Annotated in this window: 48 protein-coding genes (1 of these 48 running past the window's edge); 19 read left to right on the top strand and 29 right to left on the bottom strand. The window is 40.3% G+C overall.

Annotation, left to right across the window (positions count from 1 at the left end; translation table 11 throughout):
- The 4 genes from H6G69_RS22780 to H6G69_RS22765 all read right to left on the bottom strand — a co-directional run.
- Window positions 1-5 carry the beginning of a response regulator transcription factor gene (locus H6G69_RS22780; RefSeq protein WP_190691403.1) on the bottom strand. Its footprint begins 670 nt before the window's first position, so only the first 5 of its 675 coding nucleotides appear in the window; its start codon is at window positions 3-5; its stop codon lies off the left edge, out of view.
- 366 nt (window positions 6-371) lie between these two features.
- Window positions 372-1,328, bottom strand: a complete 957-nt coding sequence (gene era, locus H6G69_RS22775; RefSeq protein WP_190691402.1) for a GTPase Era — start codon at window positions 1,326-1,328, stop codon at window positions 372-374.
- A 173-nt stretch (window positions 1,329-1,501) separates the two neighbouring features.
- Complete coding sequence (locus tag H6G69_RS22770) at window positions 1,502-2,632, bottom strand: succinylglutamate desuccinylase/aspartoacylase family protein (protein WP_190691401.1); 1,131 nt, start codon at window positions 2,630-2,632, stop codon at window positions 1,502-1,504.
- Window positions 2,633-2,649: 17 nt separating this feature from the next.
- Window positions 2,650-3,123: a DUF1392 family protein gene (locus H6G69_RS22765; RefSeq protein ID WP_190691400.1), complete on the bottom strand. Its 474-nt coding sequence runs from the start codon at window positions 3,121-3,123 to the stop codon at window positions 2,650-2,652.
- Window positions 3,124-3,449: 326 nt separating this feature from the next.
- Here H6G69_RS22765 and H6G69_RS22760 point away from each other — a divergent pair, with 326 nt between their 5' ends.
- Entirely contained in the window at window positions 3,450-3,674 is a 225-nt protein-coding gene (locus H6G69_RS22760; protein WP_190691399.1) for an RNA-binding S4 domain-containing protein, read from the top strand.
- Window positions 3,675-3,741: 67 nt separating this feature from the next.
- On the opposite strand, the gene H6G69_RS22755 is transcribed toward H6G69_RS22760, so the two are convergent.
- Window positions 3,742-4,821 carry an ATP-dependent 6-phosphofructokinase gene (locus H6G69_RS22755; protein ID WP_190691398.1) on the bottom strand — a complete coding sequence of 360 codons (1,080 nt, stop codon included), beginning with the start codon at window positions 4,819-4,821 and terminating at the stop codon, window positions 3,742-3,744.
- Between the two features lie 612 nt (window positions 4,822-5,433).
- Between H6G69_RS22755 and H6G69_RS22750 the strand changes: the two genes are divergently transcribed.
- From H6G69_RS22750 to H6G69_RS22735, 4 genes are all read left to right on the top strand, one after another.
- The gene (locus H6G69_RS22750; RefSeq protein WP_190691397.1) at window positions 5,434-5,796 is read left to right on the top strand and encodes a helix-turn-helix transcriptional regulator; all 363 of its coding nucleotides are present in this window, start codon (window positions 5,434-5,436) and stop codon (window positions 5,794-5,796) included.
- 473 nt (window positions 5,797-6,269) lie between these two features.
- Entirely contained in the window at window positions 6,270-7,361 is a 1,092-nt protein-coding gene (locus tag H6G69_RS22745) for a nitronate monooxygenase family protein (RefSeq protein ID WP_190691396.1), read from the top strand.
- 106 nt (window positions 7,362-7,467) lie between these two features.
- On the top strand, window positions 7,468-8,181 hold the full coding sequence (gene hetL, locus H6G69_RS22740; protein ID WP_190691438.1) for a heterocyst differentiation pentapeptide repeat protein HetL: 714 nt from the start codon (window positions 7,468-7,470) through the stop codon (window positions 8,179-8,181).
- A 256-nt stretch (window positions 8,182-8,437) separates the two neighbouring features.
- Entirely contained in the window at window positions 8,438-10,864 is a 2,427-nt protein-coding gene (locus H6G69_RS22735) for a hypothetical protein (protein WP_190691395.1), read from the top strand.
- A 123-nt stretch (window positions 10,865-10,987) separates the two neighbouring features.
- Here H6G69_RS22735 and H6G69_RS22730 read toward each other — a convergent pair whose 3' ends face one another.
- Entirely contained in the window at window positions 10,988-13,063 is a 2,076-nt protein-coding gene (locus H6G69_RS22730) for a family 10 glycosylhydrolase (RefSeq protein ID WP_190691394.1), read from the bottom strand.
- 202 nt (window positions 13,064-13,265) lie between these two features.
- Here H6G69_RS22730 and H6G69_RS22725 point away from each other — a divergent pair, with 202 nt between their 5' ends.
- On the top strand, window positions 13,266-13,718 hold the full coding sequence (locus H6G69_RS22725; protein WP_190691393.1) for a hypothetical protein: 453 nt from the start codon (window positions 13,266-13,268) through the stop codon (window positions 13,716-13,718).
- Window positions 13,719-13,971: 253 nt separating this feature from the next.
- Here H6G69_RS22725 and H6G69_RS22720 read toward each other — a convergent pair whose 3' ends face one another.
- Window positions 13,972-15,180: a NupC/NupG family nucleoside CNT transporter gene (locus H6G69_RS22720; RefSeq protein WP_190691392.1), complete on the bottom strand. Its 1,209-nt coding sequence runs from the start codon at window positions 15,178-15,180 to the stop codon at window positions 13,972-13,974.
- Window positions 15,181-15,426: 246 nt separating this feature from the next.
- Between H6G69_RS22720 and H6G69_RS22715 the strand changes: the two genes are divergently transcribed.
- Window positions 15,427-15,693 (top strand): peptidase, encoded by a 267-nt coding sequence (locus tag H6G69_RS22715; RefSeq protein WP_190691391.1) that lies wholly within the window; start codon window positions 15,427-15,429, stop codon window positions 15,691-15,693.
- A 127-nt stretch (window positions 15,694-15,820) separates the two neighbouring features.
- Here the strand turns inward: H6G69_RS22715 and H6G69_RS22710 are convergent, their stop codons facing one another.
- The gene (locus H6G69_RS22710; protein WP_190691390.1) at window positions 15,821-16,546 is read right to left on the bottom strand and encodes a hypothetical protein; all 726 of its coding nucleotides are present in this window, start codon (window positions 16,544-16,546) and stop codon (window positions 15,821-15,823) included.
- A gap of 68 nt (window positions 16,547-16,614) precedes the next feature.
- Entirely contained in the window at window positions 16,615-18,012 is a 1,398-nt protein-coding gene (locus H6G69_RS22705) for an amidohydrolase (RefSeq protein WP_190691389.1), read from the bottom strand.
- Window positions 18,013-18,387: 375 nt separating this feature from the next.
- Between H6G69_RS22705 and H6G69_RS22700 the strand changes: the two genes are divergently transcribed.
- Window positions 18,388-19,005, top strand: coding sequence for an HPP family protein (locus H6G69_RS22700; RefSeq protein WP_242072149.1), 618 nt, complete (start codon window positions 18,388-18,390; stop codon window positions 19,003-19,005).
- Between the two features lie 95 nt (window positions 19,006-19,100).
- Here H6G69_RS22700 and H6G69_RS22695 read toward each other — a convergent pair whose 3' ends face one another.
- The 3 genes from H6G69_RS22695 to H6G69_RS22685 all read right to left on the bottom strand — a co-directional run bounded on the left by H6G69_RS22695 (window position 19,101) and on the right by H6G69_RS22685 (window position 21,662).
- Window positions 19,101-19,340: a 2Fe-2S iron-sulfur cluster binding domain-containing protein gene (locus tag H6G69_RS22695; RefSeq protein WP_190691388.1), complete on the bottom strand. Its 240-nt coding sequence runs from the start codon at window positions 19,338-19,340 to the stop codon at window positions 19,101-19,103.
- 18 nt (window positions 19,341-19,358) lie between these two features.
- Window positions 19,359-20,834: a cobyric acid synthase CobQ gene (gene cobQ, locus H6G69_RS22690; protein WP_190691387.1), complete on the bottom strand. Its 1,476-nt coding sequence runs from the start codon at window positions 20,832-20,834 to the stop codon at window positions 19,359-19,361.
- A 423-nt stretch (window positions 20,835-21,257) separates the two neighbouring features.
- Window positions 21,258-21,662, bottom strand: coding sequence for an Npun_F0494 family protein (locus H6G69_RS22685; protein ID WP_190691386.1), 405 nt, complete (start codon window positions 21,660-21,662; stop codon window positions 21,258-21,260).
- A 272-nt stretch (window positions 21,663-21,934) separates the two neighbouring features.
- On the opposite strand from H6G69_RS22685, the gene H6G69_RS22680 reads away from it, so the two are divergent.
- Complete coding sequence (locus tag H6G69_RS22680) at window positions 21,935-22,372, top strand: peroxiredoxin (RefSeq protein WP_190691385.1); 438 nt, start codon at window positions 21,935-21,937, stop codon at window positions 22,370-22,372.
- A 285-nt stretch (window positions 22,373-22,657) separates the two neighbouring features.
- On the opposite strand, the gene H6G69_RS22675 is transcribed toward H6G69_RS22680, so the two are convergent.
- The 4 genes from H6G69_RS22675 to H6G69_RS22660 all read right to left on the bottom strand — a co-directional run bounded on the left by H6G69_RS22675 (window position 22,658) and on the right by H6G69_RS22660 (window position 26,448).
- Window positions 22,658-23,068, bottom strand: a complete 411-nt coding sequence (locus H6G69_RS22675; protein WP_190691384.1) for a hypothetical protein — start codon at window positions 23,066-23,068, stop codon at window positions 22,658-22,660.
- 43 nt (window positions 23,069-23,111) lie between these two features.
- Window positions 23,112-23,990 (bottom strand): ABC transporter permease, encoded by an 879-nt coding sequence (locus H6G69_RS22670; RefSeq protein ID WP_190691383.1) that lies wholly within the window; start codon window positions 23,988-23,990, stop codon window positions 23,112-23,114.
- 118 nt (window positions 23,991-24,108) lie between these two features.
- Window positions 24,109-25,128: an ABC transporter ATP-binding protein gene (locus H6G69_RS22665; protein ID WP_190691382.1), complete on the bottom strand. Its 1,020-nt coding sequence runs from the start codon at window positions 25,126-25,128 to the stop codon at window positions 24,109-24,111.
- Between the two features lie 372 nt (window positions 25,129-25,500).
- Window positions 25,501-26,448, bottom strand: a complete 948-nt coding sequence (locus H6G69_RS22660) for an NAD-dependent epimerase/dehydratase family protein (RefSeq protein ID WP_190691381.1) — start codon at window positions 26,446-26,448, stop codon at window positions 25,501-25,503.
- A 435-nt stretch (window positions 26,449-26,883) separates the two neighbouring features.
- On the opposite strand from H6G69_RS22660, the gene purD reads away from it, so the two are divergent.
- Both purD and nblS read left to right on the top strand, forming a co-directional pair.
- Window positions 26,884-28,161 (top strand): phosphoribosylamine--glycine ligase, encoded by a 1,278-nt coding sequence (gene purD / locus H6G69_RS22655; RefSeq protein ID WP_190691380.1) that lies wholly within the window; start codon window positions 26,884-26,886, stop codon window positions 28,159-28,161.
- A gap of 283 nt (window positions 28,162-28,444) precedes the next feature.
- A complete protein-coding gene (nblS, locus tag H6G69_RS22650) occupies window positions 28,445-30,337 on the top strand; it encodes a two-component system sensor histidine kinase NblS (protein ID WP_190691379.1) in 1,893 nt (630 codons plus the stop codon).
- Here the strand turns inward: nblS and H6G69_RS22645 are convergent, their stop codons facing one another.
- Window positions 30,338-30,709: a zinc ribbon domain-containing protein gene (locus H6G69_RS22645; RefSeq protein ID WP_190691378.1), complete on the bottom strand. Its 372-nt coding sequence runs from the start codon at window positions 30,707-30,709 to the stop codon at window positions 30,338-30,340.
- Between the two features lie 91 nt (window positions 30,710-30,800).
- Here H6G69_RS22645 and H6G69_RS34455 point away from each other — a divergent pair, with 91 nt between their 5' ends.
- The 4 genes from H6G69_RS34455 to H6G69_RS22630 all read left to right on the top strand — a co-directional run bounded on the left by H6G69_RS34455 (window position 30,801) and on the right by H6G69_RS22630 (window position 36,887).
- Window positions 30,801-30,932: a hypothetical protein gene (locus H6G69_RS34455; protein ID WP_277883439.1), complete on the top strand. Its 132-nt coding sequence runs from the start codon at window positions 30,801-30,803 to the stop codon at window positions 30,930-30,932.
- A gap of 97 nt (window positions 30,933-31,029) precedes the next feature.
- Window positions 31,030-32,028: a zinc-binding dehydrogenase gene (locus H6G69_RS22640; protein WP_190691377.1), complete on the top strand. Its 999-nt coding sequence runs from the start codon at window positions 31,030-31,032 to the stop codon at window positions 32,026-32,028.
- 511 nt (window positions 32,029-32,539) lie between these two features.
- A complete protein-coding gene (locus tag H6G69_RS22635) occupies window positions 32,540-34,660 on the top strand; it encodes an acylase (protein WP_199336237.1) in 2,121 nt (706 codons plus the stop codon).
- Window positions 34,661-34,955: 295 nt separating this feature from the next.
- On the top strand, window positions 34,956-36,887 hold the full coding sequence (locus tag H6G69_RS22630) for an FAD-dependent oxidoreductase (RefSeq protein ID WP_190691376.1): 1,932 nt from the start codon (window positions 34,956-34,958) through the stop codon (window positions 36,885-36,887).
- A gap of 49 nt (window positions 36,888-36,936) precedes the next feature.
- Here the strand turns inward: H6G69_RS22630 and H6G69_RS22625 are convergent, their stop codons facing one another.
- The 3 genes from H6G69_RS22625 to H6G69_RS22615 all read right to left on the bottom strand — a co-directional run bounded on the left by H6G69_RS22625 (window position 36,937) and on the right by H6G69_RS22615 (window position 40,383).
- Window positions 36,937-37,386, bottom strand: coding sequence for an META domain-containing protein (locus H6G69_RS22625; protein ID WP_190691375.1), 450 nt, complete (start codon window positions 37,384-37,386; stop codon window positions 36,937-36,939).
- 347 nt (window positions 37,387-37,733) lie between these two features.
- Complete coding sequence (locus tag H6G69_RS22620) at window positions 37,734-39,011, bottom strand: serine protease (protein WP_190691374.1); 1,278 nt, start codon at window positions 39,009-39,011, stop codon at window positions 37,734-37,736.
- 457 nt (window positions 39,012-39,468) lie between these two features.
- Complete coding sequence (locus tag H6G69_RS22615) at window positions 39,469-40,383, bottom strand: ion channel (RefSeq protein ID WP_190691373.1); 915 nt, start codon at window positions 40,381-40,383, stop codon at window positions 39,469-39,471.
- Between the two features lie 87 nt (window positions 40,384-40,470).
- Here H6G69_RS22615 and H6G69_RS34450 point away from each other — a divergent pair, with 87 nt between their 5' ends.
- Complete coding sequence (locus tag H6G69_RS34450) at window positions 40,471-40,593, top strand: hypothetical protein (RefSeq protein WP_277883438.1); 123 nt, start codon at window positions 40,471-40,473, stop codon at window positions 40,591-40,593.
- Between the two features lie 83 nt (window positions 40,594-40,676).
- Here H6G69_RS34450 and H6G69_RS22610 read toward each other — a convergent pair whose 3' ends face one another.
- The 3 genes from H6G69_RS22610 to H6G69_RS22600 form a co-directional block, all read right to left on the bottom strand.
- A complete protein-coding gene (locus H6G69_RS22610; RefSeq protein WP_190691372.1) occupies window positions 40,677-41,996 on the bottom strand; it encodes an MFS transporter in 1,320 nt (439 codons plus the stop codon).
- A 678-nt stretch (window positions 41,997-42,674) separates the two neighbouring features.
- Window positions 42,675-45,458 carry a pitrilysin family protein gene (locus H6G69_RS22605; protein WP_190691371.1) on the bottom strand — a complete coding sequence of 928 codons (2,784 nt, stop codon included), beginning with the start codon at window positions 45,456-45,458 and terminating at the stop codon, window positions 42,675-42,677.
- Window positions 45,459-45,480: 22 nt separating this feature from the next.
- The gene (locus H6G69_RS22600; protein WP_190691370.1) at window positions 45,481-45,702 is read right to left on the bottom strand and encodes a hypothetical protein; all 222 of its coding nucleotides are present in this window, start codon (window positions 45,700-45,702) and stop codon (window positions 45,481-45,483) included.
- 92 nt (window positions 45,703-45,794) lie between these two features.
- Between H6G69_RS22600 and H6G69_RS22595 the strand changes: the two genes are divergently transcribed.
- Window positions 45,795-46,559 (top strand): DUF429 domain-containing protein, encoded by a 765-nt coding sequence (locus H6G69_RS22595; RefSeq protein ID WP_190691435.1) that lies wholly within the window; start codon window positions 45,795-45,797, stop codon window positions 46,557-46,559.
- A 183-nt stretch (window positions 46,560-46,742) separates the two neighbouring features.
- Here the strand turns inward: H6G69_RS22595 and glgP are convergent, their stop codons facing one another.
- Both glgP and H6G69_RS22585 read right to left on the bottom strand, forming a co-directional pair.
- On the bottom strand, window positions 46,743-49,307 hold the full coding sequence (gene glgP, locus H6G69_RS22590) for an alpha-glucan family phosphorylase (protein WP_190691369.1): 2,565 nt from the start codon (window positions 49,305-49,307) through the stop codon (window positions 46,743-46,745).
- Window positions 49,308-49,636: 329 nt separating this feature from the next.
- Window positions 49,637-49,960, bottom strand: a complete 324-nt coding sequence (locus tag H6G69_RS22585) for a hypothetical protein (protein WP_190691368.1) — start codon at window positions 49,958-49,960, stop codon at window positions 49,637-49,639.
- A 354-nt stretch (window positions 49,961-50,314) separates the two neighbouring features.
- Between H6G69_RS22585 and ylqF the strand changes: the two genes are divergently transcribed.
- On the top strand, window positions 50,315-51,205 hold the full coding sequence (ylqF, locus tag H6G69_RS22580) for a ribosome biogenesis GTPase YlqF (RefSeq protein ID WP_190691367.1): 891 nt from the start codon (window positions 50,315-50,317) through the stop codon (window positions 51,203-51,205).
- A gap of 91 nt (window positions 51,206-51,296) precedes the next feature.
- On the top strand, window positions 51,297-53,099 hold the full coding sequence (locus H6G69_RS22575) for an ABC transporter substrate-binding protein (RefSeq protein WP_190691434.1): 1,803 nt from the start codon (window positions 51,297-51,299) through the stop codon (window positions 53,097-53,099).
- Window positions 53,100-53,456: 357 nt separating this feature from the next.
- Here H6G69_RS22575 and H6G69_RS22570 read toward each other — a convergent pair whose 3' ends face one another.
- From H6G69_RS22570 to aroF, 4 genes are all read right to left on the bottom strand, one after another.
- The gene (locus H6G69_RS22570) at window positions 53,457-54,395 is read right to left on the bottom strand and encodes a DUF6174 domain-containing protein (protein ID WP_190691366.1); all 939 of its coding nucleotides are present in this window, start codon (window positions 54,393-54,395) and stop codon (window positions 53,457-53,459) included.
- Between the two features lie 155 nt (window positions 54,396-54,550).
- Window positions 54,551-55,810: a hypothetical protein gene (locus tag H6G69_RS22565; protein ID WP_190691365.1), complete on the bottom strand. Its 1,260-nt coding sequence runs from the start codon at window positions 55,808-55,810 to the stop codon at window positions 54,551-54,553.
- 291 nt (window positions 55,811-56,101) lie between these two features.
- The gene (locus tag H6G69_RS22560; RefSeq protein WP_190691364.1) at window positions 56,102-56,593 is read right to left on the bottom strand and encodes a hypothetical protein; all 492 of its coding nucleotides are present in this window, start codon (window positions 56,591-56,593) and stop codon (window positions 56,102-56,104) included.
- A 167-nt stretch (window positions 56,594-56,760) separates the two neighbouring features.
- Complete coding sequence (gene aroF, locus H6G69_RS22555) at window positions 56,761-57,579, bottom strand: 3-deoxy-7-phosphoheptulonate synthase (RefSeq protein WP_242072148.1); 819 nt, start codon at window positions 57,577-57,579, stop codon at window positions 56,761-56,763.
- Window positions 57,580-57,671 lie beyond the last annotated feature (92 nt).

The raw sequence follows: 57,671 nt of genomic DNA, 5'->3' as shown, positions 1-57,671 counted from the left end.
GTCATTGGAAGTATGAAGTGTGAAGTATGAAGTGTGAAATTAGCGGCATTGCTGATTAGTGGGATGTTTTTTGTTTCGCGCAAAGGCGCAAAGGCGCGAAGAATCAATATTTTATTTTTGTTAAACATCTCAATTCATCCCGCATTTATGCAACGCCAAATTAGCCTCTCCATTGGGAAATTTAAATAATCTAGGACTTCTCTCAAACTCTCATTTCTCCGTGAACTCTGCGCCTCTGTGGTAGCCTGCGGCAAGCCGCTATCGCGTCTACGATTTTCCGTAGCTTGTGCGTAAGTCATATAATCAAAATAATTCGTAATTAATGACTTAATTACGAATTACAGCATTAACCAAGGTAGTTAGGTTTACTTTTACTCTTCCACGCGATAGCCAAACTCTGCCAAATTCAAGCGAGATTGTCGCCATTTTGGTTGAACTCTGACAAATAGTTCTAGATAGACTTTACCAGAGATGAGTTTTTGAATTTGTTCGCGGGCGGCGCTCCCAATGTTTTTCAGCATAGAACCACCCTTACCGATTAAAATTCCTTTTTGGGAATCTCGCTCAACGTGGATAGTGGCGAGAACGCGGGTAATAGCTGGTGTTTCTTCTACTTTATCAATAGCGATCGCCACTGAATGAGGCACTTCTTCACGAGTTAACAGTAGAATTTGCTCCCGAATCAATTCGCCCATAATAAACCGTTCCGGCTGGTCGGTTACTAAGTCTGGCGGATAATATAAAGGCCCAGTTTCTAAATTTTCAATTAGTAATTGTTGGAGTTCTGGCAATTTTGCTCCCGTCTTCGCCGAAAATTTAATTGTCGGCCAGTGATTTGCATCAGCTAGTTGTTGGTAACTTTCATCGATAGACTGGGAATTTGGGGATTGCTGGTCGGTTTTATTCAACCCTAAAATCACTGGTGTATCACTACGCGTTAGTAATTCGGCAATGTAGCGATCGCCAACACCACAAGCTACTGTAGCATCTGCGACAAATAGTACTACATCTACTGACTCGATGGCAATTTTGGCATTTTGGACTAACACTTCCCCCAATTGATGATGGGGTTTATGAATTCCCGGTGTATCGACGAAAATTAACTGCGCTGCTGGTGTGGTTAAAATTCCTCGCAACCGATTGCGTGTAGTTTGGGCTACTGGCGATGTGATAGCGATTTTTTGTCCCACTAATTGATTCATTAAAGTAGATTTACCGACATTCGGGCGACCAATAATGCCGATAAACCCTGATTTGTACTCAGGTGGAGCCTGAGGAATCAATAATTCTGATGAAAAAGAGGAGATGTGATTATCAATACTAGTCACTTTTTACTCCACTTCACAATTTTTATAGATGGGATAAGTTTGTTTTGCGTTTAGATACACAACAAAATAGTTTCTGATTGTTTTAGTTTAATCTAATACTAAAATTATTTAGCTTTAAATATCTTAAGATGAAATCTTCAAAAACAAAACTATAAACTAGCTGTCAATAACATTTAATAAATAATTCCTAGCACAAACTCGCCTTGATTTACCGCCTGATTAGTGGAAATATCAAAAATTAATCCACTGTGTTCTGCATAGACATCAATTACCGTTGGTAACTGGCTCTGTTTGTTAAAACTGAGAATTTGATATAACCTATCTCCCACTTTCACCATAGTACCTAATTCCACTCTAGCTTGAATCATCCCGCCAGCGATCGCATAATATTTCTTTCTGTTGCTACTTGTGAAAAAAGCCTTGATGTGGTTCGGTGAATTGTGCTGGGAAAAGTTAGCAATTGTTAATATACCTTTATGAGCTAAATAGTTTTTTACACCTGCAACACCTTGAGCAACAGAATGGGGATTCATTTGCATTCCCGTGCCTAATTCTAGTGTCCAAGCTTCCACATCAAATCTAATTTTTCTACCTAAACTTTCAAAGCACGCTTCTAATGCTAACCACGGTTTGATAAACGCTTCATCAAAAGCATCACCATCATATTTATCTAATAAAATTGCATAATCAAGCAAAAACTCAGATGCACTATCTTGGCGATCGCGGAAATAATATAAATAATCTAAACCTTGATTGGTAGAGGTATGCAAATCAATTAAATAATCCGCATCTAAACTGAGACTTTGTAGTTGATAGCGAAACCTTTCCGTATAAGGAACACTACTAGGAGAATTAATTTTTTCTGTAATTTTGGCAAACTGATTTTTAATTATAGTTAGATAATTTTGTCGGACGACCTCTTGATGAAGATGAAGTTGGGATTTAGTAAATTCTACTAAATCATCAGCTTCTTTCTCATAATCCCAAAAAATCCGGTTCCAGTCTTTTGCTTCGTAAGTACAGTGTCTTCCAGGAGAAAAATGTTGAGCGCGTTCATTTGTCCCCATCGGATTACAGACAGGAACCAGCCAAACTTCACCAACTAAATCTGTATCATTTATAGTCAATAAGAATTGAATTAGTTGGTGAATTACAGCATTCCCAGCGATTTCTGCCCCGTGTAGATTAGATTGAATGTAAACCTTTTTACCTGGATTTGCGCCAATAAATTTGTAGACTTGCAAAAATAGGCGATCGCCAGAGGCCATCTGACGTAAAAATATAGTTTCAATCTGGGGAATCATGCAGAAATGGGGATAACTTAGCTTCTAGTTCCTTTTTCATTCATCGCTCTGACTAAATCAACATCAGCCAGCCAAATAATTCTACTTTGTTGTGATGGTTTTTCTTCTAAAATCGGTGAGTGCCATTCAACAGCATACAGCCAACTGTTTTTCAGGTGAAAAATGCCTTGAATAATGCGCTGCATTGGCTGTTCGCTAAAATCTACCTCCACTACATCACCTAATTCAAAAGCTGGAGGCGCAACAACAATATTATTAAATATTTTGGTGGGATAGAATTCGGACTGGGGTAAGTAAAGTGTTTCACCAAGACAAACAATGGCATAAATCCATTCCTGATTTTCCCAATGCACACCGTAGCAATAGCCGGACAAATCAGAATTAGCTAAAAAGACTTTTTCTTGTATTTGCGCTGCTAATGCAGGCATAACTTCGCCCCAAGGAGGAGAATTATACCAACAAGATTCTAAAGCTGTAATATGGTTAATCATAATAGTTAAGAGTTCTCTTTTTATACATAAACTCATTTATCCCCTTCCTATCCGGAATGTAATTTTATCTTTAACTTAGGCAGAGTTAGGAATATCGTGTCCTGTTCCAGACTTATCATCAAGGCCATAAGGGGGCGGGGGGGAAGAGTTTTATTTTTCTGCACAGATGTGTTGAATCATGTCACGGCAAGTCCTAAAACCTTTGTCATTCCCCTACACCCCACACCCCTCTTCTTGACATACATAAGCACTCAGCAGAAAATTTTCCCAGCACAATACTCGCTACTTCTTCAACCTATAATTGAGTAGCAGTGCTTTTATTGGCTATGAAACCCAGGGATAATACGATTAAATTAGGTCAGTTTTTAAAGTTAATGGGTATAGCACCAACTGGTGGACAAGCCAAACTGATGATTCAAGGCGGGGATGTGCAAGTAAATAATTTAGTGGAAACGCGCCGCGGACGAAAATTAGTCAAAGGCGATCGCGTGACGATTGAAGGTAAGACTTTTGAGGTTAACTTAGAGAATCAAGATGCAGAGATAGAGTGATAGTGCTACTTTTGTGTAGTAATAAGATGCTGATAGGATTGACAATTAATTAGTAACTCTTGATTCCCTATTCCCCTAAATAAATACCCAAGCCGCGAGCAGTTTTCACTAAAGTATCTTCTGGGTTAACTGCGCGATATTGAGCGATCGCTTCGGCAATGGGTACGGCAAAAACTTGGCGATTTTGCCATGTCACCATGTAGTCATATTTACCTGCGGCAATTAAATTAACGGCGGCTACACCAAAGGCTGAGGCTACGAGTCTATCTAGGGGTGAAGCCGTACCACCGCGTTGAATATGACCTAAGACTGTGACTCTTGTTTCTGCACCAATGCGATCGCTAATTTGGTCTGCTAAGTATTCACCGATACCGCCATAGCGCGATTGCCCTAAACGATTTGTCATCGTCATAGCCGCACCATCTTGCGTTTTAACAGCCTCAGAAACAATAATTAAACAATAGTTTTTCCCTTCTTCTTGGCGTTGTTTAATCTTGTAGCAAATGTGGTCGAGATTGTAGGGAATTTCCGGAATTAAAATTACATCTGCGCCCCCAGCAATTCCCGCCGCGATCGCAATGTGTCCCGCATCACGCCCCATCACTTCTAAAATCATCACCCGGCTATGAGAAGCAGCTGTAAAATGCAACCTATCGAGGGCTTCTGTGGCAATATTTACGGCTGTATCAAAGCCAATTGCGTGTTCTGTAATGCCAATATCATTATCAATTGTTTTGGGAATACCAACTAAATTAATTCCCCCTTGTTGGGCGAGGCGACGCAAAATTGCTAAACTCCCATCGCCACCAATTCCAATCAAAGCATCTAAACCTAGTTGATGATAGCCGGCAATAATTTCTTGGGAGCGATCGCACACACTCCCATCACTCATCGGAAAAGCAAAAGGATCACCCTTATTTGTAGTGCCTAACATTGTCCCACCAGAAGTTAACAGTGGATCAACTTGCTCGATTTCGAGTTTTGTACATTGCGGTGGACGCGCCATTAATCCCAGAGTTGCTTGACGAATTCCAAAGACTTCCCAGCCTTTTCTACAAGCACAATGAACCACAGCCCTAATTACTGCATTCAAACCAGAGCAATCTCCTCCACTAGTCAGAATGCCAATTCGTTTACCTTGACCCATATATTTTCTAAAGATTCAAACTAACGTACTCTTATCACATTTAGATTCCTCATTTTTAATTTCAAAGTGATATTTAACTCATGTAATTTTGACTTTATTAACCTATATGTTGCTTAATAATAATATTTAAAATCTCAAACAAAATTAATCTCTATAATTGTCCTCTTTGTGTTATCTGCATTTAATTAATTAATAAATAGGACTGACGCAAAAACTCTCTCAAACTCTTATAACTTCTTTTCCTTTGCGCCCTTTGCAGTACCTTGCGGGAAGCAGCTTGCGCGTCTACGTTTTTCCTAATTTTGCGTAAGTTCTGATAAAGTAAAAATAACTATTCCCTACTCCCTACCCACAAAACTAGATTTAAAAATCAAACAGGATTCCTACATCAAGGATTTGTCATTCAAAAAGTAACTTAAATAATGGATAATCAAGATATTTAAAGGCAGAATTTATAAAACTTTCTTATCCCTATATTTTGAAACTTGATATCCAAAATCACCATTTTATAGGTATAATCGACTACGATTATATTTTTACAATTAATTGACATTTAGTTATAATACCAATTAGTTATAAAACGATTGTTAATGCTGGCGATTAAATTTTCCTATGCCAAACATCAAGCCATCTAACGCCGATCCCACAATTCTTGCGGCTGTTGCTGACTATTTCAAGGTGCTATCAGAAGTAAGTCGCTTACAAATTGTGACTTGTCTCAAGCTAGGGCCGATGAATGTGATGGAAATTGCAGAGGCGACTGGCTTAGGTCAAGCAAATCTGTCTAAACATCTAAAAGTATTAACTCAAGCCGGAATTTTAACGCGTCAGCCTAAAGGTACTAGTGCTTATTATGAGATTGCAGACCCAATGATATTTGAGCTTTGTGAGTTAGTCTGCGATCGCATCAGTGAACGTATCTTACAACAGGCTGAAAGTTTGAAATCTCTACGCACTAATAAAGCGATTTTTTAAATAAACATTGAAAAACACCCCCAACAGGGGGTGCAAACTAAATAACAGGGTTAAGGCATACGTCACCCGAATCCAGCTGGCGTTGTTAGATTTAAACAGGTATTTAAATCTTATAGATTTAAACCAAAGAATTTTTTCATGCTTGCATAGATTCGCTTAGTGACTGCTATTTTTTATAACTAATTAGTTATAAATTCGTCAAGTAGTATTAAAAACTTCTTGCCTCTTGCCCCCACCCTTAAACCGAATGGCACTAAAGATAACGCTAAATCCATTACCTATAAAGCTTTTGGATGTGGGGTGAGTGAAGAAGGACAATATTTATGTTTGTACTCGATATTTGGTTTTCTTAATTTTCCCCTACACCGTGCCTACACAAGCTTTCAGCTTTTCTTAGTACCACACCCTCAACCCTTGTATCTAAGAAGTCACACAGTGATGATAAAATTACTCCACAGCTATTTAGTTAATGAATGAGTAATTCTGTGATCGCTTCTCCACTCCATCCCTTACGGATTGGCAAACATATCGCGCGCTATCCCATTGTGCAAGGTGCAATGGCTGTCCGTGTATCGGGAGCAAATCTAGCTGGGGCTGTAGCCAATGCTGGGGGAGTGGGAGTAATTGCCACTTTGGGGATAGGGTTAGATTCTCCGTATTTTGACAGGCGTAAACGTCAAAGCTTTTTTACAGCCAATAAACTCGCTTTAATAGATGAATTAGCCAAAGCCCGCTACATCAGTCCTGATGGGATCATTGGGGTGAATATTTTAGTTGCGACCAAAGATTATTCTGTACTAGCGCAAACCGCCGCCGCCGAAGGCGCAAATTTAATCATCACCGCCGCCGGATTACCCCTAAGCTTACCTACTTACATTGCAGATTATCCAGATGTGGCATTGATGCCCACCGTCGCCAACGTAGATGATGCAAAGTATCTTTGTCAAACTTGGCAAAGTCGATATCATCGCTTGCCTGATGCTTTGATTGTCGAAAATTGCCAAATGATAGGCGGTCATTTTAGCCAATGCGAACAGGCAAACACGCCAGGATTTTCAGTTGCAACCGTAATTTCGCAACTACGCGAATATTTAACCACGCATATCGGTGTGATGATACCTTTGATAGTCTCAGGAGGAATTTGCGATCGCCACGATATAGAGAAGATGATGCAAATTGGCGCAAATGGTGTGCAGATTGGCACTCGCTTCATTACCACCCAAGAATGTGATGCTGATATCCGTTATAAAGTGCGTCATCTCCAAGCCAACATCACAGATATTGTCACCGTACCCAGCCCCGTCGGAAAACCCAGTCGTGCTTTGAGTAATTTATTTACCGAAAAAGTCACAGCTAACGCATCCACCTTAGAGCGGCGTTGTATTGCTAATTGTTTAGAAGTATGCTTATGTCGAGACAAAGGAAAAACTTATTGCTTATTGCAAGCACTTTCTCAAGCCGCGCGTGGAGATATCGAAAATGGTTTAATTTTTTCGGGGACAAACATTGGTAAAACCGAGCAGATCATCTCTGTCGCAGAACTGATGGCAGAATTCACCCGATAAGTAATTACAAACACTTACAACCAGAAAACATCAGAGTAAATTAGCTGTAATTTAGTTAATTATTATTGATGCTATCTTCAGTTTTTAATTAAAAGTTGAGTAAATGATGAATATAGATGAAATTATCAAACATTACGCAGCCGGAAAGCGCAACTTTCAACGAATTAATCTCTTAGAAGCAGAATTTACCAACGCCAACCTCACAGGCGCAGATTTAAGCTATGCAGACTTACGCCAAACAAGGTTAGGTAAAAGCAACTTTAGCCGCACCTGTTTAAGAAAAGCCGATTTAAGCGAAGCCATCCTTTGGGGAACAGACTTGAGTGAAGCAGACTTGTATGCAGCCATTCTGCGAGAAGCAGACTTGACCGGGGCAAAATTAGTTCAAACCCGATTAGAAGAAGCTAACTTAATCAAAGCTAGCTTATGCGGAGCTAATTTGAATCATGCTGATTTATCTCTTTGCTTATTATTTCAAGCAGATTTGCGCCCTAGTTCCAACCAACGCACAGACTTAGGATATGCAAAATTAACTGGAGCAGATTTAAGTTACGCCGACCTCAGAGCCGCTTCTATGCATCATGCAAACTTAGATAATGCGAGATTGTGTCGAGCTAATCTCAGTCGCACAATTCAATGGGGAAATCTCGCAACAGACCTTAGTGGTGCTAGTTTAAAAAATGCAGATTTGAGTTATGCCAATCTTAGTGGCACTGTTTTACGAAAAGCTAACTTGCAAAGTGCTGACCTCACGGGTGCTGTTCTCACTGATGCCGATTTACAAGGTGCAATTATGCCCGATGGCACAGTCCACAATTAAAAAAGCATAGCCTGATTTTGGCGGACAATGCTATATAATCTGGCCAAAATTGTTAGCAAATTTTTAAATTTATTAATAAATATCAGCATAGTCCTAAAACGAGATTTAGCTGTTAAAATCAAAAGGACTAAAATTGCCTATTGTCATACTATTTACTATTCTTTGCTGCACTCTTGGTCTAGCAAGCCAAGAATATATATTCAGCCATCTTGATTTTTCACTAATATTGAGCCTGCTGTTTAGTGGGAATTTACTTATGTCTAATATCATGGAAGCCGCTGTAATTAAATTGCCGGACAATCTGCAAGCAAAACTGGGAATATTAGAAGATAAAAAGTTAGTTCCATCCAATTCAGATATTTATTTAGATTTAGGTCAAGATTTGTTCTTGAACTTAGACAAAACCTTTGGCATTCATAGTACAGTTCCATACATGAATGCTTTGATTGAGAGAATTATTACTGAAATATTTGGCAGTCGGGAAATTACTATAAAATCCCCAAAATATCGACTGATTAAAAACAAAAAAGAAGTTGAACTCAGTATTATCGGCTTGCTCAATCAAAAAAAAGTCGAACTATTTTTTGGGAAACAAACAACATTACAATATAAATTGCCCAAAGGCTTTAATTTTAGCAACTTAACAAATACACTACCTGTTATTAGCGATTTAAAATTAAAGAGTCCAGATTTAATCTTAACTGACAGAGGATATTCTTTCACCCATCCCAAGTTAGGTTGTATTAACCTAAACAAAGGATTTAATTTTATTGGCGATATCAAATTTAATGATTTTCATCCAAGCTTGGGCGGTTTTATTCATAAGAGTTTAGGTATTTCTAGCTGCACAGCCATTATTAGCTTTAATCCTGTAGGACAAGTGAACTTATTAGGTAATATTGCAGGTGATATTCAGCTATTTTGTCAAAAACAATTTAAGGCTACTTTTAATAATTTACTTGTTGGGTTAAATATTGGCTCAAACTTTAAACCCAACTTGGGGTTAACAGGCAATTTAATTTTGCAAGGCTATGATCCCAGCCAAAAAAATGAACCGCCACTTTTATTATCTGGTAATCTCTCTCTCGAACCCGAATCTTTAACAGCATTTTTTAGTCAAAAAAGTGAAAAATCATGGTGTAATCCCTACGGTTTAGTAGGAACTGAACTTCGCAATGTTAGGTTTCAAGGAGGCGGAACTTATTTACCTCCTTATTTTGATAATTTTGGCTTCATTGGTGATTTGAAATGGCAACAAACTGACCTTGAGGTAGCATTCCTCATGGATACCAATGATCCGCAAAAACTAGCATTAATTTTAAATCCTCGCCAAGCAGTCAACTTAATCCAATTGTGGCGCGGGCCAGTTACCGCTTTTATTAGCAAACAAGTCGGTTATTCTATTGATTTAATTAATAAAGCCATAGGATTTTTAGATAAATTGATGAATTTATCTATTGAACCACTTGATGGCGATGATGATGGTGAACTGAATTCTTTAATTAAGTATGTTCCCTTCCCAACAACAATTGCCGGGCAACAGATTACAGAAGGCTTAGAAATTAATGGTAAAGTTAATGCTTGGGGACATGCAGCAATTTTAATTCTGCACAGCGATAAAGATTTTAAAAATATTAGTGGTTTATTAAAAGTTAGCGAAATTGATTTAGGCTTTATCAAAATTAAAGGTGCAGATGATGAAACTTTAGATTTAGTATTAAAAGTAACACCAACTGAGCAGTATTTACAAGGTGATGGATATGTAGAGATTTTTGATAACGAAATTGCCAATGTTGAATTTAAAATTACATCTAGTAGTGCGACATTTAAAAACTTTGACATCAACTTAGCAAATATCGTTAGCATTGATATTGATGCCCTAAATCTTGATAGAGAATCTGGTAATGGTAGTGGTTACGGAAAAATTTCTGTTTTGGGTAATACTCTGGCAGGAATTACATTTGATGTGAATAAAACTAGTGTTAACCTCAAAGATGTACAGCTAAATTTATTAGGGTTCTTGAGTTTGAATGTTCCTAGCCTCATAGTTGATTTGCCAGCCAAAAGTGCTACAGGTACAGCAAGTATTACTGCGTTTAATCAATCTTTAGGTTGTGGGACTTTATCATTTAACAGTCAAAATATTGCCATTAAAAATTCAGCTATTAATTTAGGCAGTTTACTCAATCTAAATGTCCCAGATTTTCAACTTGATGCTCCAAATAAACAGCTTTTTGGAGTGGGAGATATGATTATACTTGGCAAACAATTTTCGGCATTAGGTATTCGCCTCAACGCAAATGGTTTTCAAGCTTATAGCAATTTAAACTTTGGGATTTTAGCTTTTAATGGTGCTACAGTTACTTTAGGCAAAGGTACGAATGGTAAACTAAATAACTCAGCTAGTATTGCCGGAAATCTGAAGTTTTTTGGTTATACTTTTGTGAATTTGATTGCTAGCGTTAATAGTCAGATACTAACTACTTCCGGTAGTTTTAATTTGGCGGGAATTTTCCTGCTTAAAGGTGTAAATAATCAACGAGATGCAACAATTATGATGAATAATGTTGATAGTTGTGTCACTATTAAAGGTAAATTTTATTTGTTGGGGCAAGAGTTGACGGCACTGAATATTGATAACGATATGAGAATGTTAAAAATTCTCGGGGTAAAAATCATTTAAATCAGAAATGGTTGAGGGTAAAAGGTGGATGAAAAGGGTGTAGGGAACCCCATACTTACAAGCAGGGGCTTGTAAGTATGGGGTGTGGGAAAACAACCTCTAACCTACACCCCACACCCTTGATCAACTAACTGTAATAGTCACACCTAAACTCTCATTCGCAAACTTATCAACAGCACACACCGCATAAGTTCCTGGTTGGACAGTTGCAAAAGTAGTACCCGCAGATAAAATACGTTGGAGTGTCCAAGAGTTGCCAGTCTGTCGATAAAGTGTCCAAGAACGCACAGGTTGACTATCTCCTAGTTGCCAATTCAGTTTCCCATCCTTAAATTGCAAGGCTTTTGGTGGGGATGGGGGAGTCGTATTCCGCCACGGCATAGTAGGAACTAAAGCAGGTTTAACATAAAGAGAATTTTTAAACTGGTCAGCAATACCTTGGCGATTTTGATTGATAGCACTCATACTAAAGAAAATATTTCCCAATGATAAGCTGCTGGCAAGGTTGCGAGAAATTTTCACTTGCTTATCAATTTCATCGTCTTTCCAGGCCTTACCGTCTAGCTGTCCAATGTTATTACCGGCGTAAATGTGTCGCTGCTTAGGATTAACTTCTGTCCACCATTTCAGCAATACCGGATAACTTTGTTTGGTTTGGTCAATCCGCCAATATAGTTGCGGGGCGATATAATCAATCCAGCCTTGTTCTAACCATTTCTTAGAATCTGCATACAGTGTGCTGTAAGCATCTAAACCTGTAATTCCAGTTGGTTGTCCAGGGCGATAAATACCAAAAGGACTAATACCAAAATTGACATAGGGTTTGGTGGCCTTGATACCTTCCGAAAGGCGCAGTACCATTTGATTGACATTTTCTCGCCGCCAATCATCTAAACTTAGTTGACCACCATTGGCTTTATAAGCTGCGTAGGTTTTGTTATCGGGAAAAGTTTGACCTTGAATAGGATAGGGATAGAAATAATCATCTAAGTGAATACCATCTATGTCATAGCGACGCACCACATCGAGGATGACATTATAAGCTCTATCTTGGACAATTTTTGCACCTGGATCCATCCAGAGTTGATTGCCCCATTGGTAAACTACCTCTGGATGAGTGACGGCGATGTGAGGGCGAACATTGGCTGAACCTTTGATGCTAGTTTTGGCGCGGTAAGGGTTAAACCAAGCATGAACTTCTAGATTACGTTTGTGACATTCAGCGATCGCAAACTCCAACGGATCATAAAATGGTTCTGGGGCTTTACCTTGAGTTCCGGTAATCCAAGCACTCCAAGGTTCTAACTCCGAAGCATACAAAGCATCCCCTTCTGGACGTACCTGTAAAATTAAGGCGTTAAAATTCAACGCTTGCAACTGGTTGACAATTTCTAAAAATTCTGATTTTTGTTGGGCAGTTGCCAGTCCAGCTTTAGAAGGCCAATCACTATTCCAAACCGAAGCTACCCAAGCCCCGCGAAACTCCCTTATATGACTGACTTGGACTGTATTGGGTGGAGTACTGGGTGTCGGTATGGGTGTGGGAATTGGTGTAGGCGTTGGTATGGGTGTCGGTGTCGGTGCAGTTGTGGGTGGTACTACCAAATAAACAGAAGTAATTTTGGGAACATTGCCCAAATAAACCAAAGCTTGATAAACTATCACCGCCACATCAGCGCGAGTCGCGGCTGTCGGGTAATTAAGTAACTTGATGTTGGGGAAGTTAGCAACTAAACCTGCACTAGTCGCCACCGCCAATTGATTTCCGGCATAACTAGGAATATTAGCCGCATCTTGATAGATTTGTGGTAGTTGATTGAGTAAGTCCGGCGGAATCTTAGCTGCAATCTCTAAACCATTCACCAGAGAAACTAAAACATCGCCCCTGGCAATGCGATTATTAGGGCGAAAAAATTTATCAGGATAGCCAGCTAAAAACCCTGTTTCATAAGCTTTTTGAATGGCGTTTGCTGCCCAGTTGCTAGCTGTAACATCCACAAAAGCAGTATATTGGCGTTTCACAGGTACATTAAACACCGCCGCAATAATCGCCGCAAACTCAGCACGCGTCACTGAATTATCTGGGCGAAAAGTTCCGTTAGGATAGCCATTTAAAATGCGCCGCCCTGCTAAAGCTTCAATAAATGGGCGCGCCCAATGGTTTTGAATATCTGAAAAGCGTGCAGTAGTAGAGACCATTGTTGATTGCCGCTAGGTTTCTTGGCTGGATTCTAGCAACACGATAGCGATCGCTACCGCACTAGCGCATAAATTTTCATATTTGGCAATTTTTTCGCTAATTATTTAAAATCGGCAATTAGCGAGCCTGAGTCATGTGCGATCGTTCTATTAGTCAATCGGCTAAAATATAACCGCCAATAGTAGTTTAAATATCTCATACGTGCGAAAAGATAAAATTGTTTACCTACTATTTAATCTCACAATGGTGGGTATAGTGGGATTTTCTTTGTTATCAGAATTATTTCCGGTGACAACTTGCGATAAATGGCAATATAGTGCTAACTCAACTCACGCAAAATACTACGCCCATCCCGTCAAAATCATCATCAAGCCTTGGCGAGGACAACATCATGTCTATGGAAAATTCCTCATTCCCCAAGGTTATCAAAATGACGGTTTTTTCACACTAACGCTTCCAGGCAATCAAACTTACTGTGGCTCTTTGAAAACTGTAACGCCACAAATAGATGGACAACCGAACAATGCCAAAATTAGAGGCTATTTAAATACACGCATCGCCCTGTGGATTATCATGCAAGGGCATTTAAATGATTTAAAACAACCACAAAACTGGAAACTAGCCTACTTTGAAAAAAGGAAAAATAAATCGTAGGCGATGATAAATATATAGCATTTCCTAATCTTTTGATTGACTTGATACATTACTAGTCAAATTGAGCAAAACTCTGCGTTACTTTGCGTTTGACTTCGCGTCTCTCTGCGTTAAAAACATTATTTTTGTACCTCACGGAACTAGGAATTGCTATACAAGTAGAACCCGCACAGATTTACAAGTTAAATTCTGTTTGACAATATTTCTAAATTAACAAAAGCCATATATTTTAAGTTCCCTAATTGTCCAGATTTCAAACCAACATTCCGGCAATACAGGCGGTGATAAAACCTGCCAATAATCCCCCAATCATGGTTCTAACACCAAAACGCGCTAAATCATGCTGACGGTTGGGGGCCATACCAGTCATACCACCAATTGTGATACCAATAGAGCCAATATTTGCAAAGTTACATAATGCGTAAGTAGAGATAATTATGGCTCGTTGCGAAATTGCTCCACTAGCGATTAATTGTTTTAAATCTAAAAAAGCAATAAACTCATTTAAAATAGTTTTTGTCCCTAATAATGCTCCTACTTGGCGGCAATCATTCCCAGGTACACCCATTAACCAGGCCACAGGAGCCATAATCAAAGATAAGATAAATTGTAATGATAATTGAGGCAAATTGACTAGGGAACCGAGCCATCCTAATAAGGCATTAAACGCAGCTAGTAACCCTAAAAAAGCAATAATCATCACCCCCACATTCACTGCTAATTTCACACCATCTATTGCGCCTGTAGTAGCAGCATCAATAGCATTAACATAATTAGTCTCTACATCTAAAGTGACTTTACCTACGGTTTGCGAAACTTCTGTTTCTGGATACATTAATTTGGAGACAACTAACGATGTCGGTGCAGTCATAAAAAAGGCCGCAATCAGATGTTCGGGAGGAATACCAAAAGAAAGATACGCACCTAAAACTCCCCCAGCAATAGTAGCAAAACCACCTGTCATCACAGCATGAAGTTCTGATTGCGTCATAGTGGCAACATAAGGTTTTACCATCAATGCTGCTTCTGTTGGCCCTAAAAAAATGTTACCTGCACAAGATAAAGATTCAGCACCAGAAGTTTTCATTGTCTTTACCATCACCCAGGCCAGTACATTAACAATTCGTTGCAGAATTCCGTAGTAGTACAAAACACTGATGAAGGCAGAAAAAAAGATAATTGTGGGCAAGACCTGAAAGGCGAATAAATGCTCTTTAAAATTTTCACCAAAGACAAATTTAGCACCCACATCCGAAAAAGCTAAAAAATTACTAACAATATCTCCTAAATATTTAAAAATATTTAAACCCCAAGGTGTTTTCAAAATTAACAGCGCGAAAATAAATTCTAATCCCAAACCCCATGCAATTGTTCGCCATCGCACAGCTTGGCGGTTAAAAGATAAAGCGTAAGATATCCCTAAAAAAACGAAAATCCCCAAAGCAGAAATAGCACGTTCCATGTCGGCTGATTTAGATAGACAACTAAGTTACTTAGTCACAAAGCATACATAAAAATGCAACTAATTGGAGTTTTTTATCCTTAATTAATGTAATTGCAGATGGCGATCGCTAATTTACCAAAAATTATAAATTTTTATCTCTAAAATATAAATAAAATCTAAAAATCCAGCAGATGTAATAAAACTTCTGATTAAAAATTGTGCTAAACCTGATACCCTAAAGTTTACCTTGCCCAAAAACTATTTATGAATCGAATGTTTCGGCGATATCATCGCCAAATCGCAATTATTTTATGTTTACCCTTATTTCTGACAGTATTAACTGGTATGGGTTACACCATAGCTCATGAAGTCTTACATCAAGATGAGCTAGGTGAATTTTTACTCGGACTGCATACCCTAGAAATCATTCACTTAGAGAAAATTTATCCAATTTTAAATGGTTTAGGATTAGTTGGGTTGTTAATTACTGGCGTCACGATGACAGGTTTATTCCGCCAACGAGCTTCATAAACTTGAACAAGAATACATCCGTCAGAATCAAAACGTTAGGAGACTATCAGCTAGGGATTCTCACCTGCCACTGATTGATAACTACCAAATTTTCAATTTGGTAGGGGTTTTAAACCCGTTTATCCATCTATTCAGCTTGGGAAATTGGGGGGAAATTAGTTTTTTCTTGCTGGTTACTAGAATTTAACTGGGTGCGAGTCATTAAGAACTTTTTACCCAAATCCGTCACATGCAGATATTTAGTTAAATCGATTGGTTGCTTACCATTATTACTGGCTTTAACTATATCGCTGATATAACCAAAATTTGTATTAATTAATTTTAAATCCCGTAAGCGTCTTAACTCATCACCTACTTTGTCTGAAACATAAAAGTTATAATCTTTATTGGCTTCACAATGCTGATGAAGTTGCTCAATTTTCTCGTAATCTTTTTCACCTAGCAAGAAATTATACATAAATGCTTGCATTTCTTCAAGATTTTTATGTTGTTTTTCTAGTTGTTCTAGCTGTTGTGCCTGCAATTCATCAATTTCTTTTTTCTGCTTATTAACTTCTTGCTTAAGTTCCCTAAATTTAGCTGTAATTCCCCCTTCTTTAGAAATGCCAAAATCCTCTAATCTATTGATTAAGCTAGAGTTAAAAAGTAAAACTACGGCAATAATTATAATATCTGGAACTTCTATCCTTCTTGGTTGTTGTTCTTGTTTGAGCAACATTGGACTAATTAAGCTAAATATGAGATAGCCAATTGTTAATACAGAAATAATTTCAACCCACCAATTTTTATAACTTTTAGTATTCGTTTCGGATGACGCTTGGTCGATTTTATTTTGGCTATTGTCTTGATTCATAATTCAACAAATTTAATTTAAGAGAAGATAAACACGGTCAGAGAAAAAAGCACCGTGTTTTTTGGACGTTATAAACCCATTACCTGACGATAATGTGCCTCAATTTCTGCAACAGTTTGTGACTTGCGCTTAGTATCCCACTGACTACGCTGAAATAATTCTTGTCGTAATTCATCAACATTAATAGTTGTAACTTGACCATCAGCTACTATTTGTTTGCCATTGACCCAGACACTATGCACAGCATTTGTTGGTCTTCCTAAAACTAACAAACCGATAGGATCTGTACGCGGGAGTAACGATAAACTGGTCAAATCATAAAGTACTAAATCAGCTTGTTTGCCGACAGTCAGCGAACCAATTTTATCTGCCATATTTAAACCTTTAGCACCGCCTAATGCTGCCATTTCTACAGCTTGTCGGGGCGTAATCCAATATTGATAATCTCGTTCTGTGGTGTTGTGCAGAATAGAACCAATTTTGATAGCTTCTAATAAATCTTGAGAATCATTACTGGAAGCACCATCACAACCAAAAGTGACATTAACCCCAGCTTGACGATATTTTAAAATTGGTGCAATCCCGCTACCTAAACGCAAATTGCTCAAAGGATTATGCACAACAGTAGAGCGCGTTTCAGCCAAAATTGCGATATCAGCATCATTTAACCAAACACAATGGGCCAGAGAAGTGCGATCGCCTAAATAACCAAGTCGTTTAAGATGTTCAACAGCACTACAACCATACTTTTCTTGAGCGAGTTTTTCTTGGGCTTTGGTTTCCAGTAAATGCGAGTGACGACATAAATTATAGCGATCGCTCAACTCAATGCAACCAGTAAATAACGCATCACTACACAACTGAATTCCCGTAGGCGCAACTAAAATACTTACCCCTTCATCTGGGCGATGAAATTGTTTGACTGCTGACTCAATAATTGCCAGCGTCTCAGCTGTCGAGCGAAAATACGGTTCGTGGTTGCGTTCACTCTCCCCAGCAGGAATACCCGCAGTTAAAGATTCATCTTGAATTAACGGGGCGATAAAAGCTCGAATCCCCACCTCCCGGTAAGCACGAACCGCCGCCGCAATTGTTTCTAACTCTTCACCGGGGATTAGTACTAAATGATCTACTACACTCGTCCCCCCAGAAAGTAAAGTTTCTACCGCCGTACCTAGTGCGCTGAGATAGACTTTTTCCGTGTCGAGAGGCGCAAAATCATACAGATGCGCCAGCCATAATTCTAAAGGTAAAGGCGGAATAATGCCCCGTTGCCACTTTTCGGAAGAATGGGTGTGGGCGTTAATAAAACCCGGAAGTAACAGCTTGTGTTCACCATTAACAGCTGTTCCTCTAACATCCAGATGAGGTGCGATCGCCACAATTTTACCATCTACAACCTGTACATCTGTCGTGGAGTACGCATCATCGGTGGCAATTAAGACATTTTGAATCGTAAAGTTCACGATATTCCTTCAACACTAGTTTTCAACTATTTTATGAGTAGCATTTGAATAGCCAATTGACACTCCCCCGACTGTTTAAATTCCGCTTGTCTAACGACACGCTGCGCGAACGCTCATTTAAACAAAAAGTCGGGGGATTCGTAAGAGTCCACAAATGAACTCGTAATGGCGTAGTCAATGCGCCTCTACTGACTCCATTGAGGTTAATCCGCAATGTTGCCGCTACTTTGGAAATTATATTTGCTGCTCCATTGGCATCAGCATTGACATACCAATTGCTTGCAGTTGACAGAATGTAGGGATTTTTTTTGGCTAATTGCCTAAAAAGATTAGCTAAGGCAATAAAAGCACTGAATATTTTTGTGTTGAGGACTGTTGGTTTTAGTAGCTTTGGAGAATTATGAAAGGTTATTTACCCAAAGGGCGAATTTATTCCACCTATCTAGAGAGGTTGAACATCAAAACGTTCAGGAGAAATGGAAAAACTACTGCTTTAAAATACGTGGAACTAAACGTTCATTTTGTTTAGATAGACCTCACCACAGACACATTTTTTGGAGTTGGTGCGGTAGTTTTATTGGAATAGCCGCAACAGCTTACCTTTCTGTCAAAACTAATTCTCCTTTGCTGATGGCTCCCTTTGGTGCTACTAGCGTATTAATCTTTGGTATACCTGAGAGTCCTTTAGCCCAACCCCGAAATGTAATTGGTGGTAATCTGGTAGCAGCATTAGTGAGCTTAACTATTCTGCATCTTTTTGGTTCAGAACCTTGGGCAATGGGAATGGCTGTAGCCACTGCTATTGGGATGATGCAACTTACTGCAACTTTACACCCTCCTTCCGGAGCAGTTGCATTAGTTGTCATGATGACCAAAGCATCTTGGCAATTTCTTTTAACCCCTGTCTTAGAAGGTTCGATAATTTTGGTACTTTGTGCTGTGGTCTTCAATAATTTGGCACACGAGAGAACATATCCCAAGTATTGGTATTGATACCAAGTTGCAGTCAAAGATAGTACCTCTTCTCTCGGACAAGTCTAATTTTCGGCAATATGGGTTTGAAAACCTTTATCTGGAAAAAATTCCAACTACCAAGTTGGGTCGCTAAATAAATGTATTGTCAACTCCTCATCAGTTGGCGGTACTGCCGAAAGACAAGCACGGATGACATCGCCATCTTCAAGTTCTACAGTACAGGCGTGACAAGAACCCATCAAACAGCCAGTGGGAATAAACACTCCCGCGCGTTCTGCGACATCTAAGAGTGCTTCTCCCACTTCGGCATTGATGACAATATCATCGGGCAAAAATCGAACGCTAACACTCATGAAATTTTTGGCTAACAACTACGACAAAAATGGTGTTAAGTCTAAATGGCGTTCTACTTCTGTAGCTAGCGAGTCTAAGATTTGTTCTCGCTGTTCTCGGTAGTTGGCGACACCTGTGGGTAAGGATTTCAAACCGCGCTGTTGACGCAAGCGATTTAACCAAGCGCGTCGCCAAGGGCCATTGTCAAATAGTCCGTGCAGATAAGTGCCCCACACTGATTGACAGCTATCCACCAACCCTAGGTTAACATCATCAAATAGGGGTTGATACGCTTGACTATCTGGTGGTTGTTCGATGCGAGATCGCCCTTGATGAATTTCAAAACCTGTAACTGGCAAGCCCATCTGGGGATAATTAGAGCTAACTTGGCGTTGACGAGCAATTTTTTGTCCGGTAATGACGGTTCTGATGGGTAACAAATTCAACCCTTGAAATCTACCTGCTTGACCTTCGATACCTTCGGGGTCAGCAATGATTTGTCCTAAGATTTGGTAGCCACCGCAAATCCCTAAAACTGTACCACCAGAAGCGGCGTAATTTTGGATTGCTTCTGCCATACCACTTTTCTGCAAGAGAATTAAGTCGGCAATGGTGGTTTTTGTCCCAGGGATAATGACTGCATCTGGATGTCCTAAATCTTGTTTTGGACTGAGATACCTTACGGAGACGGATGGTTCTGATTCTAAGGGGTCAAAGTCGGTGAAATTAGCAATTCTAGGTAAGCGGATGACAACTATATTCAGGTCAGCTTGATTTTTTTGGGATTTGCGCTCTAGTAAGTCTAAAGAATCCTCGGCGGGAAAGAGTTCTTGAAAATAAGGTAATACACCAATTACGGGTTTTTTAGTGCGTTCTTCTAGCCATTGTATGCCCGAATCTAAAAGCGATCGCTGCCCACGGAATTTGTTAATTACAATTCCTTTAATCAAATCCCGTTCATCGGGGTCAAGTAATTCTAAAGTGCCGACTACATGGGCAAAAGCACCGCCACGGTCGATATCCACTACCAAGATGGTTGGTGCATTTAAATACTTTGCCACCCGCATATTTGTTAAATCACGGTGCTTTAAGTTAATTTCTGCGGGACTACCTGCACCTTCACAAACCAAAATGTCAAATTCTGTGGATAAATGTTGTAAAGATTCTTCTATGGCTCGCCAACCAAGGTCGAAAAATTGTTCGTAATAGTCTGCGGCTTTAACTTTACCTACGGGTCTGCCTTTGACAATGACCTGAGAAGTCATATCACCTTGGGGTTTGAGTAAAATCGGATTCATCTCTACCCAAGGAACCACCCCTGAAGCCCAAGCTTGTACCGCCTGTGCATAACCAATTTCGCCCCCATTGGCTGTGACATAAGCATTTAAAGCCATGTTTTGTCCTTTAAAGGGAGCCACTCGCCAGCCACGCCGTGCCAATAAACGGCAAATAGCCGTAGTTAACAGTGATTTCCCTGCGTGGGATGTTGTCCCCACTACCATAATTGCTTTCATACTTAATGTCGTTTTTAAATAAGAGGGTGAAATAGTTAATTACAAACAGGCTATTTACATAATCTGTTCATCAACAGTTATAGCAAGAGGCAGACAGCAGGCAATAAAAATATTACTATTCATAGCATTTGATCTGTCAAAATTACTTAACTTACGTATAAGCCATAGCAGGGAACAGGCTTTAAAGCCGCAGTGTCCATGTTTGATAATTAGTCTTTGTCATCGACTGCTATGGGTAGCCAAGAAAGCCAAAGCTAGAATCTGCTTTTATCTCCTGGTTAATTTTTGACCGTACTTAGGTAGCTGGTTGCAAAACCTCGCAAAACTCTTCAGATTTTGATGAAGAATTTATGTGGGCTTTGATGCTTCCGTAAATATATTGTTCCCTTTTATCAGCTAAATATTAACTGGCGATCGCCAATTCTAAAAAGGCAATCGAAACCAACGAATGCCAGCATTGTAAAAATAATCACGCCATGAAGGGGTCGGCCAATTTTTACCTTGATATTTTTCTATAAGTTGATGACCTAAAGGCGTGAGGCGAAAACTGTCTGTAATTCCCTGTCCATCTACTTCTCGCCGCAGTACGCCAACTTGGATTAACCAGTCCAAAGCGTTATAACAACTTAGTTCTGATAAAAAATTTTTTGTGTAGCCATTTTTGACCCCATTTTCTAGGGCGATCGCATTTAACGGTATACTTTGCTGACGCATGGCTGTAAATAAGCCAGTCCTAAAGGGTGAACAAAACAGCGATCGTTCTGCTCTGGCTATGCTGCTAGGCGTATAGGTGAAGGTCTTTGAGGGTTGGGAATTGAAGGTGTCCATTTGACTTTGATGTTTTTCTTTGAACAATGATTAATCTAGAAAAATTTAAGTATTTTTTAATACTTGTTGCTTAACTAGTACAACGGGGTGGAAATTAAAGATACAATTTCAAGTTAGTGAAAAGCTTGTGATATAAGCTTTTTGACTTTTGACTTCCGCGTAGCTGTCTAGGCTGAAATATCTCTGCTGTTTTTCATCTATTTCATTTAATCATTGTAAATTATTGTAAAATTTCAAAGTCATCAACAAACACCAAACAGGAAAGGTTCACTATGCCTCTAGCAGTTGGTACGGATGCACCTGCATTTACCGTCAAAGATACTAATGGTAACACTGTCTCATTGTCTGATTTTGTTGGTAAGACAGTTGTTTTGTATTTTTATCCCAAAGATGACACTCCAGGCTGCACCAAACAAGCGTGTAGCTTCCGTGATGCTCAAGAGCAATATCAAAACAAAGATGTAGTGGTTTTGGGCGTTAGTGCTGATGATGAAGTATCTCATCAAGCATTTACTCAAAAATTCAATTTGAACTTTCCTCTGTTAGCGGATACTAAACAAGAGCTAATCAAAGCTTATGACGTTGATGGTGGTGGTTATGCCAAACGAGTGACCTATGTGATTGACCCTGAGGGCAAAATCGTTCATGTTGATGCCAGCGTTAATACAGCTACCCACGCTAGCGATGTTTTAACTGCGCTTGGTCTGTAATTGCTTTGAAGGGAACAGGATTGGGGCAACAGGCAATAGTTAAACCGGTTATTTTTTGTGAGGTTTAGGGAAATCAATTATTGGTTTCCTGCCAAATTCGAGGTTATTTCCTCGCCCGTGGTTTGTTTCCGCCCTGAATTGGCTATTGGGATAATTAATTACTCAAGCCAAAATCCAAAATCTAAAATTGTTAGACCTCACCTTTGGTCTTTATTTCCTTTCACTGACTACAAAATCTAGCTTCAGTAAAGGATTTATAGATGGGGTGAGGTTTTTGAATGAGATTCACTTTTGTGCGGGAACGATTTGCACAGGATAAACCACGCTAGGAGAAGTGATAACTGGTAAACCAGGAACAGCTTGTCCAGGAATGATACTTGCAGGCTGATTGTGTTGTTGATTTAAAATTGCCCGCTTTTTGTTTAAATCAGCTACTGCTGAATTTAATTCTTCATCCTTTTGTTGTGCATCCCAATTAAGATTGCCAAACTGAGCGCGATGAATCAAATCAAGAGGATTTAAGTTACCTGAATTGGTTGCAAATGGATTGGTATTATCTTGGGAATTATCGCCAGGATTGGTATCAAATGTATTGAGTTGCGCGAAACTTGGTTGTGCTGTGAGCAAAGAGGCTAGGCCAACGCCCGCCAAGGTAGCCACACATAAACTTTTTAGGGATAAAAATGATTTTTGCATGAGATTCTTCTGTAATACACTCCAATGTCACCCTGCTTTTATCTTAAGCAAGAGTTTTGCGTAATTGGGGTTGAATGCTGAATAAAGCCACAACAGCAAAGCCCAGCAAAATTAACAAAGCTCCACCAAAAGTAATATTTCCCCAAGGTGCTTGCATAACAACACTACTTAATCCCCACTCTTGATGCAGATAAAGATAGCGAATGGGTTCAATGGCATAGCTGAGAGGGTTGAGAGTGGCAACAATTTGTAACCACTTGGGCATGAAAGATAATGGTGCTAAAGCAGTGCTAGCAAATAATAAAGGCAGGTTTGTAACGAATATTACAGCAATCAATTCAATATGACCAGGTAAAGCAAAAGCTAAACCAAGGGAAATTGCCGTTACACCTAAAGCTAGGAGGAAGACGATAAGAGCGATCGCACTCAAGCCTGCGGCATCTGGTATTCCTGCACCTAAAAAGGCTGCTGCACCGACGATTACGGCTGCTTGCAGCAAGCTTTGGCTAATAATAAAGATGGCGGAAGCAAAGACAATGGAAAACCGCGATGCGAGGGGAGCGACTAACAAACGATTCAAAAAGCCAAATTCGCGGTCAAACATCACAGGCAATCCAGCATTCAACGCCCCAGCAAAGGCAGTAAAAACAATGACGCCAGCAGCCAAAAATTGTCCGTAATTTGTCGTACTACCAAATAGACCCTGCGGTGCATTTTGAAATAAAGCGCCAAATAACACCAACCACATCACAGGCTGAACAATTCCCGCCAATAAAGTAGAGGGACGGCGTTGAAGTTGAATAAACAAGCGACGAGTTAAAGCCAGCGTCTCTTGGACTAATTCACCAAAAAAATTAGGTGCAGCATCCGCAGGTGAGGCTAGTTGCTGCCAATTGACATCAGATTTAGGAGTTACACTCATAGAAAGTATGAAGTATGAAGTGTGAAGTATGAAGTGTGTAGACGCGCAGCGGCTTGCCGCAGGCTAGTGTGAAGTGTGAAGTGTGAATTTTATTTTCAGACTTCACACTTCAGCATTTCTATCTCATATTTTGCTTCTTTTCCGCTTTCGGATCGCGGCTAGCGACTGCGGCTAGTTCTGCATCCATTAATGTGCGTCCGGTAGCGGCGAGGTACACATCATCAAGGCTAGGGCGAGATTGGGCGATGCCGAATATTGGTAGACTCGCATGATTCAGCGTTTGCTGAATGGTAATTAAGGCATCATTTTGCGGGGTAACTACCAAGTTGAGGGAATTACCTTGGGAGTTGTTGATGATGATTTCTTGGACGAAAGGTAAAGCTTGTAAGAGGTTTTTGGCTTTTTCGGCTTCTTCCAGGGGGGAAAATTCCCGAATGCGTAAGGTAATGCGATCGCCTCCTACCCTATCTTTTAATTGTGAGGGTGTACCTGTGGCAATGACAATCCCACGGTCAATAATAGCGACCTGATCGGCGAGTGCGTCAATCTCTTCTAAATAATGGCTGGTAATTAATACTGTAGTTCCTGATGCACGCAACTTCCGCAGAAACTCCCAGACAACAAAGCGGCTTTCGATATCCAGTCCAACTGTAGGTTCATCTAAAACTAAGACATCTGGCGCATGAAGTAGTCCAGCAGCTAAGTCGAGACGTTTGCGTAAACCACCTGAATAAGTTCCGGTTTTTTTATCGGCGTATTCTTGCAAACTCAGTAAATCTAAAACTGTCCCAATTCGCTGTTTCGCTACCGCGCCAGGGAGATGATAAAGTGCGGCTTGCAATTGCAGTAGTTCTCTTCCTGTCAAAACTTTATCGATGGCGACTTCCTGCGCTACATAACCGAGTTTTTGCCTAGCTATTTTGGGGTTATCTAACACAGAAACGCCAGATACTTCAATTTTGCCTGCATCTGGAGTAGTAAGAGTACACAAAGCGCGCAGCGTAGTGGTTTTACCTGCACCATTTGGGCCGAGTAAACCAAAAATTTCGCCTGGTTCCACTTCAAAAGAAACATCTTTGACAGCTTCAACAGTACCGTAGCGCTTTTGTAGATTTTGAATTAAAACGGCAGGAGCCATGACAGCCAAGCCCTAACTATACAATTCGTAACAAAGTCATATATATATTGTAGTTGACTAGTGTGAAGTGAAGCGATCGCTATGATACGACACCTTTGCTATATTGAAGCGATCGCCATCCTTAATTGTGAATTTGCTCAACTAATAGTCTGGCAACCCAAAATTGCTGTGTACACCGTAGGCTCTTGTGCAGGGGAGAAGGAAATAGACTTGTCCGAAAACGCCAAAGCCAGACTTTTCAAAGCTTTGAAGCGGAAATGCCAGATATTGATGGTGTTAAATAAACTACTGACCAAAACGGGGTGTGGGAAAACAACCTCTAACCTACACCCCGTTTTACTCATTCGTCACAAAATAATCCTGATACTGAATTTAATACAACGCCTTAACCCATTGCCATTCTTGGGCTAAACCTTCCCTGAGCGATACTTTAGGCTGATAGCCTAAAATTTGTTTTGCCTTGGTAACATCTGCAGCAGTATGTCGTGCATCTCCCATGGCTTTTTCGATGTAGTTTTTCTTGATAGGCTTGCCAACAATTTCAGACATTGTATCTAAAACTTCTGCTAAAACTACTCGACTACCACCACCAATATTAAAAATTTCGCCAACTGCTTCTGGTACAGTGGCGGCTGCTAAATTGGCTGCTACAGCATCGCTAACAAATGTAAAGTCTCGTGTTTGTTGCCCATCACCATAAATAGGAATTGCTTCATCTTGCAATATAGTCTTGTAGAATTTATGGAATGCCATATCTGGGCGTTGTCTTGGGCCATAAACTGTGAAATAGCGTAACGAGACAACTGGTACACCAAAGTTTTTACAATACAGGCTACACATCCTTTCTGCTGCTAGCTTAGTAATACCATAGGGCGATACAGGTTGAGGAATAATGCTCTCGTGGGTAGGTAAAGTTTCAGCATCACCGTAGACGCTAGACGTTGAAGCATATACTAATCTTTTGAGGTTTTTCGCATCCTTAGCTGCTTCTAACAAAACTTGTGTAGCATTAATATTACGTTCAGTATAAGCACGGAAACCTTGACCCCAACTAGCTCTTACTCCTGCTTGTGCAGCTTGGTGGTAAATAATATCGACATTTTGCAGTAATCTGTGCCAATCTAACAACTGAATATCGCCTTCAACTAAGGTAAAACCAGGCCAGCACTGTAAGTGGGCAACATTCTTACGTTTAAACATCGGATCGTAATAGTCATTGAATTCATCAATACCTATTACTTCTTCTCCTTGCTGTAAAAGTACTTCTGCAATGTGAGAACCAATAAATCCGGCTGCTCCCGTAACAATAATTTTAGACATATGATTTATCTTCCTGGTTTTATTTATATTTCCCTGTTGGCAATATTCACAGGTTAATACTTGTATTGATTAAATGTCATCATTTACTAGTTATTTTTCAATTAAACGTCGATTGATCTAATTATTAATTATAAATACTTACCTACTTTAAATATTAAGAAAATACTTAAGTAAATTTATTGATATTTACTTAGGTCAAGTTAATTGCAATATCTTAATTCAGGATTTTTTAAATGATAACTCAGCACTAATTCGGTAGTTAAACAAATTAAATCAAAGTGGTAATCCTAAAAGTATTTATTAATACGTCAAATATGGATATCTGAAGAGTCATTGATACATGAGGGGCTTGCATCAGTGCCAGAATTAGTGAAAAATTGATCCGCGAGTCACTCTAGGGTATTCTCGTGTCGCCAAAGACGCAAGAGGAAATCAGTGAAAGTTTTAGTTGTAGGTAATGGTGGGCGTGAACACGCTTTAGCCTGGAAATTATTGCAATCTCAGCAAATAGAGGAAGTTGTGTGTGTACCAGGAAATGGTGGTACAGCTAGTATGGCACGTTGCCATAATTTGTCTTTAGCCGTAGATGATTTTGAAAGTATCAGCCAATACGCAATCGCACAAGACATTCATCTGGTGGTAGTTGGGCCAGAAGTGCCTTTAGCAAAGGGAATTACAGACTACTTGCAAGCCAAGGGATTGATGGTCTTTGGCCCTAGCAAGGCTGGAGCGCAAATTGAAGCGAGTAAGGCTTGGGCAAAGGCTCTGATGCAGGAAGCGGGGATTCCTACCGCTAAGGCTGCGGTATTTACGGAAGCTGCTGCTGCTAAATCTTATGTAAAAGCCCAAGGTGCGCCGATAGTGGTGAAAGCTGATGGCTTGGCAGCAGGTAAGGGCGTGACGGTGGCTGAGACAGTAGAACAGGCAGAGAACGCCATTGAGACGATTTTTCAGGGGCAATTTGGCAGTGCGGGTGAGTTTGTCGTTATTGAAGAGTGTTTGCAGGGACAAGAAGTTTCAGTTTTAGCCTTGACTGATGGCTTAACAATTCGCCCTCTGTTACCTGCCCAAGACCATAAACGAGTTGGTGAAGGTGATACGGGTGAAAATACTGGGGGGATGGGGGCTTATGCGCCTGCACCAATCGCCACACCAGAATTAATGGCAAGGGTGCAAACGGATGTGTTAGAAAAAGCGATCGCTACCCTCAAATCTAAAGGCATCGACTACCGTGGTGTACTCTACGCCGGATTAATGATTACACCCGAAGGTAACTTTAAGGTGTTGGAATTTAACTGTCGTTTTGGTGATCCCGAAACCCAGGTGATTTTGCCTTTGTTAGCTACACCCTTAGAAGAATTAATCCTGGCTTGTGTAGAACAACGTTTAGGAGAAATGCCCCCCATTGCCTGGCACAGTGGCGCAGCAGCTACTGTAGTGGCAGCGTCTGGTGGTTATCCTGGGGATTATGAAAAAGGCAAGGTAATTACTGGCATTAACGAAGCCACAGGAGTTACTGTCTTCCATGCAGGGACAAAGTTGAACGAACAACAGCAAATCGTCACCGATGGGGGAAGAGTGTTAAATGTCACTGGAACTGGAGAGAATTTTTCCCAAGCGATCGCCCAAGCCTACACAGGTCTGAAATCTATCCAGTTTGAAGGAATATATTATAGGAAAGACATTGGTCATCGAGTACTGAAGGAAGTATGAAGTATGAAGTATGAAGTATGAAGTATGAAGTATGAAGTGTGAAGTGTGAAGTATGAAGTGTGTAGACGCGCAGTGGCTTGCCGCAGGCTAGTGTGAAGTGTGAATTAGGAAGTTGTATTCTGCGTTAACCTCCGGTGATGGCTTTGCTAATCGACCTTCAGACTTCAGACTTCAGACTTCAGACTTCAGACTTCAGACTTCTTTCTACCATGTTCACCAAATTAACTGTTAATTTTTTAGTTGTTGGGGTTGATAACCAAAACTACTAACAACTTTACTGACAATGCTGGCTCTGTTAAAGACAATTCGAGAAGCGATCGCCAACTGGTGGTCAGATTTCACCCTCCAAACTAAGCTTCTAGCTGTTGCCACGTTGGTGGTTTCTTTGGTGATGAGTGGTCTGACCTTTTGGGCTGTAAACACAATTCAGCAAGATGCACGTCTCAATGACACCCGCTTCGGTCGGGACTTGGGACTATTGCTTGCTGCCAACGTGACCCCCCTAGTTGCAGAAAACAATCTCACTGCGGTTGCCCAATTTTCCCAAAGGTTCTACAGCAGTACCTCTAGTGTGAGGTACATGCTTTATGCTGACGAAAGCGGCAAAATCTTTTTTGGCATTCCGTTTTGGGAACCGGAAGTAGAAAACTCCTTATTGACCATTGAACGGCGAATACAACTACCAGAAGATTATCCTGGTGAAGATGATAAGCCGATGGTACGCCAACACATGACCCCAGACGGTGCTGTTACCGATGTGTTTGTGCCGTTAACAGTAGATAAAAAATACTTAGGTGTGTTGGCAATTGGGATCAATCCCAACCAGACAGCGGTCATTTCTACCAACTTCACCCGTGATGTGACGATTGCCGTATTTATCACAATTTGGGTAATGGTCATTTTGGCAGGTGTAATTAACGCTTTAACCATTACCAAGCCAATTAAAGAATTGCTAGTCGGGGTGAAACAAATCGCCTATGGGAACTTTAAGCAGCGAATTGACTTACCCCTAGGTGGTGAACTCGGAGAGTTAATTCTCAGCTTTAATGATATGGCAGAGCGTCTAGAACGCTATGAAGAGCAAAATATTGAAGAATTAACAGCAGAAAAAGCCAAACTAGAAACTTTGGTTTCGACAATTGCTGATGGTGCAGTGTTGATTGATAACAATATGCAGGTAATTTTAGTCAATCCTACAGCCCGCAGAATTTTTGGTTGGGAAGGCAATGATGTAGTAGGTAGCAATGTTTTACATCAATTGCCTTCAGCAGTACAAATGGAAATTACTCGGCCTTTGTATGAAATGGCCACAGGTGAATGCGAAAGTGCTGAGTTCCGCATTCATTTAAATCAACCAACTAAAAGAACTGTGCGAATTTTATTGACTACAGTACTGAACTTGCAGCGTGAAAGTATTAAAGGCATTGCTATCACCGTACAAGATATTACAAGGGAAGTAGAACTCAACGAAGCTAAAAGCCAATTTATTAGCAACGTTTCTCACGAACTGCGAACACCATTATTTAATATCAAATCTTTTATTGAAACTTTGCATGACTACGGCGAAGATTTAAGTTTAGACCAGCGACAAGATTTTCTCAAAACTGTTAATCATGAAACCGATCGCCTGACTCGCTTAGTTAACGATGTTTTAGACTTATCTAAGTTGGAATCTGGTCGTAGTTATAACTTTGATGCGGTGGATCTTTCCCAAGCTATTGAACAAACACTGCGAACTTATCAACTCAATGCCAAAGATAAAGGTATAGAACTTCTGCAAGAAGTTGCCCCTAATTTACCACTAGTTAAAAGTAACTATGATTTGTTACTGCAAGTATTAGCCAATTTAGTAGGAAATGCGCTGAAATTTACCAAAGCTGGCGGCAAAGTTGCCATCCGCGCCTATCAATTAACCCCAAAATCAAACTCTCAGCACAAATCTCCCCAAGTGCGGATAGAAGTTGCTGATACGGGGATTGGTATTGCTTCAGAAGACCAACAGGCAATTTTTGACCGCTTCTTCCGCGTAGAAAACCGCGTTCACACTTTAGAAGGAACAGGTTTGGGTTTATCGATTGTCAGAAATATCATCGAAAGACATGGTACTAAAGTTCATTTAGTGAGTGAAGTTGGCATTGGTACAACTTTTTGGTTTGACTTAACTTTGGCAGAATAATCAAGTTGTTGCCAAAGCGATGATTAAACAAATCAATATTAAACCTAACAACAACAGCAAACCTTGATTGCGTTTGAGCCAATTTTTGAAAGTAACGTTAAAACTGCTGTTATCAAGTTGCTGTTGTTGTTGTAATTGTTGTTCTGTAATATCTTGATAAAGAGTGCAATCTTTCGCATAGGGACGCTGAGGAAAGTTACAGGTATCATCAGCATGATAAATGCAGCGATCGCACAAATATTCATCCCCAATAGCCCGGTATAATGGAATACCAGGATGACCAAAGGCTTTTAAAGTTAACCGACAATGGGGACAAGTAATCGCTTGAGCTTCAACGATTTGCTGACAGCGCGGACAAGTTATAGTAGCCACAAATTAACTGCAAATAAGTAAACATCCTGATTTTAGCGAAACTCGAATTTATCGTTTCTCAACCCTGCGCTCAGGTTATCCTATTGCCGAGTTGTCAAACCAATACAACTACTATTGGATCAATCGTCAAGGACAAATCTATGGTACAAATAACCCTGGTGAAAATCCCAACGTCGGTTCAACTCAAGATTGGCTGAGGATGAATCGGTATTCACCTGAATAAAATCAAGTTGCTACACCCCCATTGAGAGATATTTCTGCGTCCTCCTAATACTGTAAAGTTGCAAAAGAATGTGCATCTCAGCTAGGAGGTAAAAGCCGTGAAAGCCATTTTAATGACAGCAGCAGGTAGTCCCGATGTACTGCAATTACAGGAAGTACCAACCCCCAGCGTTCCTTTAGACAATACGCAACTTTTAGTCCGCTTGGTGGCTGCTGGCATTAATCCAATTGATACTAAACTTCGCAAACGTGGCACTTTCTACCCAGAGCAGATGCCAGCGATTTTGGGATGTGACGGCGCAGGCGTTGTGGAAGCCGTGGGTGCTGGTGTCCAAAAGTTTCGCCCAGGCGATGCGGTATATTTTTGCTATGGTGGCTTAGGCGGACACCAGGGTAATTACGCAGAATATACAATTGTGGATGAGCGATTTGTTGCTGCTAAACCAGCATCTGTAAGTTTTGCGGAAGCTGCTGCTGCACCGTTGGTCTTGATTACTGCTTGGGAAGCTTTATACGAACGGGGAAGATTAGAACCAGGGGAACGGGTTTTGATTCATGCTGGTGCGGGTGGTGTGGGTCATGTGGCGATTCAATTGGCAAAACTCAAGGGTGCGACTGTCGCCACTACAATTAGTACCAAAGCAAAGGCCGATTTTGTCAAACAACTTGGTGCAGATTACCCAATTTTTTATCAACAAACTGACTTTGTGCCAGCCGCTTTAGATTGGACTAGTGGCGAAGGTGTAGATTTGGCTTTTGATACTGTTGGCGGTGAGACTTTTACGAAAACCTTCCCGGCGGTACGGGTGTATGGCGATATTGTGACGATTCTGGAACCTGATGCGAATACTGTTTGGAAAGTTGCCAGAAATCGCAATCTGCGAATTGGTTTGGAGTTAATGCTGACACCAATGCTGTTGGGATTGGTTGATAGTCTTCAGCACCACGCAGAAATTTTAGACCAGTGTGGAAAGTGGATGGATGAAGGCAAGTTAAAAATCCAGGTAAATCATCAATTTGCCTTAAAAGATGCGGCCAAAGCCCATTCTCTCATTGAAACGGGGGCGATCGCAGGTAAGATTGTGCTACTGATTTAACTTAACTAGGACTTACGCAAAATATCTCTCAAACTCTCATTTCTCCGTGAACTCTGCGCCGACCGAAGTTTGCTCAACGGAGGGAACCTCCGCACGCAACTTCTCTCTGTGGTAGCCTGCGGCAAGCCGCTATCGCGTCTACGATTTTCCGTAGCTTGTGCGTAAGTCCTGTTAACTAAACGGTATTGGCTGATCGCCTAAACATGAGATTACTTGCAATACTTTCTTATTAGTAATTTGTGCTGAGACTGAGCAATGATCAGCTAATTTAGGATGTATCTGCGAAATATTGTGATGAAAAACTGCGATAGACTTGACAGCAGTTTTTTTTTATTTTAGTGTTTTATTGCGAACGAGTTTCACTAAGTGAAGCTACACCTAAAGTTAAAAGTTGCGGTTTTCGAGGCTGTTTAGTGCTGATAGCGTGGTAATATGCGATCGCATATTACCCGCAATTTTTTTCTAACTTATAGCAGCCTGTAATTTTTTACACAATTAAATTCCTAAAAGAATGTTTTTTGCTGCTCAAACTCAACCTGTATGGCATTGGGGCTGGAAGAAAATATCCCGGCGGTTTTTGCCTTTTCTACTCAGCATGATATTCATCTTAGTGATGAGTAGCTCAAGTGTGAATTCCGTAACTAAAAATACAGAAATTCTTTGGGATACATACGGCATACCACATATTTACGGCAATAACGCCCAAGGTGCATTTCAGGCCTTTGGTTGGGCGCAAATGCAAAGTCACGGCAACTTACTGTTACGTCTTTATGGACAAGCTAGGGGAAAAGCTGCTGAATATTGGGGACAGGATTATTTAGAATCAGACAAATGGGTACTGACAATGGATGTACCTAAACGCACCAAGTCTTGGTATAAAGCCCAAAGTGGCGCATTTCGCAACTATCTTCAAGCTTTTGCGGCGGGAATTAATGCCTATGCCAAACAACATCCCGATTTAATTGATGATGAACTAGAAGTAGTTTTACCCATTACACCTGAAGATGTGTTGAGTCATCTGCAACGGGTAATACTTTTTACTTTTGTCGTTGAGCCAGAGAGTCTGACGTATCTGAACCAGTCACATTCTCCAGGGGCATCAAATGGTTGGGCGATAGCACCAAAACGCTCTGCTAGTGGAAAAGCAATGCTATTGGCTAATCCTCATTTGCTTTGGGGCGATTTATTTTTGTGGTATGAAGCGCAAATTACTGCCCCTGGAATTGATGCTTATGGAGCAACATTGGTGGGGTTTCCGGTATTAGGGATCGCGTTTAACGATAATTTAGGTTGGACTCACACCGTTAACACTCACGATGGCTGGGATGCCTATCAATTGAAATTGCAAAAAAATGGCTATTTGTTTAATGGCAAAGTTCTTCCCTTTAAAACAGCAAGTTTTTTCTTAAAGGTCAAACAAAAAAATGGCTCTTTACGTGAGCAAATATTTACAGTCAAAAGTTCTGTGCATGGGCCTGTAGTTAGCCAAAAAGATGGCCAAGTCTTAGCATTGCGTGTTGTTGGGCTAGATCGGCCACATATATTACAACAGTGGTGGGATATGGCCAAGTCTCAAAATCTCACTCAATTTCAGAAGGCATTGCAACGGTTACAACTGCCGATGTTTACTGTTATGTATGCTGATCGGGAAGGCCATATTATGCACCTATTTAATGGGTTGGTTCCCGTGCGGCAACAAGGAGATTTTAACTACTGGCAAGGTATTATCCCCGGCGACACATCTCAAACTTTATGGACAAAATATCATCCCTATCAAGATTTACCTAAAGTTATCGACCCACCTAGTGGTTGGTTACAAAATGCCAATGATCCGCCTTGGACAACTACTTTTCCCACAGCCATCAAAGCCGAAAATTATCCACCTTACATGGCTCCAAGAGGGCCAATGTACTTTCGGGCGCAAAGTTCAGCCAAAATGTTAGCGGCAGATCAAAGTATTTCTTTTGAGGAAATGATTACCTATAAGCATTCTACTCAGATGGAATTGGCACAGAGAATTTTAGATGATTTGATTCTGGCCGCACAGCAGGGAAATGAAATAGCAAAACGCGCCGCAGATGTCTTGGCTGTATGGGATCGCCAAGCCAATGCTGATAGCAAAGGTGCTGTACTTTTTACTGCTTGGTTTGAAAATATTAATCTGGATAATGTTTTTCGCACTCCTTGGAGTGAAAAATCTCCACTCACCACACCAGACGGTTTAGCCAATCCCGAAAATGCCGTCAAAGCACTCATCGAAGCCGCGACCAAGGTAGAGAAAACTTATGGCAAATTAGATGTTGCTTGGGGAGATGTCTATCGCTTACAGTATGGCAAATTTGACTTACCCGCTAACGGCGGTTCTGGAGATGAAGGAATTTTCCGTGCCGTCAAATTTGCTCCAACAGGTGAGAAAAGCTGGCGTGCGGTTGGTGGGGATTCTTATGTTGCGGCTGTGGAGTTTTCCCAACCTGTCAAAGCAATGGCTTTAACTAGCTATGGTAATGCGACTCAACCCAATTCACCCCATATCGGTGATCAGCTGCAATTGTTTGCGCGTCAGCAATTGCGTCCGGTTTGGCGCAACCGACAGGAAATTTCCGCCCACTTAGAAGGACGTACAGCATTTTGAGCAAGCCCTGTTGGGGCGGGTGTGGGGTGTAGGGGAATTTAGAACTAATCAGGCGATGAAAATTCGCTACTATACAAACGTGCGTCCACCTGGGTGGACTTAAGAAAATAACCCGCTTAGGCGGGTTTTGTTTGTATTTCTCATCGTCAAGATTGAATAAAATATGACCTTTAGTTTGCATACTAAATCTACGTGTTTTATCATCAATCAAATTAGATGGCGATAAGTCACAGTCATCATTTTGTGCCTGTATCGCATTGTCAAGAGTAAATTTTGTAACCACCCCAGAATCCCAATGTCTAATTTGCTGGAATCATCTGCTATCTCCCGTCGCACATTGCTCAAATTATTTAGTGTGGGTGCAATTGCTGGAGTTGCAGGATACTCTCGATTTACTAAACCTAAACCAACAGTATTTCAAAAAGAGACTCTTGATTTACCTCGGTTATTAAATCAACAAAAAACTGTTGCAATCATTGGCGGTGGTTTAGCCGGTTTAGCTTGTGCTTACGAGTTGAGTCAGAGGGGGTTTGTTGTCAAACTTGTAGAAAAGTCTCCACAACTTGGTGGTAAAATTGCGAGTTGGCAAATCGAAGCTGCTGGGGAAACTTTTATGATGGAACATGGTTTTCATGGCTTTTTTCCCCAATACTATAATTTGAATAGTTTAGTAGCAGAATTAGGGATTAAAGAAAATTTCCAATCGCTGAATTTTTATTCTGTGATTTATTACGGTGATAAGTATCAACCAGAGGTATTTCGCCCTAGTCGCTCGGCTTTTCCTTGGAATATTATAGATTTAGCGATCGCATCTCCCAACCGTTTTCAATGGGGGATTAATTTGATCAAACTTAAACATTTGCAAGTCTTTCAAGCTATCACTGGTTTTCAACGCGAAAAGAACTACCAGCGTTTTGATCATATCTCGGTTGCTGATTGGGTAGCAACTGAATTTCCTCAAGGTTTATACGACTTATATTTTCTGCCTTTTGCCAAATCTAGTTTAAATGCACCAGATGTGATGAGTGTGGGAGAACTAATGCAGTTCTTCCATTTTTATTTTTTTGGCAATCCCGAAGGGCTAGCTTTTAATGGTACTAAAGATGATATGGGAACTAGTTTAGTACAACCAATTGCTAGGTCAATTCAAAAGCAAGGCGGTACAATTATTACTGATGCTAATGTGAGTACAATATTGGCACAAAATGGTCAAATTGACGGCATAAAATATTTTGTTGGGAGCAATCATAATTCGGGAGCTTTTACGGTAAAACGTAACACTGCGATCGCCGATGAAAAGATAGAATATTTTGGGGCAGCAGATGAAGTGTTTGCCTTAGCACAAGGTAGCAAAGAAGCTGTTTCTTTAACTTGCACTCATCAAGGTTGTACTGTGCAAAAAGCCAAAGATGGTAAGTTTCATTGTCCTTGTCATGGCGCAGTTTTTGACGCAGATGGAAAAGTATTAAAAGGGCCTGCTCAACGGAATTTAGCTAAGTTTAAACTTGTGCAACGTCAAGATGATGAAGTAAAACTAATAGCAGTTAATTCTGCATCAGGAGAACCTGCCACAATTAAAGCAGATTATTATGTATTTGCAACTGATGTGCCTGGGGTGCAGCAATTATTTAAATTAATAGATGGTGATGTTAATATTACAGTGCGATCGCAAGTAGAAAAGTTAAGTATTGCCGACCCATTTGCCGTGTGTCGCTTCTGGTTTGACCGCGATTTTGCCTGGGCACAAAGTAACTTTACTTCGTTATCTGGCTATCAATTAACTGATAGTATTACCCTCTATCATAGGATTCAACAACAATTTATTGATTGGGCGCAAAAAACTGGTGGTAGTGTAGTGGAGTTGCACGCATACTGCTACAAAGAAAAGCAATTTCCCACCCAAGAAGCTTTGTTGACAACTTTTGAACAAGAACTCTATGAAATTGTTCCAGAGTTAAAACAAGCAAAAATATTGCATCGAGAATTAGTGAATCAGCATAATTTTTCGGGATATCCACCTCATAGTTATGCCGAACGTCCCGAAACTATTAGTAATATTTCTAATTTGTTATTTGCTGGAGATTGGGTGAAAATGCCATTTCCCTGCGGCTTAATGGAACGCGCTGTCAGTAGTGGTTTGTTGGCAGCCAACGAGATTTTACACCGTGAAGGTTTGCAGAGGCGATCGCTTTTCTCTGTAAATCCTGAAGGAATGTTACAAATTTAATTGAGCGAGCTACAACAATCAAATTACATTGTTGTAGCTCGCATCTAATCTATTGTTTTGTCGGCAAAAAATATAAAATTCCTTCACTGTCATCTGAGCCATAAAACAACGAGAGACGACCTGTAGCATCTACACTATAACGGCGTGCTGATTGGAGTGCTGTTAAAAATTGATTTTCCTGATTCATTATCGGTGTAGCACATCCTTTTTGAGTTGCATCCAAAGCACCAACAGAAAATTTATCATTCACCAAATTAAAAGAGCCTGCAAAATTGTTGCATCCTCCAAACCCGTTTACCTGTTGATCTTGAAAATGCAGAGATACTGCTGCTTGAGGTACAAGTGCAACAGCAGAGCCTTGACTCTCCCAACGCTCAAGTCGCCAAGAAGAATTTTGAAATACTGTGGAAGATTGCTGAGATGACATTTGAGGTAGTTGGTGAGAGAAAGAAGCATTACAAGCTAATAAAGCAAAACTCATAGCTAGGGCAAACTTCATAATATTTTAACCAAAAGCTAACTGAATCAAGACTGCTTACACCCTTCAAAGTTAAAGCTTCAGGTAGCAGCAGTTTTCCCCCACACCCTGTTAGTGACTGAAGCAAATCTGATTGATGAGCTATAGGTAGCAATGATGGACATAACTATCCCGACAGACAAACCCCTTGCGTATGTTCCTTAAAAAAGCTCTGGAGTTGAGCAAAAGTAGGTTGATTTAATGATGTTTTAATCAAATCTGATGAATAATCCAACAGGGGCATACAAATTTCAATATATACCCCTATGGTTGGTGATATATCTAAAGCGAGCAAGAGCTACAAAATATCTCACGATAGAGATTACAGCTTATCTGCAACGACCTCTACTTTGAAGTTGCCAGCCACTTAGAGAAGGGTTATCGCAAGCATCATACACAAGTTTGCCAATGTTTCCTGCGCCACGGGTTCCGTAGGCAGTATTCGGAAATTGTTTATTTTGTCCAAACCAGGATGAGCCTTGTCTTTTTTGGCTAACATTACCATAGCTTGTCACACCAATAACCACGTTACGCAAGTTTGCAGTGCCATAGTCAGCCCCTTCTGCATCTTGACCAAAGTTAACTAGCCAAGGGCCACCACTAGAACCACCAGTCATAGCTGAACCTAACCAGGTATTCTTCAGGTCGCCAGTGGCATAGTAAGCTCCATAAGCAGTATTGATTTGCATCCTCAAGCCTGAGTCATGAGAGCCAGGATACCCTAACTGAGTAATAGCCGCAAATAGCTTATTGCCAAAGACACCTTGAGAACCTGTGTCTGGTACGCTATAGCTATAGCCATTCCAAGCATAGCCATACCAACCATAACGATTACCTGCCTGTTGGCCTGAACTGTCGTTGTTGAGTGCAACTAAGGCAATATCATTGTTGCAAACAACACCGACCTGGGTACAGGTATCGGTTCCATTAAAGTAGGGAGTAGGAATTAAAAAGGAAGAGCTTTCATACTCAACGGCAGAGTAACGGCTATCGTAGCCAGGAACAAACTTAACTCTTCTTGCCCACCCTGCACTTCCTTGCCCATAATTATGCACACAGTGTGCCGCTGTGATCAGCAAGCTTCTGCCTATCAACGAGGCTGAACAAATATAGTTGTAAGTAGTTCCGTCAAAAGCCATATACAACTTGCCGGCGCGACGATATGGGTCTGCCGCAGCTGGATTAGTAGTACCACCGATAACACGGGAGGTAGAGAATGGTACTTGAGAAGTGCCATAGGATAAAGGCGAAGCTAAACTAGACTCCCCGGCAACATTACCAGGTAGCGGGCTGCCACCTTGCGAAGATTTCACTGCACCAGGAAAACCATTAATCGCATCTATTTTTAAGGGAGCATTCAGAGGGGCACTAACTGAATCTCTTGGCAACCGTGATTTCAGTTGGCTGGCAGGCAAAGTCTTAAACTGAACATCTCTAAATGACTCGTTAACAGCGTCAGAGGAGACTGTTCTGTTTATAGACGAACTTTGCGCTAAGACTTCGTAATTGTGTAAGTTGAGGATTAAACCAATGGAAGCAGCAGCTAGTAAACGTCTACCAACCATCCGCGCTGGAGAAGAGCTAAAAGGCAAAGATTTACGGTTCATATTTTATTTTATTGATCGCACACTGGCAAAAAATATCGCAGCCAAAAACTAATTGATATTACTCAGGAGTGTTGGCGGGTTTAACCGATTTAATGACAACATCGGTGATTACCTAAGTAATCTACGAGGGTTTAAAAGAAAATTATGTGAAGTTAAATTAATTTATTGTTGAATTTGGTTAAAATACTTGCCCTTTATTTATTGGGTGTCAGGAATTACAGTCAAATTAAATAGCAAAAAACTATCGGGAATAAATTCGCTAGAATGCTTTCAATACAATGAATGTAGTTCTCAAGCACATTTATTTACCCGAGCCTTATCATCTTCTCAGAAAAGATAATTATCTATGTAAAAGCTATTAATCATCAAATAAATCTATGAATTTGTCTATTAAATGCGATCGCTATTAACACCAAATCTTAATCAAAACTTTACCTGTTTACCCTTGACCCTATCTTTACTCCAAAGGCAAAACATCATGAAAATGCTCATAATCGATGTAACGATGTCCATCACTGGCATGATGTAGAATATCGACAAATCGACTGTTCCACACAATATTATTCGCATTGTAACAATGACGCGCATGAACCACCTGGGCAACGGTTTCGTCAATACCCGTCAAAGAAATCATCAATAAACTATTGGTTTGGCTAAGAGATTCTGATGTCATCCCATACAAAGGGCTAGACTCATCAATGACGTGCATGACTGACCAACTTAAAGCAAAGCCCGGTGTTTGCTGTCTGAGCAACTTCAAGTCAAAAATTCTCCGCATAAATTGACCTTCAGCTGTAATCTCATCGCGCATTAAATAAACCCGCATTTGCGCTTCTAAAATTAAATTGCGTCGCTGGTTTGCAGAGCGAAAAATCAGCGTCGGCACTCCTTCATGCGGTACAATTACAGCAACTCGACTAAATATGACACGCGCAGTTGGACGGGAAAACCGCGCAAATGCTAATCCTGTCATCACAGCAATTCCCATCACACCAATAATGGCTTCGATAGTGACAATCATATTGGCGTAATTTGTCTTCGGGTACATTGCTCCGTAGCCAATAGATGCTAAGGTTTGGACGCTAAAGAAAAATACATCTAAAAAAGAACCTGGGCGAGCATTAGCTATGCAGTCTCCGCCTAAAAAATAAGCAATGGCAAATAAAGTATTAATAGCTATATAAAAAATACAAATCAGTAAGACAAAGCCAGTCCAAGGAACTGTCAGCAGTAAGTGATAAGGATCGCGCCAATAAGAGTGCCATACATTCAAACCCATAATCTCGAAATTCCCATTGCGAAATCTCAGATGCACAATGGGTTGTGAACGTTGTCGTTGCTTGCGAACAAGTCTTTTAAATGGGAATTTCATAGGTGTGGCCAGCAAAATGACGAATCACTAGTGATACCTATTATCTATAAGATTCATATTTGATTTTTGAAATACACCTAGTCAGATGTGTCAGTACGATTCGTAACACATCTGCCGCAAAGCTTTGGGTGTAAACCTTTATTAATAATTAGTGTAGCGGGAAGTGCGATCGCATTTCCCGCTACTACAGCAAGTTTACAAGTATACTAACTAATTTTGGCAATATTTACTCGTAAAAATTATACGCCATATAGCAATAGCCGCTAGATAAAATTACAAGTTATTTTTACTGCCTATTCCTGCTTATGAGGATTGATTAAACCCATTTCTGCATATATCGGCTCGACTATTTTTTTGATCGTAGGCATTTGTTTGGCAAACATATAACCGCCTAATATACAAAAAACCCCACCAAATAATAGCGAGTTTGCTACACCAATTTGACTAGTCAAGCTACCAAAAAATAAATTACCGAAAGGCAAAATTCCTAAGAATCCAGTTGTGAAAATACTAGTCACTCTACCTCGTTTATCTTCTTCTACTAAGACTAACTGGATAAAGTTACTAATAGAAGCTAATGTGAGGGTATTAGTCATCCCGATGATAAATATCAATAATAAGCCAAATTCCAATTGATTTATCCGGGAAAAAACTATTAACGAAATCCCTAAAACAATTGTTGATAAGGCAATGATTTTTACTAATATATGAGCTTTTTGCCCTGAGATTAAATAAAGACCCGCAACTATAGAACCTAAAGCAGAAGCAGTCATTAAAAATCCCATAGTTTCAGCATTACCTTGCAACACTTCTTTGGCAAAAATCGGGATTAAATTAACATAAGTCATAGCCATAAAACAAATTATGACTTGCAGCATCAAAACATACTTAATAGGCAAAAATTCATAGGCGAATATAAAACCTTCTTTGAGATTTTGCCAAATTTTAGATTTAGCTGACAGTGATTGATTGGCGAGTGGCTTAACTTGAATAGTCAAAATTGCTGACAAAAACGGTAAATAACTAATAGCATCTACAAAAAAGCAAGCAGCTGCGCCGTTGCGCGCAATCATGACTCCCCCTATCATCGGACTCACAAATTTAGCAGTATTAATTAAAAAAGAATGGGAAGCCATTGCACTATAAGTGTCTGATTTCTTATCTACAAGTCGCGGGATAATAACTTGACGTGCAGGTAAATCAAAAGCTTTAACTATACCTTGTAATGTTCCAATAATAATAATTGCCGCGACGCTAATTTGATTATTAGTAGTTAAAAAAGTCAGAATAGAAGATAGCAATATAGAAACTAACTGGGTTGTTAATAAGACATAGCGTAAGTTCCATCGGTCTAATAAAACGCCAACTAAAGGCGTAATAATTAATCCCATCGCTTGATTTGTAAATCCAGCTATGCCTACTAAGAATGCTGAATTAGTCAATTGATAAACCAGCCATATTAAGGCAATTTGAGTCATCCAAGACCCAAAAAAAGATAAGCTTTCACCGATAACAAAGCAAGAAAAATTTGCAGATTTGAGCGCAGGCGGTATTTCCCAAAAAGTACCCGCAAGTTTATTTTTTTGGTAAGTTTCTTTAGTACTTGGTTGCATAAGCTTTTTTTGATAACCAACTTTTAGCGTGTGAGAGAATTTTGACTTGCATATTTGAGATTGATCCCACCCTGTCTTCCTGGTCTATTTAGCAAAACAGAATATTAGTTAAACATAAATTTTGCATACTTAATATTTATAGACAATAAGACTCCGACCTTGAAAAAAGGCAGTAAAGCAGAGTTATTAGCCCTGCTGTGTATTTGGGTTAGAGGGATCTTAAATTCGCCTAAACCAAACGAAGAAAAATTAGGACTTATGCACCAATACGGTTGGGTTAAGACTAAAAACCAATTCTGGTGTAGGTTGGGGAGCCAGTGCGTTGGGCGGGTTCCCCGACATGAAGCAACTGGCGTTTGAGGAACGAAACCCAACATCCTCAAAACGTTGTTGGGTTACGCTATCGCTCCACCCAACCTACTTTTCTGCTTAACTGAACTGTATTGACTTAGGCACAATAGTCGGAGGAATGAATGTATCCAGAATGCTTACATTCCAAGTCCTTGATTTTGCGTTTTCATGCGTAAGTCCTAATTCTGAAAGGGTTGCTTGGCACTGGGTCTTGAATGGTTGGTTCAGACTAACAAAAATATACTACTATAAATTTACTGATTAGCAGTAGTATAAAAAGCAAAGAAAAGGTGAACTGCTGTTCACCCCTAGAATTATCAGTCTTGATTAATTAGTACTGGATGCTGTATCTCCAGGGCCTGCGGTTACAATGACCACTTTTTCTGGTTGAATTAAATCTTTGATTACCTGCTGTATCTGAGTCATAGTTACAGCTTGAATGCGTCGGGGAAATTCCCGAATTTCCGTAGGTGAAAGCCCCAAAACAGAGTTATTGACAATGATGCTGGCAACGTCGCTGGGGTTGGCTAAATCTACAGGGTAGCCATTGGTAATTGAGCGTTTAGCGGTGTTTAATTCGGCTGGAGTGATGCCTTGTTCGCGCAATTGTTTGAGTAAAGCCAAAGTGCTAACGATCGCTTTTTGGGCATCTGTAGGTGCGGTTTGCATCTCAATTAAGAACGGGCCAGGATTGATCCCCGCAGCAAAACCACTGTAAATACCATAGGTCAAACCAAGGCGATCGCGTACTTCTGTTCCTAAACGACTAGCTAAAGTATCACCACCCAAAATCTGATTTAAGACCAAAGCCGCGTAATAACGTGGGTCTTTACGTGAAATACCGTTGTAGCCAATATAGGTTACAGCCTCAGCCTTGCCAGGAATCACTTTATTTAGGCGGGTTGATGTCTCTGGTAATGCGACTTGCGGCAAATTCACAGCAGGCGCTTTACCTTGAGCTTGCCATTTTGCAAAACTTTGATTTAACAATTCTTTGACTTTATTAGAATCAAAATCACCCACTAAAGCCAGTGTGGTTGTATCTGGTCGGTAGTGTTCTCGGTAATAACCAAGCACATCCTCACGAGAGATATTTTTTAAACTCTCCACTGTAGGAAAGCTGTAAAAAGGATGATTCGCTGGGTAAATAGCTTGTTGAAAGACTCGCCTTGCTAAAGAATTGGGATCATCTAATTGCAATTGCAGACCAGTCAGCGCTCTTTGACGACTCAGTTCTAACTGGTCAGGGGGGAAGTTGGAATTTTGCAAAACATCTGCCAAAGTTTGCACTAAAGTTGATAAATTTGCGGATAATCCCTCAGCATTGATACTCACACCTTCCCGGCTGGCATTAAAATCTAAACTTGCACCTCGGTCTTCTAAAGTTTTTGCCAGAGCTAAAGCATTTTTGGCTTTTGTCCCATTCATTAAATTTTCCGCAGTCAAACTGGCTAATCCAGCTTTTTGATTGCTATCAAATTCAGAACCCGCATCGATGTGACCGCTAATATTAATGGTGGGGAGGCTGCTGTCAGGGAGTAACAAGACACGCAAACCATTGGCTAAAGAAAACTGCTGGGGTAGTGGCTGTTGATTTGGCTGTGTGGCTGAATTCGCAGGGGGTAAATATTTGGCTAGTTCCGCCGGGTCTACAGGTTGACCAGGACTAAAGTTTTCCGCAGTCCGTCCAGTACCAGCATTAGAAGTTCCTGGTTTACCGTCTGGTTGAGTTGGTTCAAAATAACCAATAGTTTGCTTGGCTGGGACGAGGTAAGTTTTAGCGACGCGTTGCACCTCTTGTGGAGTAACTTTAGCGATCGCACTCAGGTATCGTTCAATATAACGATAATCTCCGGCCACCGTTTGGTTATATCCCAATTGACTGGCTTGGCTAGTGATGTCTTGATTATTCAAAACAAACGAAGCTTGCAGTAGAGTTTTAGCTCGGTTTAATTCTTCCTGGCTGACTGTTTTTTGTTGTAATTGTGATAGAGATGTTTGCATAACTTGAGCAATTTTCTCTAACTTTTGACCAGGTGCAGCTGTGGCATCAATTTCATACCAACCAGGTTCGATTAATTCTGCTGCTGCACCACTGACAGAACTAGCTAGACCAGACTCTACCAAAGCTTGATACAGGCGAGAACTGCGTCCGCCTGTCAAAATCGCATCCATCACATCAATTGCTGGTACATCAGGATGGTTGATATCTGGCAAAGGATACACAGCTTGTAATAATGACGCACTTCCTGGTTCCTTAAGAACTATGGGAGTGGGGAGTTGAGAGTTGGCAGTTGGGGGTTGGGGATTTTGACTAGTGGTTGTTTTTTGATGCTCGACTATGGCATTTTGTCTTTTCGTCAGCTTGCCAAACGTCTCTTGCACAGCCTTCAGCACAGGTTTTGTTTCAAAGTCACCTGTAATTACCAAAGTTGCGTTATCAGGACTGTAATATGTTTGGTAATAATTTCGTACTTGTTCAACCGTAAATTTTTCTACATCAGCTTTTGTTCCGCCCACACTTAAACCATAGGCTCGATTGGGAAAAGCTGCGCGCATAACTGCTCGGTCTAGACGATAGCTTGGTGAATTTTCATACCCCTGCAACTCAGAGATAACTACGCGTTTTTCACTTTTGAGTTGGTCAGGGCCAATTAAGGAATTTTTCATCCGGTCTGCTTCTAAAGTCAGCAGTGCTTGGAGTTTATCTCGTTGCACTGTGCCAAAATAAGCTGTTTCATCGTAACTAGTAAAAGCATTAAACTGGCTACCCAAGGCACTAAACAAACGTCCAAACTGTACTGGACGGTCTGTTGTACCCTTAAACATCAAATGTTCTAATTGGTGGGAAATACCACTTTCGCCTTTACCTTCGTTGCGCGAACCGACTTTATACCACACCTGAACACTGACCACAGGCGCAGTGTGAATTTCTTTGGTTAATACGGTTAAGCCATTATCTAATACAGTTTTTTGTACACCTTGATTCAACGATAAGCCAGCTACAGATGCCACTGCTGTATCGGGAATCAGCAAATTACTTGCCAGGGGCAGAAAACTTAAAAGTAAACTGAGGAAAAATCCTACAATCATATATGAGCGTTGCTTCATAAGTAAATTCATCGGCAAATTTTCAAAGTAGATAATTTGAAACCCGTTTCTGGGTGAAGATGCCATTTAAACCAGCCTTTTCAGAGCGAGTGCAACTTCTCGTCAGCAACAGGGTGTGGGGGGTAGGCGGTGGCTGAGTGTGAATAACTGTGTTGGTAGCACTTAACCTGTAAACAATGGTTGTTGGGGCTTTTTCTTCACTACACCCCACACCCCACACCCCGCCCCAACGGGGCTTGGTCACTGAGAAAATTAGGGCAGAACTCTCCTAAAGTATGATGTGGTCTTAATAACTTGTACCAAATGCTAGAAGTAACGGCTACATCAGCCAGAACCATGAAATTTATCGGTATTGATTTAGGGTGGAAATCGCAACCAAGTGGTTTATGTTGTTTAGAATTAACAGATGGACAATTGCAATTAATTAATTTAGATCGGCAAGAAGCGATCGCGGATATTTTCGCTTGGTTAGATAACTGGGTAAAATTAGATGAACCAGCGATGATTGCTGTCGATGCACCAACTTTGATCCCTAACGCCACAGGTAGCCGCCTACCAGATAAACTCAGTCATAAATATTTTGGCAAATATCATGCAGGCTGCTATCCAGCCAATCAAAATCTCCCCTTTGCCGAGCGCACGATTAACTTTGGTTTAGAATTAGAAGCCCGTGGTTTTGTTCATGCAGCCACTATTGAACCTCAAAAAATTGGCAGATATCAAATCGAAGTTTTTCCCCACCCAGCTATTGTGCATTTATTTGGTTTAGAACGCATTCTCAAATATAAAAAAGGACGCATCAACGAGCGCCGCTTAGAATTAATCAAACTTTATCAATATATTCTCGAAATCTTACCGAATTTAGAACCCAGCCTCAAAATCAATCAAAAGTTAACAGCGTCACAATCCCATCTTTTTCCTTTTGACTTCTTCCTTTCGCCTTGTACTGGTACAACCCTCAAAGCCATCGAAGACAAACTCGATAGTGTAATCTGTGCCTATGTAGCTGCATACTGGTGGTATTGGGGCGAACAACGTAATTTGGTATTAGGCGATCGCACTACAGGTTATATTGTCATCCCTCAATTAGTGCTGAGTTGAAAGTGCTGAGTGCTGAGTGAAGATAGCACCTACGGTGCTAATAAGTCTGAAGTATTTTATTACTCAGCACTCAGCACTCAGTACTCAGCACTCAGTACTCAGCACTCAGTACTCAGCACTCAGCACTCAGCACTCAGCACTCAGCACTCAGCACTCAGTACTCAGTACTCAGCACTCAGCACTCTATTCTGCCCAAGCAATTAAGCGTGGTTCATAAGGGCTAGATAAATGCGGGTGCTGGGGTAACACGCGCAAAGATAAGCCTTGCAAACCAGAGGTAGTGTAGATGATGTCAGCAGTATAAATACTCAAACCTTGGTCGTCTTGTCCTTGGTATTCCATCACTACTGGTACAGCATTGACGATATCACCGTTGGCATCGATCGCACCTTGGTAAAGTTCAACTTGCACATCATTGTTGTTTAATGTTGCTAAGTCAACTTTGGCTTTGACAGCGACGGTTTGATTGACTTCAATCTCAGCACTGGCTGAGATATCAATATCTTTGATTTTGATATTAAACCAGTGTTCGCTGAGGTTTTCTTTCCAAGCGGCTAGTTCCTTCGCTGGAGCGTAATTATCGGCAATTAAAGTATGATAGCGATCGCTAGCGGGGAAATAAGCCCGTTGAGCATAATCGCGTACCATCCGCGCTGTATTAAAGAAAGGACAGTTTAAGCGAATTGCATCTTTCATTTTGGCAACCCAACGTCGGGGTAAACCATCCTCATCGCGGTGATCGTAAAATAGCGGCACAACTTCCTTCTCTAATAAATCATAGAGCGCGTTGGCTTCTATTTCATCTTGGTAATTGGGATCGTCGTAGTTTTCACCGTGACCAATTGCCCAACCTGTCCGCACATAATCAGCTTCATCCCACCAACCATCAAGAACACTTAAATTGGGTAATCCATTCATGGCTGCTTTCATCCCGCTAGTACCGGAAGCTTCCCGGGGGCGACGGGGTGTATTTAACCAGATATCGCAACCTGCAACCATTAACCGAGATATATGAATATCGTAGTTAGGAACGAAAACAACCTGTTTTTCTAAATGGTGTTCGCGGATAAAATGATTAATTTCACGAATAAGCTCTTTACCGGGAATATCTTTGGGGTGGGCTTTCCCGGCGATGACAAATTGGACTTTGCGATGTTTATCACCTAGTAAAATGCGTTGAATACGTTTTAAATCACGCATCCACAAAGTCGCGCGTTTATAGGTAGCAAACCGCCGGGCAAAGCCAATAGTCAAAACATTAGGATCTAAAACTTCTTGAGCTTGGGCAATATCCGAAGATGAAGCACCGCGATCGCGTAAATGCTTGACCAGATGTTCCCGGACAAACAGTACCATATCTAAACGGCAACGTTCGTGATTGCGCCATAATTCCTCATCGGGAATAGCATCCATCCGTTCCCACAGTTGATTATCTGATGGTACAGATGACCAGTTTGGCCCTAAGTAGCGATCGTACAACTCTTGTGTTGATTTGGCGACACAACTGCGGGCGTGAACACCATTAGTAATAGCGGTAATTGGGACTTCTTGCACTGGTACTTTTTGCCACAGACCTTGGAACATCTGCCGCGACACCACACCATGCAGTTGTGCCACACCGTTAGAAAAACTGGCCATCTTCAACGCCAGCACCGCCATACTAAATGGCCCAGATAAATCCCCAGTATTTTCTCTTCCTAGTCCTAAAAATTGCTCCTTAGGCAAGCCAAAGATATCTGCGTAGTACCCCAGGTAGTACAGCATTTTATCGGGAGGGAACAAGTCAATCCCTGCTGGTACTGGTGTGTGAGTAGTAAAGATATTACTCGACATGACTACTTGTTTGGCTTCATCATAACTCAATCCTTTTTCTTGAATCAGGTTACGGATGCGCTCTAAAGCTGAGAAGGCGGCGTGACCTTCATTCATGTGATAGGCCGTGACATCGTAGCCCAAAGCCTTGAGCATTTGCACACCACCAATCCCCAGCATAATTTCTTGGTGGATACGCATATCGATATCACCACCATAGAGTTGGTCTGTGATGTCGTGGTCATAGGGGTTATTCGGTTCAACGTTGGTATCCAACATATATAAGGGAACCACACCCACCTGTACCCGCCAAACTCTGGCGTATACCTTGCGCCCAGGATATTCAACAGCAATTCGCAATTCTGAACCGTCAGGATTACGCTCTAAGTGCACAGGCATATTATGAAAGTCGTTGATGGGATAGCGTTCTTGTTGCCAACCATCAGCATTGAGGTATTGAGCAAAATACCCTTGTTGATACAGCAAACCTACACCCACTAGCGGCAATCCTAAATCGCTGGCAGACTTTAGGTGATCCCCAGCCAGAACGCCCAAGCCACCAGAATAAATTGGTAAACAGTCAACTAAACCAAATTCAGCCGAGAAATAAGCAAAACATTCTTTTGGTTTTTGGCTACGTTGTTTATGATACCAAGTGCGCTCTTGCAGATAATCGTTTAATTGACGTGCGGCGCGATCCATTTGGGCTAAAAAGCCATCATCTTCCACTACCTCAGACAGCCGTGCTTGCGAGATAGTACCCAACATTAATACGGGGTTATGACGGCTAGATTCCCACAAATCTGGGTCTAAACGGCGGAATAAATCTTTGGTTTCAACATTCCAATCCCAATGCAAATTATATGCTAGCCGCCGTAGCGGTTCTAAACGCTGCGGTAGCGAAGGTGAAACATTGAATGTGCGAATTGGCTGCATAGATTAGCAAACCTCAAAGTTCAGCTATGGTTATTGTTCACTCTCTTTATCCAATGCTGCCAATTCTTTATACTGTGTTTGTAAAGTATCTCTGACTTTGTTAAGGATTAAAAATTTTTGTTCTAGTTGTTGCTAAGGCTGATACCAAAGGAGTTTCTTGTTTTCAGTATTCTGTGTTTGAGTCTGCTTGATCTGTCAAAATTTAATGATTGTCTAATTATTGCATCTGCTCAGTGGATGCTTCCGCAAGCCAACCTTGGGAAGCTGATATATAGCAAAGTGCTGAGAATGAATTCAAAGCAAATTGTTGCCTTTTAAGCTTTAGTTGTTTACGCCCCTAAAGAAGGCTGGTCTGGTGTATTTTTGGGCAGAGACAAAGCTAGTGCTGCTGTATAGGCCAGTTCTGCGGCAATTTTATAAGCTAGTTTAATGTTGGATGCGGTATCCTGATTATGGATAGAGTTAGAAGCTTTGCGACGATGTGGCTCTCGCTGAAGTTCCCCAGCAGCGATCGCGCGTTGCAAAATAATAAAAGCATCTAAATCTTCTGAATCATAATTTGTCCGCAATAAAGCTTGGATCTGGTTCTGCTCGGCCGTACTTAAATAACCATTGCGGAAAGCTTGCTGGACGATTTGTTTAATTTCAACCATAATTTCAACCAAGTGTGGGAGTTAATGAAAGTAGCTTAGTCTGCAAATTTGGTTTAGGAGTGAATATTCATCCTGAAATCTAGATTTTCTCTAGACTTCACAATTTATAATAAGTAATATCTTCAAAACATCGCCCATTAGGTTAGCCCAATCGGGTGATTTACAAGTTTATCAATGTGCAGTATTATCCATCCCCCTAAGGATTTAGGGAGTGGGAAGTTAGGCTTTTAGTTTAGGGGTGGAAGCCATCAGTTGAGTAAGCATCATCTGATTTCTGCAAAAGTCTCATCTCTTGACTGTATGATTTTTAAACCTCTACCCTTGAAGAACTCCCCACACGCTAATTGATTGAATATGGCTATCACAAACAATTACAAATTAAATTTAATCCAATGGTATCCAGGCCATATTGCTAAAGCGGAAAAGAATCTCAAAGAACAGCTAAAGCTAGTAGATGTAGTTTTAGAAGTACGCGATGCACGTATTCCCTTAGCGACAAACCATCCGCAAATAGGGGAATGGGTAGGGAATAAAACGCGGATTTTGGTAATCAACCGCTTAGATATGATTACACCCCAAATGCGATCGCTCTGGACAGATTGGTTTAAAAGTAAAGGTGAAGTGCCTTATTTTACCAATGCTCAACAGGGGCAAGGTGTCACGGCGATAGCCAAAGCAGCGCAAGCCGCCGGAGTAGAACTCAATCAAAGAAGACGCGATAGGGGAATGTTACCTCGTCCTGTGCGTGCGGTTGTCATTGGTTTTCCCAACGTGGGCAAATCAGCCTTAATCAACCGCCTGTTGGGACGGCGCGTCGTAGAAAGTGCTGCGCGTCCAGGTGTTACAAGGCAACTACGTTGGGTACGAATATCCGAGCAGCTAGAATTGCTGGATGCACCTGGTGTCATTCCTTCTCGATTAGAAAATCAAGCCGCAGCCTTGAAACTAGCCATTTGTGATGACATTGGCCAAGCAGCTTATGATAACCAGTTAGTAGCATCAGCACTAGTAGATTTTCTCAATGAAATTCATATTACAGAAAATAATTTGCTACCAGAATCACCATTCGAGTTACGTTACAAACTAGAATCTACATCCTATACAGGAGAATCATATCTAGAAGCTTTAGCAGCGCATCGTTACCAAGGTGATGTTGAGCGAACAGCAAGACAACTTTTGACAGATTTCCGTAAGGGTTTATTAGGGCCAGTGCCGCTAGAAGTTCCCTACGGTATTGCGTCATAATCCCCATGCTGACAAAATACCAGCTTTATTAGAAGATGCTAATAGCTTGTTATTTCAAGCTGCTGAAACAGCAATAGCGGAGTGGTGGCAGATGTCGTATTTGAAGGTATTAAAAAATCATAAAATTTCTACTTTAATACGTCATCGTTGGCTAGTAATTCTTCTAGTGTTTGTAAGTGCGATCGCTATAATTATCTCCAATCAAATCAACTTAATAAATCAAGCAGCCCCAGTATCTCAAATTATTCTTCCTGTCCCAACTGAACCCACAACTTTTAACCCCGCTTTAATCATCGAATCAGCTTATACTTTACTATTTAACTATGAAGGATTAGTTAAAGAAAATGGGCAAGGAGAAATTGAACCTTGTCTAGCCCAATCTTGGCAAACTTCACCAGATAAAAAACAATTCATTTTTACCCTCCGTAAAGGTCTGAAATGGTCAGATGGTAAGCCACTAACTGCAGAAGATGTAGTGTTTACTTACAATGAAATTTATGCCAATCCAGCTATTCCTACTTATGCTAAAGACCTCTTTTTGATTGGCAAAAATCGTACATTTCCCAAAGTACGTAAATTAGATGATTTGCGTGTTGAATTTACATTACCTGAAGCATTTGCGCCATTTATCAGAGCAACGAGACTAGAAATTTTACCAGCCCATATCTTCAGAGAAAGTGTTAAGCAAAAAGACAAAGAAGGTAGACCTAAATTTCTATCGACTTGGGGAACAGATACCCCACCAGAAAAAATTATTGTCAACGGCCCTTACACCATAGAATCTTATGCTCCTAGCCAACGAATAATTTTTCGGAAAAATCCTTATTACTGGCGTAAAGATGCTCAAGGCAATTCCCAACCTTATATTGAACGTATAATTGCCCAAATTATTCCCAATCAAGATACTACCTTAATGCAATTCCGCTCTGGTGGATTGGATTACATCAATGTGAATACAAATTACTTTTCATTACTAAAACATGAAGAAGGCAAAGGAAAGTTTACTATTTATAATGGCGGTCTTTCTATAGGTTCAAGTGCTATTACTTTTAATCTCAATAAAGGTAGTAGAAATGGCAAACCATTGGTCGATCCAATCAAGTCTCAATGGTTTAATCAAACAGAATTTAGACAAGCGATCGCATATTCAATTAATCGCCAACAAATCCTCAACAATATCTATAGAGGATTAGGTCAACTACAAAATTCACCCATCGCAATACAAAGCAAATATCATTTACCGATTGAATCAGGCTTAAAAGTCTATGAATATAACCTGCAAAAAGCCAAAGAACTACTTCTAAAAGCCGGATTTAAATATAACAATCAAGGTCAACTATTAGACGATAAAGGAAATATTGTTCGCTTTATTCTCACAACAAATGCTAGTAATAATATCTTACAGTCAATGGGAGTAATTATCAAAGAAAATTTGCGTGACCTTGGCATAACTATTGATTTTAATCCTGTAGCTACTAACATTTTCATTAACAAATTAACTCAAACTTTTGATTGGGAGTGTCAATTACTTGATGTAGCAGTCGGTCAAGAACCCAATGATTGGGCTAATGTTTGGTTTCCTGATGCTGGTTGGCACTTTTTCAATTCACCATCCCCACCAGGACAAACGCCAATAACTGGGCGAGAAATAGCAGCCTGGGAACAGAAAATTGGTGATTTATATATGCAAGCAACTTCAGAAGCAGATGAAACAAAACGCAAAGCTATTTATGCAGAAACTCAACACCTTACTCAGGAGTATCTGCCATTTATTTATCTAGTCAACCCTTTATCAATGGTGGCAGTCCGAAATCGGATTCAAGGTATTGAACACTCTGCCCTGATAGGAACATTTTGGAACTTTTACGACCTAAAACTAATTGAACCTAACTAAAAAAAATTGGGTTCCATTAGTCTAAATTCATTGCATTATTACAATTAATTGCCCAAGAAAACATATAACAAATATCTGGTTTGTATACTTATTTTTTACCAAATTAAAGATTAAATATACATACGATATCTCTACAAAAAGCCATAAATTGCATCTTCATTAGGACTTACGCACAGCCTACGAAAAATCGTAGACGCGATAGCGGCTTGCCGCAGGCTACCACAGAGACGCAGAGTTCACGGAGAAATGAGAGTTTGAGAGTTTTTTTGCGTAAGTCCTATTCATCAAGAAATGATATAAAAAAGCGACGCGATTTTAATCTATCGCGTCACTTCAAATAAGTTGAGAATTACTAAATTAATTCAATGGTTGCAGATTGCTAATGGTGAGGAATAATTCTTCATCAGCGATTTGTTGATTGTAATCGATATTGATTTGCGTAGGATAGCCAAGTTTAGGATTATATGTAACTTGAAGACTAGCTGCTTTTCTAGAAATTGCATCCTCAATTATGCCAAACAATTTAGGAATTGAATTATATTGTTGGAATAATTCTGCATCAACTGGTTCTTTGTTGTTGACAGCAGTAATAGAAGCAACTTGACCATTGCGAACTGTAATTACTACTGGTTGGGTAGCTTTGGGTACACAAAAACAACTTCTGCTGAATGTAAAGCTATAATCTTTCAACTTTTGCTGATTCCACAACTGGCGATTAACTTTTAGTTGAGTGGAATTTGCATCAAGAGGATTTGGTGCTGGGTCATTTTTTGAACCAATCCAACGCTGAGAATTAACAACAGCATCTATTTTATTTTCTAAAGCTGTTAATGCTTGCGATGCATTGGGTGAGCCGAGATAATGATTAACAGTTTTTTGTTGTTTACCGATAGTTAGAGAGGTGATTGCTGAAGGCTGATCTGTAGGCCCACCTTGATAGTTATCAGATAGCGAAAAATAATTGAGCTTGTCAAATTCTGCAACTAATTTTCTGACAGCTTGAGGACTAATTCTGGCAGTTCTTTTACCGACAACTTTAACAAAACGCTCTCCTTCGTAGACTACTCTACCATCAGGAAAGATAGTGATTTTATAAATTGGGCAAGTACCAAAACAGGCTGTTCTTTGCAAAGTAATAGTACCTGAACGCAGTTTTTGAGTATTTTGCTTTAAGATTTGTTGAGTAGGTGTTTGGGCAGTTAGCTGTGGTAGCTTTACTGTAGATTGCGCGAATACTTGAGCATTCAAAATTAAAGATACAAGTAAACCTGTACCGATTACGATAGGCGATCGCATATAAATTCCTGATAAACTAATGTATTAGTCTGATAGACAGCACTAATTACAAAAAGTTTCCGACGTTGTAGTATACGACCAAAGTCAACAAGCAAACCCATCTTTGAACGACAAAGGCTCAGATACCCGACTTAAAGAAGAAATGGGGTATCTTATTATTTATAAATGCTATATGTAGCCGACTTACCTTTTGGCAATATTTTTAGTTTGAACTTAGACAGTAGCAAAAATAAAAAGCCAAACACTATTAGTGGTATTGCAGCTGAAGGTTCTGGAACAGATTGAAAATCTCCAGGTTGATAAGGCAATTTATCGAATGGAATTCCACCAAATAATTTGTTAAAAAACTGGTCAAGTTGATTAGAAATATTACTGTTATTTCCATCAATATTTCTAGAAAGAACTAATCTGTCGAAAGTCTGAGTTTGAGAACTATTAAAATTACCAGTTAATTTAGTGAAATCTTTGCCAAATATTCCAACCAGGGAGTTGATTAAACTATTAACATCGCTCTCGGTGTTTTGCAGTAATGAATCGAAATTTATGTCATTATTAGTAACACCAATTTTTGTGTTATTGCCCTCTAGCAACCTAATACCATTACCAATAATTATATTACCACTGCCGAAAACTACATTACCATTACCAATAATTATATTGTTAGTTCCAAAATCCCAATTACCATTGCCAAGGGTTTTATTACTGATACCAAATTGCCAATTACCATTCCCTAAAGTTGTATTATTAATTCCTTCATCCCAATGCCAGTTACCATTACCAACGGTTGTATTATCCTGACCAAAGTTCCAATTACCATTACCGACAGTTTGATTCTTTTGGCCAAATTGCCAATTACCATTCCCTAAAGTTGAATTATCAGTTCCATCGTCCCAAGCCCAGTTCCCATTACCGATTACTGTGTTGTTACTACCGAACTTCCAATTACCATTACCAATTGTTGTATTGTTACGGCTAAAGTTCCAATTGCCATTACCAATGGTGGCACTTTCACTGCCATAAATTGAGTTGAAATTTCCAATAGTTGCGTTATTTACACCAAAATCTTTATTACTATTACCAACAGGCGTAATATTTCCATTAAAAGGCGATGTACCTAAGTTAAAAGGATTTCCACCACTATTTACAAATGGTTTATTACTACCATCAAAGAAGTTTTCACCGAGAATTCCCTTTAAGCGACCAAAAATTAACTGTTCAAATCGACTTCCACCATCGCTTGCAAACGGGTTAATTCCACCAGGTAGTGTGCTAGGGCTAGTAAAAGGATTACTCACACCTTCAGGTATATATTTCACAAAATCTGATATGTTTGCAAAAGGCGGCTGAGGCAGACTGCCATTATTGCCAGGAAAGGGATTACCTGAACCGAAGGGGTTAACAGCAGACTCTTCCATCAGCATTAATCTCCTATTTTGAATTCAAGTATTTTTTATAACAATAAAAAAATATTTTTAATCGTTTTTAATAAAGCAATATTTTGATTTATAATTAACAATATTTTTATCCAAATTAAGATATTTTTAGGTAATAAACAATGACTTCTTTTTTGCTAGGTACAACATTTTTTTCTTTTTGATTAATAAATTAATTCCAAAAACACCGTAGTTAAACATAAATAATCAAATATGGAATATTTGTGTTTAACTGCGGTTTTTTAGACAAATTTTATTTATTGCTTACTGCTACTAAGCAAATGGGAAGCCGCCACCACTAGTGAAGGGATTGCCACCTGTAAAAGGATTACCATTTGCGAATGGATTACCATTGCCACCTGCGAAAGGGTTGCTGCTACCATCCCCGAAAGGATTGCCATTTGCAAACGGATTACCGCTACCACCTGCGAAAGGATTACCAACACCACTGAAAGGATCTTGACCAACCTGATTGATAGGAGTCCAAGGATTGACACCGCCAGTCAAGGGACTACCAGGGGCATTTGGATTACCAAAGTTAGCAAAGGGATTGCCAGCATAGGGGCCTTCGTTTGGATTTGATGCGTTATCCCCATTACCAAAGGGGTTGCCTATACCAGCAGTAGCTTTGCCAAAAGCTTGAATTATATCTTCTTCCGTCACACCTGGAATCTCGAGTAAAACACCAAAGGGTGATTGACGAAGAAGTTCACCAAGATTACCAGTAGGTGGATTGTTATTACCAGCATCAACTGAGTCTGCCATGAAAAATTATCCTCCTATTTTTTGTAGTGAAAAAATTTATTGCTGTATGGGATTAAACAAGTACCCGTTTTTCATGAGGCTAGCTTTTGGGTGTGGGGTGTAAGTGTTTTGCTTACTTACACCCACCCCAGAGAAAGCCTGTACAAAGTCTACATACCCAACTAATTTCAACAATTAACTAAAGCAGGCTGAGGCCAACGTCCAACAACTTTGCCAATGATTGACATTTCTTGTGATAATCGATCAAACTTTTCTGGTGTTAGAGATTGTGGCCCATCAGATAAGGCTCTAGCTGGATTAGGATGAACTTCAATCATCAAAGCATCTGTACCAGCTGCGATCGCAGCAAAGGCCATCGAAGGTACGTATTCCGATTTACCTGTACCATGACTTGGGTCGATCATGATTGGCAAATGAGTGAGCGATCGCAACACTGGAATGACTGACAAATCTAAGGTATTGCGAGCATATTTACTATCAAAGGTTCTAATACCACGCTCACAAAGAATCACATTCGGATTTCCCGCAGCCAGGATATATTCTGCCGCCATCAACCACTCGTCAATTGTGCAAGACATCCCCCGTTTGAGTAGCACAGGTTTATCTTGCGCGCCTACTTTTTTCAACAGCGAGAAGTTTTGCATATTGCGCGCCCCTATTTGAATGACATCAGCCACTCTGGATAGTGCTGGTAAATCAGCCGCATCCATCAGTTCTGTGATGATCCCCAAACCTGTGGCTTCGCGCGCTGCTGCTAACAAATCCAACGCACTCTCTCCATACCCTTGGAAAGCATAGGGAGAAGTGCGGGGTTTGTAGGCTCCACCACGCAAAAACTTGGCTCCGGCTGTCTTTACCCGTTTAGCTGTCTCAACAATCATTTCCTCATTCTCAACAGAACAAGGGCCAGCTACCATTACTATCGGATGCTGTTCGCCAATATAAACATCTCCGTTGGGTGTAGGTACAACCTTGCGGGGGGACAAAATGGTCTAAAATGCTTATCTTACAAAGAATGTAGCAATTTGTGGTAAAAGAAAAAGAGCATCCATTCGCAACAAGCTCTAGTTAATGATAA

Source organism: Nostoc sp. FACHB-110 (genome assembly GCF_014697425.1).
Classification (GTDB): domain Bacteria; phylum Cyanobacteriota; class Cyanobacteriia; order Cyanobacteriales; family Nostocaceae; genus Nostoc_B.
Note: the sequence above shows the minus strand (reverse complement) of the source record. Positions and strands in the feature narration are given on the sequence as shown.

Bases quoted from the DNA above. Each gene is read 5' to 3' on its own strand.
- H6G69_RS22770 (WP_190691401.1), bottom strand. From the start codon at position 2,632: ATGATTCCCCAGATTGAAACTATATTTTTACGTCAGATGGCCTCTGGC.
- H6G69_RS22765 (WP_190691400.1), bottom strand. From the start codon at position 3,123: ATGATTAACCATATTACAGCTTTAGAATCTTGTTGGTATAATTCTCCT.
- H6G69_RS22760 (WP_190691399.1), top strand. From the start codon at position 3,450: ATGAAACCCAGGGATAATACGATTAAATTAGGTCAGTTTTTAAAGTTA.
- H6G69_RS22755 (WP_190691398.1), bottom strand. From the start codon at position 4,821: ATGGGTCAAGGTAAACGAATTGGCATTCTGACTAGTGGAGGAGATTGC.
- H6G69_RS22750 (WP_190691397.1), top strand. From the start codon at position 5,434: ATGCCAAACATCAAGCCATCTAACGCCGATCCCACAATTCTTGCGGCT.
- H6G69_RS22745 (WP_190691396.1), top strand. From the start codon at position 6,270: ATGAGTAATTCTGTGATCGCTTCTCCACTCCATCCCTTACGGATTGGC.
- hetL (WP_190691438.1), top strand. From the start codon at position 7,468: ATGAATATAGATGAAATTATCAAACATTACGCAGCCGGAAAGCGCAAC.
- H6G69_RS22735 (WP_190691395.1), top strand. From the start codon at position 8,438: ATGTCTAATATCATGGAAGCCGCTGTAATTAAATTGCCGGACAATCTG.
- H6G69_RS22730 (WP_190691394.1), bottom strand. From the start codon at position 13,063: ATGGTCTCTACTACTGCACGCTTTTCAGATATTCAAAACCATTGGGCG.
- H6G69_RS22720 (WP_190691392.1), bottom strand. From the start codon at position 15,180: ATGGAACGTGCTATTTCTGCTTTGGGGATTTTCGTTTTTTTAGGGATA.
- H6G69_RS22715 (WP_190691391.1), top strand. From the start codon at position 15,427: ATGAATCGAATGTTTCGGCGATATCATCGCCAAATCGCAATTATTTTA.
- H6G69_RS22710 (WP_190691390.1), bottom strand. From the start codon at position 16,546: ATGAATCAAGACAATAGCCAAAATAAAATCGACCAAGCGTCATCCGAA.
- H6G69_RS22695 (WP_190691388.1), bottom strand. From the start codon at position 19,340: ATGAGTGTTAGCGTTCGATTTTTGCCCGATGATATTGTCATCAATGCC.
- cobQ (WP_190691387.1), bottom strand. From the start codon at position 20,834: ATGAAAGCAATTATGGTAGTGGGGACAACATCCCACGCAGGGAAATCA.
- H6G69_RS22685 (WP_190691386.1), bottom strand. From the start codon at position 21,662: ATGGACACCTTCAATTCCCAACCCTCAAAGACCTTCACCTATACGCCT.
- H6G69_RS22680 (WP_190691385.1), top strand. From the start codon at position 21,935: ATGCCTCTAGCAGTTGGTACGGATGCACCTGCATTTACCGTCAAAGAT.
- H6G69_RS22675 (WP_190691384.1), bottom strand. From the start codon at position 23,068: ATGCAAAAATCATTTTTATCCCTAAAAAGTTTATGTGTGGCTACCTTG.
- H6G69_RS22670 (WP_190691383.1), bottom strand. From the start codon at position 23,990: ATGAGTGTAACTCCTAAATCTGATGTCAATTGGCAGCAACTAGCCTCA.
- H6G69_RS22665 (WP_190691382.1), bottom strand. From the start codon at position 25,128: ATGGCTCCTGCCGTTTTAATTCAAAATCTACAAAAGCGCTACGGTACT.
- H6G69_RS22660 (WP_190691381.1), bottom strand. From the start codon at position 26,448: ATGTCTAAAATTATTGTTACGGGAGCAGCCGGATTTATTGGTTCTCAC.
- nblS (WP_190691379.1), top strand. From the start codon at position 28,445: ATGCTGGCTCTGTTAAAGACAATTCGAGAAGCGATCGCCAACTGGTGG.
- H6G69_RS22635 (WP_199336237.1), top strand. From the start codon at position 32,540: ATGTTTTTTGCTGCTCAAACTCAACCTGTATGGCATTGGGGCTGGAAG.
- H6G69_RS22630 (WP_190691376.1), top strand. From the start codon at position 34,956: ATGTCTAATTTGCTGGAATCATCTGCTATCTCCCGTCGCACATTGCTC.
- H6G69_RS22625 (WP_190691375.1), bottom strand. From the start codon at position 37,386: ATGAAGTTTGCCCTAGCTATGAGTTTTGCTTTATTAGCTTGTAATGCT.
- H6G69_RS22620 (WP_190691374.1), bottom strand. From the start codon at position 39,011: ATGAACCGTAAATCTTTGCCTTTTAGCTCTTCTCCAGCGCGGATGGTT.
- H6G69_RS22615 (WP_190691373.1), bottom strand. From the start codon at position 40,383: ATGAAATTCCCATTTAAAAGACTTGTTCGCAAGCAACGACAACGTTCA.
- H6G69_RS22610 (WP_190691372.1), bottom strand. From the start codon at position 41,996: ATGCAACCAAGTACTAAAGAAACTTACCAAAAAAATAAACTTGCGGGT.
- H6G69_RS22605 (WP_190691371.1), bottom strand. From the start codon at position 45,458: ATGAAGCAACGCTCATATATGATTGTAGGATTTTTCCTCAGTTTACTT.
- H6G69_RS22595 (WP_190691435.1), top strand. From the start codon at position 45,795: ATGAAATTTATCGGTATTGATTTAGGGTGGAAATCGCAACCAAGTGGT.
- glgP (WP_190691369.1), bottom strand. From the start codon at position 49,307: ATGCAGCCAATTCGCACATTCAATGTTTCACCTTCGCTACCGCAGCGT.
- H6G69_RS22585 (WP_190691368.1), bottom strand. From the start codon at position 49,960: ATGGTTGAAATTAAACAAATCGTCCAGCAAGCTTTCCGCAATGGTTAT.
- ylqF (WP_190691367.1), top strand. From the start codon at position 50,315: ATGGCTATCACAAACAATTACAAATTAAATTTAATCCAATGGTATCCA.
- H6G69_RS22575 (WP_190691434.1), top strand. From the start codon at position 51,297: ATGTCGTATTTGAAGGTATTAAAAAATCATAAAATTTCTACTTTAATA.
- H6G69_RS22570 (WP_190691366.1), bottom strand. From the start codon at position 54,395: ATGCGATCGCCTATCGTAATCGGTACAGGTTTACTTGTATCTTTAATT.
- H6G69_RS22565 (WP_190691365.1), bottom strand. From the start codon at position 55,810: ATGGAAGAGTCTGCTGTTAACCCCTTCGGTTCAGGTAATCCCTTTCCT.
- H6G69_RS22560 (WP_190691364.1), bottom strand. From the start codon at position 56,593: ATGGCAGACTCAGTTGATGCTGGTAATAACAATCCACCTACTGGTAAT.